This is a genomic window from Brevundimonas sp. TSRC1-1 (assembly GCF_049898245.1).
In the GTDB taxonomy this organism is placed as follows: Bacteria; Pseudomonadota; Alphaproteobacteria; order Caulobacterales; family Caulobacteraceae; genus Brevundimonas; species Brevundimonas mediterranea_A.
The window spans coordinates 387507-441628 of sequence record NZ_JAFCXI010000001.1; the positions used below are offsets into that span (position 1 = coordinate 387507).

The following is a 54122-nucleotide window of genomic DNA, read 5'->3' on the forward strand; positions in this document are numbered from 1 at the left end:
TGCTGGCCATGTACAAGAAGAAGGAGCGGCCGGCTCCCAAGGGCGCAGCATGATCGATCCCGCGCAGATCGCCATAACCGGCTCCTGGATCGCCACCGGCGTCGGCTTCGGCCTGTGGCTGTACGGCTGGTTCGGGACGAAACTGCCGCTGAAGCGTCAGCGGCTGCACGACTGCGGCATCGCCCTGGTCTTCTCGGCCATACTGGTCCGGGTCGTGAGCCAGGAGCGGCCGCTGGGTGTTTTTGAATGGGCCCTGTTCTTCATCGGCCCGTTGTTCATCGCCGCCGCCCTGTGGCGGCTGGCGCGCACGTCTTGAGGGGAGGGGCGTGATGAACGCATCGTTGGCCGCACTGGCCTATCTGGTTTCCGGCGTCCTGTTCATCCTGTCGCTGCGCGGCCTGTCCAGTCCCGAGACCAGCCGCCAGGGCAACACCTTCGGCATGATCGGCATGGCCCTGGCCATCGGCGTGACCCTGCTGACCCTGGGAACCACCGGGGCGCTGGACGCCGTCACCCTGGCCCTGATCGCGGGCGGGGTCGTCGTCGGCGGCGGGACCGGCGCCCTGATCGCGCGGCGCGTCGCCATGACCGACATGCCCCAGCTGGTCGCCGCCTTCCACAGTCTGGTCGGCATGGCCGCCTGCCTGGTCGCCATCGGCGCCGTCTATGCGCCCGAGGCCTTCGGAATCCTGTCCGAGGACGGGACGGGCATAAAGACCCTGTCGATCATCGAGCTGTCGCTGGGCGTCGCCATCGGGGCCATCACCTTCACCGGCTCGGTCATCGCCTTCGCCAAGCTGAACGGCAACATGAGCGGAGCGCCCATCATCCTGCCGGCGCGGCACCTGATCAATGTCGGCCTGGGTCTGGGCCTGGTCTTCCTGATCGGGATCCTGATCGGCACCGGCGGGGCGGCGACCTGGGCCTTCTGGGGCGTCTTCCTGATCGCCCTGGTGCTGGGCGCGACCCTGATCGTCCCCATCGGCGGCGCCGACATGCCCGTCGTGGTGTCGATGCTGAACTCCTACTCCGGCTGGGCGGCGGCGGCGCTTGGCTTCACGCTGGAGAATATCGCCCTGATCATCACCGGCGCCCTGGTCGGCAGTTCCGGTGCGATCCTGAGCTACATCATGTGCAAGGGCATGAACCGCAGCTTCATCAGCGTCATCCTGGGCGGCTTCGGCGGCGCCGACGCGGCGGCCGGTCCCGCCGGCGCCAAGGAGACGCGGCCCGTCAAACAGGGCTCGGCCGAGGACGCCGCCTTCATCATGAAGAATGCGTCCAAGGTCATCATCGTGCCCGGCTACGGCATGGCGGTGGCCCAGGCCCAGCATGCGCTGCGCGAAATGGCCGACAAGCTGAAGGAGGAAGGCGTCGAGGTGAAATACGCCATCCACCCGGTCGCCGGCCGGATGCCCGGCCACATGAACGTCCTGCTGGCCGAGGCCAACGTTCCCTATGACGAGGTGTTCGAGCTGGAGGACATCAACGCCGAGTTCGCCACCGCCGACGTCGCCTTCGTCATCGGCGCCAACGACGTCACCAACCCCGCCGCCAAGACCGACCCCCAGTCGCCGATCTACGGCATGCCGATCCTGGACGTGGAAAAGGCCGGGACCGTGCTGTTCATCAAGCGCGGCATGGGCTCGGGCTATGCGGGGGTGGAGAACGAGCTGTTCTTCCGCGACAACACCATGATGCTGTTCGCCGACGCCAAGAAGATGGTCGAGGGGATCGTGAAGGCGCTGTGAGGCTCCACTGTCGTCATCCTGGGTACGAGGCCCAGGATGACGGGTTGAGCGCGCAGCTTCATATTCCGTCATCCGGTGAAGCAGGCAGATGAAGCTAAAGGGCGCGCCGCCCATCGTCTCGCCAACCGCTGAAACCTCTATCGCCCGAGCTTGACCGGCGCTATCACGCGTCCGTGAACGCGCTGTCCAAACCCGCCCCCGTCGCCCATCGCCGTTTCGAGGCGCTCGATTCCCTGCGCGGGGTGTGCGCCATCCTGGTCGTCATGTTCCACATGCCGGTCGCCAGCCACTGGCGGACCTGGGACTTCATCCAGCACGCCTATCTGTTCGTCGATTATTTCTTCGTCCTGTCGGGCTTCGTCATCGCCCATGCCTATGCCGAGCGGCTGAAGACGGGTGCGGACGCCGGGCGGTTCATGGTGCGGCGGTTCGGGCGGATCTGGCCGATGCACGTGCTGATGCTGGCGGCCTATGTCGGCCTGGAGCTGGCGCGTCTGGCCTTCCATTTCGATAGTGCGGCGCCGTTTACCGGGGACCGGTCGGTGTGGGCCATCTTCACTAATCTGGCCCTGATCCAGGCCTGGCATGTCCATCCGCATCTGACCTGGAACGGCCCGTCCTGGACCCTGAGCGCCGAATGGGCCTGTTATCTGATCTTCGCCGGTCTGGTGCTGGTCGCGCCCAAGCGGTTCCGCTGGATCGGCCTGGTGCTGGCCATCGTCGGCGGCGTTCTGGTGGTCAGCTACGCCCGGCGCTGGATGAACACCACCTATGACTTCGCCGTGCCGCGCGCGGTCTACGGCTTCTTCCTGGGCTGCCTGTTGCAGGGTCTATGGATGAACATCCCGCGCCTGAAGGGGCTGGCGGCCACGGGGCTGGAGATCGCGGCCGTCGTCGCCGTCTGCCTCTTTGTGGCCTGGGCCGAGGGGCCGGTGACGGTGGCCGTCACCCTGGTCTTCGTCCTCCTGGTCTGGGTGTTCGCGGGCGAGGAGGGGCGGGTGTCGCGGCTGCTGGACCATCCGGCGCTCGTGACCCTGGGGCGCTGGTCCTTCTCTATCTACATGGTCCACATGTTCATCCTGACCGTGATGCTGATCATCGCGCGCAAGCTGGACTGGATGCCGGGCGGGCGGCGCGTCGATTTTGGCTCGGTCTGGCTGAACGACCTGTTCGCGCTGGGCCTGTTCGGCTTCATCGTCGTGGTCGCGGTCGTGGCGCACAATCGGGTCGAACGCCCGGCCCAGCGCCTGATCGACCGCTGGACCAAGCCCAAGGCGGCCTGAACCCTAAGAGGCCGCGTTCAGGCCGCCATCAGCCAGGGCGTTTCCGCCGGGTCCGACCGCGCCTCGTCCCACAGGGCGTCTTCGTCCGAATAGCGGGCGATGGCGGCGGCGGAGATGACGTCCACCACCTGTTCTTCCAGCCGATCCCAGATGACGGCCAGATCTGACGACCCGTCGGCCTCGCACGGCACGATCAGATAGCGGTTGGCGTTGACGGCGGTGTTCGGTTGGAAGCGAGCCATTTGATGATCTCCTGAAGCGGTCGGCCTCTTGTCGATGATTGTGTTATGGCGCACTGTTGCGTCAGAAACGGACGTATCATTTCAGGAGCGGCGGTGAGACACGACAAGGCGGCCATGGTGATCGACCTGGCGCGGCGCATGGCCGCCAGCGCCGAAGGCCTGACCATCGACGAGATGGCGCGCGACATGCGCGTCGGCCGCCGCACCGCCGAACGGATGCGTGACGCCGTCCTCATGCTGTTCCCCCAGGTGGAGGAGGTGTCGGATCCGCCGTCGAAACGCTGGCGCATCCGCGGCGGCCTGTCCGCCTTCGAACAGGCGCCGACCGCGACCGAGATGCTGGAACTGGCCAAGGCCGCCTCGGCCCTGCGCGCCGCCGGCGAACCGGCCCGCGCGGCGGCGCTGGAGGCGCTGGAGCGCAAGCTGAAGGCGGCGATGCGCTCCACCACCCTGAACCGGATGGCCCCGGACCTGGAGGCCCTGGTTCGGGCCGAGACCATCGCCGTCCAGGCCGGCCCGCGCCCGTCGGCGGACGAGGGGTTGCTGACCGCCATTCGCGGGGCGGTGCTGGCGCAGCAGCCGCTGGGCTTCACCTATTCCCGACCGGGCGCCGAGCCGCGCAGGCGGACCGTCGCCCCCTGCGGCGTCATGTTCGGCCGGGCCAACTATCTGGTCGCCGCCGACCGGGAGACGGGCCGCATCCAGACCTTCCGCCTGGACCGGATGACCCATGTCGCCCCGCAGGACGGGGTGGCGGTCCCGCCCGCCGATTTCGACCTGGGCGTCTTCGCCAGCCAGTCCTTCGGCATCTATCAGGACGAGATCGAGGATGTGGTGCTGCGCATCGCCCCCGAGGGTGCGGCCGAGGCGAAGAGCTGGCGCTGGCACCCGACCCAGTCGTTCGAGGATCAGGCGGACGGCGCCGTCATCGTGCGGTTCCGCGCCTCGGGCATGCGCGAACTGGCTTGGCACCTGTTCACCTGGGGCGAACAGGCCATGATCCTGGCGCCCGAGCGGCTTAAGGCCGTCATGGCCGGGGAACTGGCGGCGGCCGGGCGCGCTCTGGACGCGGCCCGCGCATGACCAAGGCTTAAGGTGACGCTGTCGCCGGCCCTCGCTATCGCAGGCCTGACCTGTTGGAGAACTTCATGCGTCTGAAGACGGCCCTCATATGCGCCGCCCTTGTCGGCTTTTCGACCGTTGCGGCCTGCGCTTCGCCCGCCGTCGTCGCGTCGCAAGACCCGAGCATGGCCGGAGACGGCCGCGTCGACGTGTCGGTCGAACGCAACGGTGATCGCTGGACGGCGGAGTATGTGCTGGATCGTGACGCCCCGGCCTGGGCCTTCTTCCGGTCGGCTCTGCTGCGCGAGAGCCGCCAGCCTTGGCGTCCGGCCTGGTGGCGGGTGGAGACGCCGGGCGTCGTGCTGGAGCGGATCGGCGATTACGACGTGCTGCGCTCGACCGACGGCGGCCCTGTGCCGCGCAATGTCCGCATCGCCATGACGCCGCGCCCCGGCGATCTGGAGGCGGAGTATGATCCGGCGCTGGTGTTCTCGGACGGGACGGTGGCGCTGTTCTCCGGTCAGTTCGACGTCATCCCGCTGGAGTCCGCCACCGCCGCCCGCGCCCTGCCGCGCGACCTGAACGGCGTCGATGTGCCCGGCGGCCCGGCCAGCGTGACCTGGCGTGACCGCGCCGGCCCGGTGCTGTTCAAGGGCGAACGCGCGGCCCAGGTCACGGCCGTTGACGCCCAGACCTATGTCCTGTTCGGCGACGCCACGACCCGCCGGGGCGAAGGGATCACCACCGTCATCGATCCCGGTCTGCCGCGCTGGCTGGGCGAGGAACTGGCCGGCTTCACACCCCGCGTCATGGCCTATTACGCCCAGCGCCTGGGTCGGGCTCAGGGCGAGGCGCCGACCCTGATGGTCAGCTGGACCGGCCCGACCAGATCCCTGTCCAGCATGGGCGGCAGCGTTCTGCCGGGGCTGATCTCGATGAATTTCGAAGGGGAGGGGGTGCTGGACCCCGACGCCCAGGCCCTGGCCCGGGCCCACTGGTTCATCGGCCACGAAGCGGCGCATTTCTGGCTGGGCTCTCAGGGGCTGAAATACCAGTACGCCCGCGAGGCCTGGATCACCGAGGGCGGGGCCGACTTGATGGCCGTGCGCGCGCTGAAGGCCATCGACCCCGCCTATGACGACCGGGCCGAGTTGCAGCGCGAGGTGGACGACTGCGTCACCCTGGCGGCGGGCAAGCCCGTGGCCTCGGCCGGCGACCGGGGCGACAACCGCGCCTATTACGCCTGCGGCGCCGTCTGGGGCCTGGTCATCGAAGCGGCGGAACGACGCGCGGGCGGCGGCGACTTCTTCGACGTGGTCGCCGATTTTCAGCGCCGCGACAATGACGACGGGGTGCTGAGCCGCGACGAATGGCTGGGCGCCCTGACCCGCCTGTCGCGCGACCCCACCCTGGCCAACGACATCTCGACCATGCTGGACCAGGGCGTCGCCAACCCTTCCGCTGTCATCGCCCGCCTGTTCCAGCGCACCGGCGTCGCCTTCCGCCTCGACAACGGCCGGGTGATCCTGATCTGACGGTTTGACGCGGATCAAGGCGGGACGGGGCCGAAGGGCGCATCCAGACTCCGGCAACAAGGAGCACCGCCATGACCTATGCGAGCCTGATGGTCTATGTGGATGACGAGGCCGACAATGTCGCGCGGATCGGTTTCGCGCGCGATCTCGCCGCCATTCACGACGCGACCCTGATCGGGATCTCCGTCAGCGAGCCCGAGCCGCCGCTGGTCGACGCCTATGTCGCCGGGGGAATGGCCGGTGAAATCCTGGCCCTGCGCCGGGACCAGGCCGACGGCGAACTGTCCGCCGCCAAGGCCCGTTTCCTCGAAGCCATGAAGGACACCGGCATAGATCACGAATGGCGGGCGGAGACGGGCTATCCCGCCTCCTGTGTCGCACGCCATGCGCGGGCGGCCGACCTGATCCTGGTGGGGCGTGACGCCGGGCGTCTGCCCTATCGTGCGCCGGACGCGGGCGACCTGATCATGAACATCGGCCGGCCCGTCCTGGTCGCGCCGCCCCGGGCCTCGGCCGCGCCGGTCGATGGGGTCGTCCTGGTGGCGTGGAAGGAAGGGCGCGAGGCTCAGCGCGCCGTCGCCCCCGCCTTGCCGCTGATGAAACAGGCGCGCGAGGTCAAGGTGGTCGAGATCTGCGCCTCGGCCGACGCGGCCGCCGCCGCCGCGCGGGTCGCCGACGTCGCCGCCTGGCTGCGCCGCCACGGCGTCGTCGCCGAAAGCGAGGCCAAGGTGCGCGACGAACGCCCCGCCGGCGACCGCATCCTGGCCCTTGTCGAACAGACCGGCGCCAATCTGATCGTCGCCGGCGCCTGGGGCCATTCCCGGATGCGGGAATGGGTGCTGGGCGGCGTCACCCAGGCCCTGCTGAACCGCAGCCAGTCCTGGCTTCTGCTGAGCCACTGAGGCCTCAGCGGTCCTCGCGGGCGTGGAAGATGCGGGCGACGACGACGGCGTCCGCATCGACGCGGTATTGGACGACGTAGCCGCTGTCGCCGAAGCGGATGTAAAGCTCGCGGTGATCTTCCTTTTCCCGTCCCGTGAACGGCGTGCGGAGTAGAAGGGATACGGATTGGGTGATTGCCTGAAACGCGCGCAGGGCGGCGCGTAGATTGCGGTCGGCCAGAAAGGCGGCGAGGCGTCGCCTGTCACGAACCGCCTGTTCCGAGAAGCGGAGTTTCACCGTCGGGCGTCGAGGCGCGCCTTTAGGTCCGTTTCGAACGCCGTCGACCATTCCTCGAAGGTTTCGTAGACGCCCGTGCGATCATATTCGGCCAGAGCTTCCGCCGCGGTCGGACCCTCTGGAGGCGCGGCGTGAAGCCCGGTCAGCCCCGCTTCGAAAGCAACTTGGTCTTCTCTGACGCCACATAAGTTCTCTGTAAGCGTCCTGTCCAGGACAGCGACGGCATAGGCTTCCGGCGTCATGCCCGCCGCATGCGCGGCGGCCTTGAGCCGCTCAAGCGCCTCGTCGGTCAGGGGCAGGGTCAGGACATGATCGGCCATAATTTGCAGTCTGTCACAACTATGAGTTGTTGTGAACTCACATCGCCGCGAACGGGTACGGGCTGACCGATTTGGACCAGTCGTCCACCGCCAGCGGCCGGTCGATGGGCGCCGCAGCGCGTTCGGCGCAGGGATGGCGGTGGCACAGGCGGCAGGCGGGGCCGATGGGGGTGACCTCGGGCCGTTCCAGATCCAGGCCGTGGGCGTAGGCGAGCCGGTGGGCGTGGCGCAGCTCGCAGCCCAGGCCGACGGCCAGATCGTGGGCGTCGCCATAGCCGTCCTGGCCCTGGCGTTCGACCGTGCGGGCGAAGGTGAACCAGCGCCCGCCATCTGGCGTCTCGATGATCTGGGTGATGATCCGGCCCGGCGTGCGGAAGGCCGAGTGCAGCCGCCAGCGCGGGCAGGCGCCGCCGAAGCGCGAGAAGGGGAAGGCGCCGGCGGCATAGCGTTTGGAGATATTGCCCGCCTGATCGACCCGCATCAGGAAGAAGGGCACGCCCCGCGCCGTCGGCCGCGACAGGGTTGTCAGCCGATGCGCCGCCTGTTCGTAGCTGACCCCGAAGCGGGCCTGGAGCCGCGCCAGATCATATCCGGTCTCTTCCGCCGTGCGCTGGAAGGCGGCGTAGGGCATCAGGATCGCGGCGGCGAGGGTATTGGTCAGGGCCACCTTCAGCAGGGATCGCGTCGGGCCGTCCGGGGCGTTCGCGGCCTGGACCATGGCGTTCAGGGCCGGGCCCTGCTCGGCCAGGGCCAGTTGATAGGCGATGGCGAAGGCGCGCGACGACGGGCCCAGGGCCTCGGACAGCAGCAGGCGGCGGCGGTGCAGGTCGTAGCGGCGGGTCCATTCCACCATGACCTCGGCCGGCAGGGTGCGGACGCCCAGATCGTGTTTCGCCGCCAGCCGCTGGCGCGCGGCGGGTTCGAAACCGTCGGCGTGGGCCGGCACCTCGGCCGCCAGGGCCTCGGCCAGGGCCTCGCCCATCTGGTCCAGTTCAGGGAAGTGGTTGCCGCGCGACTGGATATATTCGCGAACCCATTCGGCCGGGCTGGTGTCCACCAGGCCTTCGCCGTTCTCGGCGGCGGCGCGGGCCCGGGCGCGGCCGTCGTCGAAGGCCTGGTACAGGCGCAGCATGGCGTCGGCGACGCCGGGCGCCTCTTCCAGCAACTGCACCAGTTCGTGGCGGGGCAGGGACAGGCCCGCGAACAGAGGGTCGGTCAGAACTTCGCCCAGCCGCGCCTCGTCCGCCGCCCCGCCCTGGTTCAGGCTGCGCAGATCGACGTCATAGGTCTCAGCCAATCGCAGCAGCAGTTGGGCCGAAACGGGCCGCTGATTGCGTTCTATGTGGTTGAGATAGCTAGGCGAAACGCCTAGGTCGGCCGCCATGGCCGTCTGAGTCAGAGCCAGGTCGCGCCGCAGCCGCTTCAGCCGGGCGCCGAGGAAAAGCTTGCGATCAGCGGCGATTTCCATGGTCGGAGAATGTCACATTATGACTGACTATGCAAAGTCATGATATGACAAACTGACATCAATACGAGCTTAGACACTGTGTCATTCGTGACTTCAGCGTGTTCTTGTCTCCGAGACGGCGGCTGCGGCCGCGCCATTCAGAGACCGAGTTCGACCATGACCACCTTCGCCGACCTGGTTCCTTCGCCCGCCGGCCGTTTCGACGGCATCGAGCGCCCCTATACGCCGGAAGACGTTCTGCGCCTGCGCGGCTCCGTGCCGATCACCCACACCCTGGCCGAGCGCGGCGCCAACCGTCTGTGGCAGTTGCTGCACGACGAGCCCTTCATCAACGCCCTGGGCGCCGTCACCGGTAACCAGGCCATGCAGATGGTCCGCGCCGGGCTGAAGGCCATCTATCTGTCAGGCTGGCAGGTCGCGGCCGACGCCAACACCGCTTCGGCCATGTATCCGGACCAGTCGCTGTACCCGGCCAACGCCGCGCCGGAACTGTGCCGCCGCATCAACCGCACCCTGCAGCGCGCCGACCAGATCGAGCACGCCGAGGGCGGCGCCAAGCGCGACTGGTTCGCCCCGATCGTCGCCGATGCGGAAGCCGGCTTCGGCGGCCCGCTGAACAGCTTCGAGATCATGAAGGCCTTCATCGAGGCGGGCGCCGCCGGCGTCCACTTCGAGGACCAACTGGCGTCGGAGAAGAAGTGCGGCCACCTGGGCGGCAAGGTCCTGATCCCCACCCAGGCGCATGAGCGCAATCTGGTCGCCGCGCGTCTGGCCGCCGACGTCATGGGTACGCCGACCATCACGGTCGCCCGCACCGACGCCGAAAGCGCCCAGCTGATCACCTCGGACATCGACGAGCGCGACCAGCCCTTCATCGACCGCGAAAACCGCACCCCCGAGGGCTTCTTCCGCCTGAAGGAGGGCACGGGCCTGGATCATTGCATCGCGCGCGGCCTGTCCTACGCCAACATCGCCGACCTGCTGTGGTGGGAGACCTCACACCCGGACCTGGACGACGCGAAGAAGTTCGCCGAGGCCGTGCAGAAGAAGCACCCCGGCAAGCTGATGGCCTACAACTGCTCGCCCTCCTTCAACTGGAAGGCCAAGCTGGACGACGCCACCATCGCCAAGTTCCAGCGCGAGCTGGGGGCCATGGGCTACAAGTTCCAGTTCGTGACCCTGGCCGGCTTCCACGCCTTGAACAACTCGATGTTCGAGCTGGCGGACGGCTATCGCGATCGCGGCATGGCGGCCTATTCCGAGCTGCAGCAGCGCGAGTTCGCCAACGAGGCCGCCGGCTACACCGCCACGCGTCACCAGCGCGAAGTCGGCACCGGCTATTTCGATCAGGTCGCCACGGTCATCTCCAACGGCACGTCCTCGACGACGGCGCTGAAGGACTCGACCGAGACCGCCCAGTTCACCCACGCGGCTTAAGGCCCCCTCAGCTTAAGGCCCCCTCAGCTTAAGGAAAGGAACCTCCATGGAACCGCTGACCCGAACCGAAGCCATCATCGACTTCTGCCTGGCGCCCCTGGCGCTCGACACCGGCACCGAGGCCGAACGCGAGGTGCGCCGTCGCATGACCCATGTGCTTCGAACCTATCAGGCCAAGGTCGCCAAGCCGATCGCCGTGGACTTCTCGTCCATGCCGTCCCAGGTGATCAACGAGGCCGCGCACGGCTACGAATAGGCCGTCCCGCGCAAGGAAAAGGCCCGCTCCGATCGCTCGGGGCGGGCCTTCGTCCGTCTGAACGGGTTTAGCGCGACGAAGACGGCGAGGTGTTCAGCGAGGCCGTCGGCGACGGCGCGGGCGTCTGCGTCAGGGTGACCGAAACCGGCGAAACCGCGGCGGGGGGCGTGCTGGCTTCTTCGGGATCGCCGACCGTGATCGAGGTCGTGAGCACCGCCTGGGTGGTGCAGGTGGCCAGGTCGCGTGCGACGTGACGGCCCAGGCAGAACATGTCCTCATAGGCGGGGCGCGAGGCGGCCAGGCACTGGAACAGCATCAGTTTGGACATGTTCAGGCAGAATTCGCTGTTCGTCTCGACCACCAGGGCGTCGGTATTGGCCCGGGCCTCGTCGCCGGCGGCCCCGAGAGCGGCCAGGGCGGCGATGGCCAGCGACCGCGTCAGGGCCGGCGTATAGGGCGGCGCCTTGCGCGACGCCTCGATCGACAGACCCTGGCCGGTGTTGGCGGCCGTGAACAGACGGCTCGATTCATCGCCGGAAGGCAGCATGGTCGCCGCCGACAGGGTCTTGGCGCCCTCCAGCCGAACTTCGCGGTTGGGCACGTGGGTGACGGCCCAGCGACGGCGCGGATCGTTGCGTTCCTGAACCGTATAGGCGTCAGCCTCGACGGCCTCGGCGATGGCGCGCATCGCGACGGCGTCCTTGCCGATGGTGGCGGTGATCAGGCCCGCCGCAGCGTCGGCGCCGGGCAGGGTGGCGGCATAGGCCGGATCGGCGACGATCTGGGCGATCATCTGCTGGCGCTGGACGGGATCGGCGGCGAACTGGCGCACCCCAGCCACGAACTCGGGCGACTGAAGCGCGATGATCGAGCCGTAGGCGATCAGGCCGCGCGACAACTGGGCCGGCTCATACGAGGCGCCCTTGCGGATGGCGGCCTGGATGGATTCGGCGTCCGGGAAGCCGCCCGGCTGGATGGTCTCGGCCTCCCGCAGGAAGGCGACATAGATCGAGGCCGCCTGGGCCACGCCCTCGTTCAGCGAAACCGGCGGCGGAGGCGGCGGGGGAGGCGGGGGCGCCTCTGGCTCCTTGGTGGTGCAACTCGCCAGGAAAACAGCGGCTGCCAGGGCGGCGATCGACAGGCCGCGGGTCATGAAGGCCTTGGGCATAGGGGCGCGTCCACAGAACTATGGCCCCGGACGGGGCGTGTACTTGAAGCCGCTTATAACGTGAGGAAAGTGGTTTGCCGAAGATTAATCGAACAACTTCGACACGGATTCTTCGTTGGCGATCCGCCGGATAGCTTCACCGATAAGCGGAGCCACGGAAACCCTGCGGATTTTCGGGCACTTCAGGACTTCATCGGGTTGTTCGATGGAGTCGGTGATCACCAGTTCCTTCAGCGGCCCGTCGGTGATGCGCTGCACGGCGGGGCCGGACAGAACGCCGTGGCTGATATAGGCCGAGACCTCGGTGGCGCCCTGATCAATCAACGCCTTGGCCGCGTTCACCAGGGTGCCGCCCGAATCGACGATGTCGTCGAACAGGATGCAGCTTCGGCCTTCGACGTCGCCGATGATGTTCATGACCTCGCTTTCGCCCGCCTTGGGGCGACGCTTGTCGACGATGGCGAGGTCGGCGTTCAGGCGGCTGGCCAGCGATCGGGCGCGCACCACGCCCCCGACGTCGGGCGAGACGATCATCAGGTCGTCGCCGCGCGCATAATTCTCGCGGATGTCCTGGGCCAGGACCGGCGTGGCGACCAGATTGTCGGTCGGAATGTCGAAGAAGCCCTGGATCTGGCCGGCGTGCAGATCCATGGTCAGCACCCGGTCGGCGCCGGCGCGGGTGATCAGATTGGCGACCAGCTTGGCCGAGATGGGCGTGCGGCCGCCGGTCTTACGGTCCTGACGCGCATAGCCGAAATAGGGCATGACGGCCGTGATCCGACGGGCGGAGGCGCGCACCAGCGCATCCGTGATGATCAGCAGCTCCATCAGATTGTCGTTGGCCGGATAGCTGGTCGACTGAAGGATGAAGACGTCCTCGCCGCGGACGTTCTCCTCGATCACGGCGAAGACCTCATTGTCGGCGAACCGCTTGACCTGGGCCTTGGTCAAGGGGGCGTCCAGATGGTCGGCGATGGCCTGAGAGAGGCCGCGGTTGGAGTTGCCTGAGAGCAGCTTCATCGGCTGGTCATCCTTTCGCCGTCATCCGACCCCCATGAACGGCGGTCGGTTGGCGCGCTCTTTACCAGCGGTGCCGGGCAGGGCAAGTCGTGTGCGGAGAGTTTTCGTCGGCATGGCGCGGTCCGGTCGTGGGTGCTAGAGAACGCCGCGTTCGTTTCCGAAGCCAGGCCGAGGGTCTGTCTTTGCTCGTCATGGGGTCATCCTTGTCCGTTTCCAAGATCCGTTCCGGCCTGGTGCTGATGGCTGCGGCCGCCGCCGCAATGACAATCGCGGGCTGCGCCGGCAACGCACGACCCAAGCTCGCCTATGAGGAACGGCCGGTCGAGGCCCTGTACAACACCGGCTACCAGCGCCTGGAACAGCGCCGCTGGGCCGACGCCGTCGACTATTTCCAGGAGGTGGAACGCCAGCATCCCTATTCGGACTGGGCGCGCCGCTCGATCCTGATGCAGGTCTACGCCTTCTATCAGAACAATAATTACGCGGACGCCATCGCGGCTTCGGACCGGTTCATCTCCCTGTTCCCGGGCAATCCCTCGGCGGCCTACGCCTTCTACATGAAGGCGGTCTGCAACTTCGAACAGATCACCGACGTGGGTCGCGACCAGGGCTACGCCAACGCCGCCCTGGCCGGGCTGAAGGACGTGGCGCGCCGCTATCCGGGCACGCCCTACGCCAGCGACGCCGCCGTCAAGATCGACATGGTCAACGACCAGCTGGCCGGCAAGGAAATGAACATCGGCCGCTATTACCAGCGCGCCAACCAGCCGCTGGCGGCCCTGAACCGCTACAAGGCCGTCATCGCCAACCCCGAGTTCCAGCGCACCTCCCACACGCCCGAGGCCCTGTACCGCCTGGTCGAGGTCAATCTGCAGCTGGGCCTGAAGGAAGAGGCGACCCGCAACGGCGCCGTCCTGGGCTACAACTTCCCCGGCAGCCCCTGGTACGCCGAGGCCTACGCCCTGCTGACCGAAAACGGCCAGACCCCGGACAAGGCCCCCGAGGCCAAGCGCGAATCCTGGCTGCAGCGGATCATCCCCGGCTGACCCGCCGAAGACTGTCGCCGGAAAGCCTTGTGCATTTCAGCACATCTCCCGATTCTGTCGGCGTGATCCTGATTCGTTCCACCGGCGACCACCTGCCATGCTGACCGCCCTTTCCATTCGCGACGTCGTCCTGGTCGACGTGCTGGATCTCGACGTCGAGACCGGCCTGACCGTGCTGACCGGCGAGACGGGGGCGGGCAAGTCGATCATTCTGGACGCCCTCGGTCTGGCCCTGGGCGGGCGCGGCGACGCCGGCCTGGTGCGCCACGGCGCCAAACAGGCCGTGGCCACCGCCATCTTCAGCGCCCCGGACGATCCCGACCTGCTGGCCCTGATCGCCGACAAGGGGTTCGAGGTCCAGCCGGGCGAGGACCTGATCCTGCGCCGGGTGCTGAACGCCGACGGCCGCAGCCGGGCCTATGTCAACGACCAGCCCGCCGGGGTCACGGCCCTGCGCGAGATCGGCGCCGCCCTGGTCGAGGTTCACGGCCAGCATGAGACCGTCGGCCTGCTGGACTGGCGCACCCACCGGGGCTCGCTGGACGCCTATGGCGGTCTTCAACCCCAGCTCCAGGCCGTCGCCGCCGCCTCGACAAAGCTGAAGGCCGCCGAGGCGAAACTGGCCGAGCTGAAGGCCCAGGCCGCCGACGCCGCCGCCCGCGTCGAGGAGATCACGCTCAACCTGTCCGAACTGGACGCCCTGGACCCTCGCGCCGACGAGGAGACGGAACTGGCCGGCGAACGCGCCCTGCTGGGCGCCGCCGAAAAAGCCATCGCCGACCTGGCCGACGCTCGCACCCAGCTGGGCGGCGACAAGCTGAGCCAGAAACTGGGCGCGGCCCTGCGCGCCGTCGAACACGCCCGCCAGCGCGCCGGCCAGGCGGGGGCCGAGGGCGACCATCCGGTCATCGTCAAACTGTCCGCCGCCGTCGAGGCCATCGACCGCACCATGGTCGAGGCGGCCGAAGCGGTCGCCGCCGTGGACGCCGCCGCCGACGCCTTCGACTATGAGCCCGGCCGCCTGGACAAGGCCGAGGAACGGCTGTTCGCCCTGCGCGCCGCCGCCCGCAAGTTGAACACCACGGTCGACGCCCTGCCGTCGCTGCGCATCCGCCTTCGCGAGCAGCTGCGCCTGATCGAGGACGGCGAGGAGGCCCTGGCCAACGCCGGCCGCGAAGCCGCCGAGGCCGCCGAATCCTACGATTTAGCCGCCACCTTCCTGACCTCGGCGCGCGAGGCGGCGGCCGACCGCCTGACCGCCGCCGTCATGGGCGAACTGGGCCCGCTGAAGCTGGAGCGCGCCCGGTTCCGCGTGGCGCTGGAGCCGATCGAGGGCCGGCGCGGCCCCGACGGGGTCGAGACCGTGCGCTTCCAGATCGCCACCAACGCCGGAACCGATTTCGGGCCGCTGGACGCCATCGCCTCGGGCGGCGAACTGGCCCGTTTCGCCCTGGCCATGAAGGCCGCCCTGGCCAGCCGCGAGGACATGCGCCAGCCGGTGATGATCTTCGACGAGGTGGACCAGGGCGTCGGCGGCGCCGTGGCCGAGGCCGTCGGCTCGCGCCTGAAACGCCTGTCCACCGGCGCCCAGGTCCTGGTCGTCACCCACAGCCCCCAGGTCGCCGCCCGCGGCCACGCCCACTGGAAGGTGATGAAGGCCGACCACGAGGGGATGACCACCACCACCGTCGTCGCCCTGGACGACGCGCGGCGTCAGGAAGAGATCGCGCGGATGCTGTCGGGGGCGGAGATCACCGATGAGGCGCGGGCGGCGGCGCGGGCGCTGATCGGGTAGGGGTGTTGGAGGCGGCTTCTGACTCAAACAAGCAGTTGGGAGTGTCTGCTTTCGGGCAACCGGCCTCCGTGATCGCATCTCACAGAACCAACGACGATCTCCGACGACGATTTCGGTGCACACGCAAGTGCGCGTTCCGGGCTGCATTGGCTGATGGTGGCCGCTAGCCGTCGCCTGCTCTCAAGTCCGGCTCCTCGGCGCAGATCGCTGCGAGGAAATCGATGAAGTTCCGCACGCGTGAGGGCATGCGTCGGCCGGCAGCGGTGACGGCGTTGATCGGGAAAGCGGGCGGTGCATGCTCTTCCAGAATTTGGACGACCTGACCGGAGGCCAGCTCATCCGTGAACAGCCAGCTCGCGTGATGGGCGATGCCGAGGCCTGCCAGGACCGCGCCGCGGACATGCTCGGCGTCATTGGTTCGAAACGCGCCCCCGCCATCCACCGTCACCAGCCTGCCGTCTACATGGAACCCCCACCCGACGATGTCGCCCTGGTAAACATAGCCGATACGTTGGTGGCTGCGGAGTTCGTCCAGCGATCGCGGCGTGCCGTGCTGGGCGAGATAGCCGGCTGAGGCCAGGGTAATCATTCGCATGTCGCCGATGCGCCTGGCGACGAGGCTTGAATCCGAAAGCCGACCGATACGGATCGCGACGTCAATGCCTTCCTCGATAAGGTCGACATGCCGGCCGGAGACTTCCATCTCGATCGCGACGTCGGGAAAACGGGCACGGAATTCGAGCAGCCGGGGAATGACGAACATCCTCCCGAAGGCCGGCGAGAGGGTCACGCGGACCAGACCTGAAGGGGCCGACTGACCCTCAAGGACTCGCTCTTCGACTGTGTCGAGATCCTGCAGGATCCGCACGGTGGCCTCGTAATAGTCCTGTCCGGCGGGCGTCACGGCGAGGGCGCGAGAGTTTCTCGCGAGCAGTTGCGTCCCAAGCCGCGCCTCAAGCGCGGCGAGCTGTTTGCTGACCGTCGGCTGGCTGACATTCAGGTCTCGCGCGGCTTGTGAAAAGCTCCCGCTTTCGACGACGCGCACGAACATTCGCATCGCATCCAACTTGTCCATCGCTGATATTCCTGGAGAGGATAGAAGGCATAGCGGGTCCCGGTCTTACCAGAACCTACCTATATTCTAGAGATGAGGCCGAAAGGACGGCGCTCGGAGCGCCCGGCCTGAACAGCGTTTGGACCTACGAGACGCCGCTGGACGCGGTCGCCGACATCGCGGGGCGCCTCGCCTTCTATTCCGATCGCGTTTCCATCAGCCTGCAAGACTAGCTAGCGCCAGCGCGGTGCGCCCCCACCGGCATATGCCTAAGAAGAATATAAGTCATTCATTTTGGCTCAATAGCATTCTCAAATGGCATGCATCATCTTCGTTTCGAACGCTCCTCCCAAGGAGTCAAAACCAAGGTGCTGCTATGACAATGAAGATTTACGGCGATCCCGGCTCGGGCAGTCTGCGGCGCGTGACCACGGCCGCCCGGATCATGGGCGTCGACCTGGAACGCGTGAAGGTTGACCTGTTCAAGGGCGAAAGCCAGACGGACGACTTCAAGTCACGGCTGAACCCGCACGGTCTGACGCCGGTGCTGGAAGATGGAGGTTTTGTTCTCTACGAGGCCAGCGCGATCAATCTGTATCTGGCCGGCAAGGTCAATTCCCCCCTCGCCGGAACGACCGAGACCGAGCGCTTCGAGGTCCTTCAATGGATGTTCTGGTCCGGCGAGCAGTGGCGCATTTTCGCGACGGCCCTCTTTGACGAGCGGGTCGGCAAGACGGTCATGGGCCTGCCAAAGGACGAAGCCGTCATCGCCTTCGCCGAGGGCAAGATGCGCGCCGCGGCCAGGGTGCTCGACCAGCACCTTGAGGGCCGCAGGTTCATGGTTGGCGATGCCTTGACCTTGGCCGATATCGATATCGCGGGTCCCTTCTCCCAGATCGATCGTTCAAAGCCTCCGCTGCGGGACTATCCGAACCTGATGGCCTGGCACGACAATCTCCTGGAGTCAGTCCCGGCCTGGGCCGAGACGAAGGCCGAGGTCGACAACCGCATCGACACCTTCCTAGCGGGCGTCGGCGTCACGCTCTGAAACGGAAACCGCCAGTCGGCCGACGTCGCGGCGCCGTCAGGGGTACGCAGCGACAGAGCTGGCTGGCGCGCGCATCCCGGAACCGCAGACTTCGCAATTCACCTGACGAAAAGTGGCCGAGACGATCAACCGCGTGCTGGCCGGCGGACAATGAAATCATGAGCGCGAATATGCCGACTGTGGAACACGAACTCTTCTGGATTAGCGGCAGCCCCTATGCGTGGCGGGTGCAACTGGCGCTCGGTTACAAGGACCTGCCCTATGTCTCCCGGCGCATGGACTCGGCCAGGCAGGAGAACCGCTCCCCTGAATTCCTCGAGCTCAATCCGCGTGGCAAGGTGCCTGTGCTGAAGACGGGCGAGACGGCCCTCTACGAATCCGTGGCGATCATCGCCTTCCTGGATCGCACCTATCCCGCCGTGCCGCTGTTCGGTCGGACAGGGGAGGAGCACGGCCGCATCTGGCAGCGGGTCAACGAGTTCGAGAACTATACTCGCGATCTCCTCGACGTGGAGATCATCCGCCCGCTCTTGCGCGGCCACGCCAAGGACGATCCCGAGGGGATGCGCGCGTCCGCCGCGCGTGCGATCGATGCGCTTGGCTGGATGGAGCAAGCCCTGTCGGTCGCGCCTTACCTGGCCGGAGAGGTCATCAGCGCGGCGGACATCGTGGCGCTGCCAAACATCCAGATGCTGCGGCGGGTCGGGCTGCGTTCGGAAGCCGCCGAGATGGCGCTTGGCCTCGAAGACCTGGGCTCCCGTCTGCCGGCTTTGGCCGCGTGGCTCTCGAGAATGGAGACAATGCGGGGCTATGAGGCCGCTTATCCACCGCATTGGCGGAGTTAAGCAGAGCGCCCTTTGATCAGACGTTGATCATCACTCTGGCAGCGGTCTGCGTTCGCGCCGCTTGTCGCAAGCCGGTTGATCGACATGGTGTTCGTCGCCCAGCAGGCGTCAGCCTTTGCTGGGCGACGACCGCGAACAGCTGAATGCCGATGCACCACGTCGGATCGATGGCGCCATCAGCCTGCTCGCGCGCGCCCGGGTGGTCGGTCGCGTCCGACAGGCCGTAAGTGACCTCCACCGCCATTCCACGCCTTGCCGGCGTGAGTGTCTGGCATGTGGGCCGACAATAATGTCTGCTCCTGGCGCAAGTCGGCAATGACTCGAGCAAGAGCTTCGAGCATGCCGCCCTAATTCCCGAAAGGATGTCGTTGGATTTCAAGCGCGCGAGATCCGGGATTCCCAATCGACCTGACACGCTTCAAACCTGCCCTATAATCCCCGCCGGTCTTTGAAAAACGTGAAGTCTCGTCCATCGCACCCTTTGCACATGGCGCCGTTTCGCCTGTGCACGTGCAATCGCCGGAACGGCGCCTCGGCCAAAGTGCACTATCTACACCCTGTTTTTTCGTCTCCGCCGCCGTGGGCCTCGTCCGGGGGAGACGGCCTCGACATCAATTCCGCGCGGGTTAGCGGTCCTGTCATCATCGTGCTAAGAGCCGCACCCTTTATACGGGCGGCGATGTCGCCAGAGCATTTCAGTCTTCAGGAGAAGCACACATGAGCAGGGTGCTGGTCATTGGCGCCGGCGGCGTCAGTTCGGTCGCCGTCCACAAGATGGCGATGAATGCGGACATCTTCTCGCACATCACCCTGGCGAGCCGGACGAAGTCGAAATGCGACGCCATCGCCGAATCCGTCAAGTCGCGCTTTGGCGTGACCATCGACACGGCGGCGATCGACGCCGACGACGTGGCGGCGACCACGGCCCTGATCCAGGCGGTCAAGCCCGCCCTGGTCGTCAACCTGGCCCTGCCGTATCAGGACCTGGCCATTATGGACGCCTGCCTGGCCGCCGGGGTCAACTATCTCGACACCGCCAACTACGAGCCGCGCGACGAGGCCAAGTTCGAATACAAGTGGCAGTGGGCCTATCAGGACCGCTTCAAGGAAGCCGGCCTGATGGCCCTGCTGGGCTCGGGCTTCGACCCCGGCGTGACCTCGGTCTTCACCACCTATACGAAGAAGCACCTGCTGGATTCGATCGAGACGCTCGATATCCTGGACTGCAACGGCGGCGACACCGGCCTGCCGTTCGCGACCAACTTCAATCCCGAGATCAATCTGCGCGAAGTCACCGCCCCGTCGCGTCACTGGGCCGACGGCCAGTGGGTCGAGGGTCCGGCCCTGTCGCACAAGCAGACCTTCGACTTCGAGGGCGTGGGGCCCAAGAACATGTACCTCATGTATCATGAGGAACTGGAGTCTCTGGCCAAATTCTATCCGGAAATCAAGCGCATCCGCTTCTGGATGACCTTCGGCGACTCCTACCTCAAGCACCTGGAAGTGCTGGAGAACATCGGCATGACCTCGATCGAGCCGATGATGTTCCAGGGCCGCGAGATCATCCCGATCGAGTTCCTGAAGGCCCTGCTGCCGGAACCCTCGTCGCTGGGCCCGATCACCAAGGGCAAGACCAATATCGGCACCATCGCCACCGGCCAGAAGGACGGCGCGGCCAAGACGGTCTACGTCAAGAACATCTGCGACCACCAGGAAGCCTATGCCGAGACCGGCAACCAGGCCGTCAGCTACACCACCGGCGTCCCCGCCATGATCGGCGCGGCCCTGATGCTGACCGGCCAGTGGAAGGGCGAGGGGGTGTTCAACATTGAACAACTGAACCCCGATCCCTTTATGGACATGCTGAACAAGCACGGTCTGCCGTGGACGGTCGAGGAACTGCCCGCTCCGCTGGACTTCTGAGGATACGCCCATGGTCATGCAGACCCAGGCCGGCGGACCGGGCGCCTTCGCTCGGTTCGATCTGAACCGCGTCCCGTCGCCCGCCTTCGTGGTCGACGAGGTCGCGGTGCGTCGCAACCTGTCGGTCCTCCAAGACGTCGGCGTGCGCGGAAACGCCCGGGTCCTGCTGGCCCTGAAGGCCTTTTCCATGTGGTCGCTGGCCGACGTCGTCGGGGAATACCTCGACGGCGTCTGCGCCTCGGGCCTATGGGAGGCGCGGCTGGCGCGGGAGTTCTATCACGGCCACCTGACCACCTATTCCCCGGCCTACAAGCCCGCCGACCTGCCCGAGATCCTGCGTCTGTCGGACACGGTCATCTTCAACGCCCCGGACCAGATCGCCCGTTTCGCCGACCTGATCGCCGCCGCCCGCGCCGGGGGTGAGACGTTCGACATCGGCCTGCGGCTGAACCCCGAGCATTCGGAGGGCGAGGTCGCCAAATACGACCCCTGCCAGCTGGGCTCGCGCCTCGGCTTTCCGGTGTCGCAACTGACGCCCGAGCATTTGCAGGGCGTCGACGGCCTGCACATCCACGCCCTGTGCGAACAGGGGTTCGAGCCGCTGGAGCGGATCTGGGCTGCGGTGGAGCCGAAGCTGGCGCCCCTTTTGCCGGACCTGAAGTGGATCAACCTGGGCGGCGGCCACCATGTGACCCGCGCCGACTACCGCATCGACGCCCTGGTCGGCTTCCTGAAGGACCTGGGCGAACGCTACGGGCTTCAGGTCTATATCGAGCCGGGCGAGGCCATTGCGCTCGACGCCGGCATACTGGTGGGCGAGGTGCTGGACACCTTCCATAACGGCCTGCCCATCGCCATCACCGACATCTCGGCGACCTGCCACATGCCCGATGTGATCGAGGCGCCCTACCGCCCGGCCATGCTGAACGAGGCCGAGGGCGGCGTGACCTATCGCTTGGGCGGGCCCTCCTGCCTGGCCGGCGACATCATCGGCGACTATGGCTTCGCCACTGCGCCGACCGCCGGAACCCGCATCGCCTTCCTGGACCAGGCCCACTATTCGATGGTGAAGACCAACACCTTCAACGGGGTGCCGCTGCCGGCCATCGCCCTGTGGAACAGCGACACCGACGCGCTGAAACTGGTCCGCGAATTCGACTATTTCGAGTTCCGCGACCGCCTGTCCTGATATCGAGAACCTCGACGAATTCTCCAGAATTTGTCGAGGTTTTTTCCAGGTTCAGACCCCCAGAATCCAGCCTTCTTCCTGCTCGACCTGGGCGATCAGTTCGGGTGTGGCGTCCTTGGGCGGGCCGAAGGCCTTGGCCAGTTCGCCGGCCTCGTCCATCTGGGCCAGGGCCTCGGCGGTGGAGCGGACCTGGGCCTGATCCTTGAACTCGCCCTCGTTGGGCTTGCCGTCGAACATCGACGGCCAGACCTCGACCACCAGCGCCGACAGGGGCTCGACGTCGTCGGGCGTCAGGGCGCGCCAGCCCGTGCCGAACGGCCAGACGGCGCCTGCGGGGCCGAGGCTTTCCAGCAGGCGGCGCACGGCCGGGATGCCCACCAGGGTCTGGCCGCCCACGGCGCCGGCGCCGTGCATCTGCCACACGCTCTTGGGCTGCAGCTTGCCTTTGCGCGCCGCATTCTCGGTCGCCCGGAACTCGGGAATGTCGGCGCCCGCGCCTGCGGGCGGCTTGGTGGTCGTCAGCCAGCGCTGCGCCTGTTTCGCCGGCGCCCCCCACAGCGGCCAGGCCTCGTCGGTCATCAGCCGGTTCATCTTGGCCGCCACCTGATAGCGGTTGTTCGTATTATCGGCCTTGTCCACCACATTGGCAGCGATGAATTTCCACATGGCCTGCCAGGGGGTTCCGTCCAGCTTCAGCCGCGCGGCCGTGCCGACCGGATAGCCGAAGTTGAAGTCCAGCCCGACCAGAACCCGGTCGCCGCGCTTTCTGTGATCCGCCAGGATCGAGGCCAGCAGGGCCTCGCCCTCGGCCCGCGTGGCGACATTGTGCGTCTCGGTATAGAGGCGGAACCGCACGTCGCGCTTCGCCACCCCGATCCACAGCGAGGTGTCGCCGAGTTTCTTGGTTTCGGCGGCGGTCCAGTCGGCGACGACATAGGCGTCGAATAGGCGGGCCAAGGCGGCCTCCCGTAAAAAGGCGTGTCGATAGGAATGAGCGGGGGTTCTAGACCTCTCGCCGCCCAATCGGAAGGGGGGCGGTCAGCTCTTCAACAGGGCTTCCAGGTGCGACAGCCACCGTCGGCCCAGCCGCAGCGCCTCGCCCGGCGAGCCGGTCTCGCCTGCCAAGGCGGCGTCCCACAGGGCCAGTTCGAACTCCGGATGGCGGGCGTCTGCGAACATCAGTCGCAGCACCACCTGTTCGGCGTCGGGCGCCAGCACGTCCAGCGACTTGCGCGCCTCGCCGCGGCGAATGCGGGCGACCACATGGCCGTCGACGATGATTTCGCCGCCCTCGACCTCCTCGAAGGCGTAGGCCAGGCCGTGGGCGCCGTTGGCCCAAAGCACGACAACCTGTTCGATGTCGAAGTTCAGGGCGCAGGCCCGGCCCTCGCGGGGCGAAACGGCCTCGACCTCGGGCGGAGCGCCCAGGGCCTTCAGCAAGGCGCGGCGGATGCGGCGCGGCGGCTCCATCCACCAGGACAGGGCCAGGGCCAGGGTCGTCAGCAGGGCCGCCGCCAAGGCGATCAGCAGGATCACCCGCACGACCTCCGCCATGGCTCAGGCCTCCGTCCCGGCGGACAGGTCGATATCGACCACCACCGGCACATGGTCGCTGGGCTTGTCCATGTCGCGCGCGTCGCGATGGGTCTCGACCCCCCGCAGCCGATCCGCCGCCTGGGGCGACAGCAGGGCGAAGTCGATGCGGATGCCGTGGTTCCTCTGCCAGGCGCCGGCCTGATAGTCCCAGAAGCTGTAGGTCCCGGCCGGTTCGCCCCCGACCTCGTGCGCGTCGGCCAGGCCCAGGTTCTTCAGGGCGCGGAAGGCCTGGCGGCTCTGGGGCTGGAACAGGGCGTCGTCAGTCCAGGCGGCGGGGTTCTTGGCGTCTTCCGGCTCGGGAATGACGTTATAGTCGCCGCACAGGGCCAGGGGCTCCTCGAAGGCCAGCAGGCCGCGCGCGTGGCGGTTCAGCCGTTCGAACCAGGCCAGCTTGTAGTCGAACTTCTCGGTCCCGATCGGATTGCCGTTGGGCAGATAGATGGACGCCACCCGGAGCGGCCGGGGCGCCTCGATCACGGCTTCCAGATAGCGGGCCTGTTCATCGGTCTCGTCGCCGGGCAGGCCGCGCCGGATGTCCGACAGCGGGTATTTCGACAGCAGGGCCACGCCGTTGTAGCTCTTCTGGCCGTGGGTCTCGACGTTATAGCCCAGGCTCTCGAAGGCCTCGCGCGGGAATTTCTCGTCCACGCATTTGATCTCCTGGAAACAGGCGACGTCGGGGGCGGCCTGCTCCAGCCATTCCAGCACGGTGGGCAGGCGGGCGTTGACCGAGTTCACGTTCCAGGTGGCGATGCGCATGAGGGCGACGGTAGGGCGCGTCTCGGTTTCGGAAAAGAGGCGACGCAAAACAAAAGGGCCGCCGGATCGCTCCGACGGCCCTTTGTAGGTTCTGCGATGGTCGCTTAGGGCCGGCCGCCGGCCGGCGCCGGAGCGGCGGCGGGCGCGGTGGTCAGCTTGCAGCCGCCGCCGATCTGCTGGGCGGTGGCGCAAGGATAGACCTGTTGCACGACATTCTCGGTGTTCAGACGGGCGATGAGGCCGTCGCCGGCCGCGCATTTGGCTTCATAGAAGACGCCGTTGGCGTTGCGGCCCATCAGACGGGCTTCGGTCACGTCGCAGGAGGCGGCGTCCGAACCCGCGAAATAGGATTTCACAAGGGCGGCGTTCTCGGCCGAGGTGGTGAAGGCGCAGGTTCCATTTTCAGCCAGCACCTGGATGCAGGGGGTCTTGGTCCAGGTATTGTTCAGTTGCTTGAGCCAGAAGCCCGCGCCGTCGGAGCAGCCGGCTTCGTACATGACGCCGCCGTCGTTGGCCTTGCCCAGCACCTTGACCTCGTTGATCGTGCAGGCGACGCCTGCCTGGACGGCGTATTCGCGCAGGAATTTCTGCGTGTCGGTGTTGGCGGCGATCGTGCACTGGGGACCAGGGTCGGCGGCCGGGTCACGCGCACGCAGGGTTTCGGCCGAATGGGCCAGCAGGATGCAGCTGGCCGCCTCGGGCGGGGTCTTGGCTTCGATGATGAAGCCCGGGCCGGCGGTGCAGGCGACTTCATAAACTGTGGTGTTGGCGGTCGTCTGGCCGAGAAGCTTGGATTCGCTGACCTGGCATCCGGTGTTGGCCAGGGTGGCCTGCTCCTGGGCGGCAGCCTGGATCTGCTCGGCCGTCGGGGCGGCGGGGCGGCGTTCGCGGCGTTGACGCGAGGCCGAGGCGCGCGAGCCGCCTTCAACAGTGGCGGGCTGGTTTTCGGGGCCGCGCTGCTGTTGCGCGAAGGCGGGAGCGACCGATATGGCGCTGAACAGGAGCGCCGCGAGGGCGGCGGCGATGCGGGCTTTCATGGAACACCTTCGGTTGGGAACGGCTGAAGGCTTCGTGGCGGTCTAATCGGGCGGGGTCAAGGCGGCTGTGGACGGCGTGGGCAAGACCTGACTAAGGTTTGATCGTTTTTATTGGAGACGCACTTGGCGGACGATGCAGCGGCCCTGAACCAGGGGATGGAGGCGCGAGGCCTGACCTATCCCATGCCCGATGCGCCCGTGCCCGGCGTGGCGGTCGAGGTCGCGCGCGGGGTGTTCTGGTTGCGGTTCGCCCTGCCGTTTCAGCTGAACCATGTGAACGTCTATGTCCTGCGGGACGGCGACGGCTGGACGGTCGTTGATACGGGACTGCGAACGCCGGACGCCGTGGCGGCGTGGGAGGCGGCGCTGGCCGGACCTTTGGAAGCGCGCTCGATCCACCGGCTGATCTGCACCCATATGCACCCCGACCACATTGGCCTGGCGGGGTGGCTGTGCGCGCGCAGCGGCGCGCCCCTGCTGATGTCGCGGCTGGAATATGTCACCGCCCGGATGTTGATGGCCGAGGGCGGCGACGCGCCCGAAGACGGTGAACGCTATTATCGCGCTGCGGGCTGGAGCGAGGCTCAGATCGATCGCTGGCGCGCGGACTATGGCGGTTTCGCCAAGGGGGTGTCGCCGATGCCGCGCAGCTATCTGCGGCTGTCGGATGAGGATGTGATCCAGATCGACGGGGACGACTGGACCGTGGTGGTCGGATCCGGCCACAGTCCCGAACATGTCTGCCTGTGGCGGCGCTCGGATGATGTCTTCATCGCCGGAGACCAGATCCTGCCCCGGATTTCATCCAATATCTCGGTCTGGCCGACCGAGCCTGAAGCCGATCCTTTGGGCGACTGGATGGACTCCCTGGAGAAGCTGCGGGACCTGTTGCCCGAGGGCGCATTCGTTCTGCCGGCGCACGGCGAACCCTTCCACGGCGTTCACGCCAGGCTGGACGCGCTGAAACGCGGGCATGAGGTCGCGCTGAAACGGCTTGAGCGGACGTTGCGTCAACCGTCTAGGGTGATCGACGGCTTCCCGGCCGTGTTCGGTCGGGCGGTCGGAGACGGGGTGCTGGGCATGGCCACGGGCGAGGCCCAGGCGCACCTGAACTATCTGGAAAAGCGCGGCCGCGCCGAGCGGACGCGCGACGAGAACGGCGTCGACTGGTGGACAGCCGTCAAATGGGACGAGGAAACGACGTGAGCGAACATATCCGCACCCAACTGGCCGACGGCGTCCTGACCCTGACGCTGGACCGGGCCGACAAGAAGAACGCCATCACCCAGGCCATGTATTCGGCCCTGTCCGAAGCCGTCGAACAGGCGCGGACCGACGATACGGTGCGGGTGCTGCTGCTGCGCGCCGAGGGCGACAGCTTCTCGGCCGGCAACGACATCGGCGATTTCATCGCCATAGGGTCGCAGACCGAAAAGCCGTTCGACATGTCGGTGTTCCGCTTCCTGAAGGCGCTGGCCGATCTCGACAAGCCGCTGGTGGCGGCGGTGAAGGGGCGGGCGGTCGGCATCGGCCTGACCATGCTGCTGCACTGCGACCTGGTGGTGGTGGCCGAGGACTCCCTGCTGTCCGTGCCCTTCGTCAACCTGGCCCTGGCGCCCGAGGCGGCGTCCAGCCTGCTGCTGCCGGCCGTGATCGGCCATCAACGGGCGTTCGAGATGTTCGCCCTGGGCGAGCCGCTGGACGGCAAGACGGCCGTGGCCTGGGGCCTGGCGAACCGGGCGGTTCCTGCCGATCAGGTCGAGGCGACGGCGGCGGACCTTGCGGCCCGCGTCGCGGCCCGCGCGCCCAACTCCCTGCGCAAGACCAAGCGGCTGATGCGCGACGCCGAGGGTCTGTGGGCGCTGATGCAACGCGAGGGCGAGGCCTTCGGTTCGCAGATGAAGAGTCCTGAAGCCATGGAGGCCTTCATGGCCTTCACCCAGAAGCGGGCGCCGGACTTTTCCAAGCTGGGCTGACGCCAGCGTCACAAGACTGCGCCTTGATTTGGCGCAGCTTTGGTTCTAGGTGCGCGCGCCTCTTTCTGGAGCGCCCATGTCGCACGCCCTTGCCCAGACGGCCGCTGTCGCCGGCCGTATCGACGCCGAGATCCCGGCCGACGCCGACGGCGTGGAGGCCCTGGTTCTGGCCGCCTTCGGGCCGGGTCGTTTCGCCAAGACGGCGGAGCGACTGCGCGAGGGTTCGCGCCCAGCGGCCGGATTCGTCGCGCGCCGGGACGGCCGCATCGTCGGTTCGGTACGGCTGTGGCCGGTCCTGATCGGTCAGACGCCGGGTCTGTTCCTGGGACCCATCGCCGTGGACGCCGCCAGTCGCAGCGACGGCCTGGGCGCCGAACTAGTGCAGGCCTGTTTGGACCAAGCGCGGACCCTGGCGGTCGGCGGGGTGCTGCTGGTCGGCGACCGGGCCTATTTCGAACGTTTCGGCTTCGTCGGCGCGCCCGAAGCCGAGATGCCGGGGCCGGTGGATCGTCGTCGAGTGCTGTGGCTGGCGACAGGCGTCGAGACCGTCTCCGGGCCTGTTCGCATCGGCTGATCTTTCGCCTGGCCTTGGCGGGGCCTAAGTCATGGTCCGATATGACGCACATGGATGACCAGAAGCCGGGACTGAAAGCGATCGTCGAGGCGGCGAAACAGGCGCCCGGGCGGGGCCTGCCGCCGGTCCACCTGTGGAACCCCGAACACTGCGGCGAGATCGACATCGTCATTCGACGCGACGGCGTCTGGATGCACGAGGGATCGCCCATCGGCCGCGAGGCGCTGGTGCGGCTGTTCTCGACCGTCTTGCGCAAGGACCCGGACGGCTATCATCTGGTGACGCCGGTCGAGAAGTTGAAGATCGCGGTCGAGGATCTGCCGTTTCGGGCCGTGGCGGTCGGGCGCGAGGGCGACGACCTGATCTTCACCACCGACGTCGGCGACGAGGTGCGGGCGGGCGAGGCCGACGCGATTGTGGTGGAGACCGATCCGGAGACGGGCGAGCCGGCGCCGCGCGTGCATGTGCGGCGCGACCTGTGGGCGCGAATTGCGCGCTCGGTCTTCTATGAACTGGTCGAGATGGCCGAGGAAGTCGATGGGCGGCTGGTTGTGCGGTCCGGCGGGCGGGCGTTTTCCCTGGGGGCTGTGGCGTGACCCTGGCGACCTTGAGGAACCGGCTGGTCCAGCGGCTGGACCCGGTCGAAGCCTGGCGTCCGGAAGGGCTGGCGGCGCGGTCCGACTTCGACCTGAACCCCAAGGCGGCGCGGCCGATGCGGGAGTTGCGGCCGGCGGCGGTGCTGATCCCGGTGGTGGCGCGGCCCGAGGGCGCGACGGTGCTGCTGACGCGGCGGGCCGACACCCTGGTGCGGCATACAGGGCAGATCGCCTTTCCGGGCGGTCGGTTGGATCCTGGCGAGACCGCTGTGCAAGCGGCCCTGCGCGAGGCGGACGAGGAGGTGGCCCTGAACCCGGCGAAGGTCGAGGTGCTGGGCCTGTCCGACGCCTATGAGACCGGCACCGGGTTTCTGGTCACGCCCGTGATCGGCTGGCTGCACGAGGCGCCGGTCACGACGCCGGCGCCGGCCGAAGTGGCCGAGGTGTTCGAGACGCCGTGGGACTTCCTGATGGATGCGGCCAACCACCGCCAGGACTTCTATGACATGGACGAGGGACTGCGGCGCTGGTTCTGGGCCATGCCGTGGGGGGAACGCTATATCTGGGGCGTGACGGCCGGGATCCTGAAGGCGCTGCATGTCCGGCTGTACGGCGACGAGCCGGCGCCCGAGGTCGCCGCCGAGGAAGATGCGGCATGACCGTGTCCATGCGGGGGCAGCCCTGGCTTGAGGCCAAGGCCACACGGGCGGTCATGGCGGCCTTGCAGGCGGCCGGCGGCCCCGACTGCGCCCGGTTCGTCGGCGGCTGCGTCCGGAACAGTCTGCTGGGCCAGCCGGTGGACGACATCGACATCGCCACCCGATTGAGGCCCGAAGAGACGATGACGGCCTTGCAGGCCGCGGGACTGAAGGCCGTGCCCACGGGGCTGGAGCATGGCACGGTCACGGGGGTGTCCGAGCGTAAACCCTATGAGATCACCACCCTGCGCCGGGACGTGGAGACCGACGGGCGGCGCGCGGTGGTGGCCTTCACCGAGGACTGGGCCGAGGACGCGGCGCGGCGGGACTTCCGCCTGAACGCCCTGTACGCCGATGCGGCCGGCACGGTGTTCGACCCGACTGGCGGCGGCCTGGCGGACGCCGCCGAGGGGCGGATCGTCTTCGTCGGCGAGGCCGAGACGCGGATCCGAGAAGACTATCTGCGCATCCTGCGCTTCTTCCGGTTCCAGGCCTGGTACGGGCGGGGAGAGCCCGATGCGTCCGGGCTGACGGCCTGTGCGGCGTTGAAGGCCGGGATGGCGCAACTGTCGGCCGAACGGGTGTCCAAGGAATTGCTGAAACTGCTGGCGGCGCGCGATCCGCGATCCACGGTGCGGGCGATGGCCGAGACGGGCGTTCTGGGTCAGGTCTTGCCCGAGGCGCAGCCGCTGAACCTGTTCGAGGCGATGTGCGGACTGACAGGCGATCCGGTGCTGCGTCTGTCGGCCCTGTTGCCGGCGGATGAGGGCGCAGTCGTGAGGATCGCGGGGAGCCTGCGGCTGTCGAACGGGACGCGGGACCGGCTGGCGGCGGCTGTTGCGGAGGGGCCGGTCGTGGCGACGGACATGACCGAGGCCGAGGCGCGGGCGGCGATCTATCGGCTGGGACGCGGCGCTTTCGAGGATCGGCTGACACGGGCCGAGGCGGCGGGCGGAGACGGCGCGGCCTTGCGACGGCTGGCGGCCGGGTGGACGCCGCCGAAAATGCCGGTGGGCGGGCGGGATCTGGCGCGGCTGGGGCTGAAGCCCGGGCCGGAGACGGGCCGCGTTCTGAAAGCCTTCGAGGCGGGCTGGATCGCCGATGATTTTCCGTCGGACGGGCATGAGGGGCGGTTGAGGGCCGCTATGGCTTCGCCCGCGTGAATTCGGTGACGACGGGATAGTGGTCCGACCCGGTCGGTTCGCCGATGCGGCGGCTGATCAGGGCCAGGTCCGGCGAACGATAGACCTGATCGATGGTGATGCCGGCGAAGGCGGGCAGGCGGCTAGGCCAGGTGCCGGGGAAGCCGGGAGCGGGCAACAGGTTCATGTCGGACTGGATCTGACGGCCGATCCGGGCGCTGGACACGCTGTTGAAATCGCCGGCGACGATGGTCGGATGAGGCGCCGCCTTTTCCCGTCGTGCGGTCAGGGCCATGACCTGGTTTATCTGGCCCCATTGATACTGATACGGCCAGGGGCGGGTCAGGTGGACGCCGAAGACGTTGACGGCCCCGACCGGCGTTTCGACGACGGCGCCTATGGCCGCCAGATCATCGCGAAACGACGGCAGCTTGCCCTGGATCGGATAGCGCGAGGCCACGATGGACAGGGCGCGACCGCTGGGGTCTTCGATGCGGCCCATGACCGCCCGGTGGGGATAGCCGGCCAGAACCTGGTCGATCCGGTCCGCCGGCGCATCTCCGACCTCGACCAGAACGACGATGTCGGCGTCGGCGTCGACGATGGATCGGCGAATCGCGGCGACGTCGGTGTTGTCCACCCAGAGATTGGCTGAGTACAGGCGGATTATCGGCTGGCCCGGCTGCGGGCGGCCAAGGGGCGTCATCCACTGGGGCCAGGCGGCGGCCAGCAGGACAAGGCCGGCCAGCACGCCTACGACAAAGGCCGGCCACAGACGCAGGACTAGGCAGGCCAGGGTCAGCACCGCCGCAGCCAGCAGCACGGGGGCGGTGAACTGGGCCAGGATGTCCACCCATCGATGGCCGATCCCGCTGAGACTGGCCACGCCGAAGCCCGACAGCCCGATCAGAACGAGGCTGGCCGCCGCATTGCTCGCCGGCTTCAGCAGGGACATGGCTTATTGCCTTTCTTGGTGAACGGTGTCGGCTATACCGCGTTAGGGCGACGCTTGGAGAGGCGCGACATGGCCAGACGGTCCATCACGGATATCGAGAAGATCTGGTCCAATGTCGAGGGGATCAAGAAGCTGTCGGACCGGGTGATCGGCATAGGACCGTTCGGCATCGGCATGGACGGACTGCTGACCTGGGTCCCGGTGGTGGGTACGGTCTATACGGTCGGAACCGGGGCCTGGCTGGTGATGCAGGCGGTGCGGGCCAAGGCGTCGCCGGCGACCCTGGCGCGGATGGCGGCCTATATGGCGGTGGATACGGCGACGGGCACGGTGCCGATCGCCGGCGACGTGGTCGACACCTTCTTCCCCGGTCAGTTGTTGGCGGCCAAGGCGCTGCAGAAGGATATCGAGACCAGCCACTGGGTCGAGGATTCCGAAGCCAACGCCCGGGCCAGCGGCGACCACGAGCGCCACCTGGAGACGGTTCGAAACGACAAGAAGCTGCGCCGCATCGTCTATCTGCACGACTGAATTACGGGCGCAAGCCGCGCCCTGATCACCTAATTTCGGCGATTTTCTTCAACTCATACCGTGGGTTGAATGACAAATTCGCCGTTCAACACGCCTGATCTGGCGGCGCCTGCAGACTGATCTCCGACAACAACGGAGATCCTGATGAGCGACGATTTCACCGCGCGGCTAGTCCTGCCTTATCTCGCAGCCGGTCAGATGCAGAAGCATGTGACCCTGAACGCGGCCCTGACGCGGCTGGACGCCCTGTTGCAGACGGCGGTGGTCAGCCGGACCCTGACGACCCAGCCGGACGCCCCCTTCGACGGCGATCTCTACATCCTGCCGCACGGCGCCGCAGGGACGGCGTGGAGCGGCCGGCCCGCCGGCGCCCTGATGCGGTTCGAGAGCGGCGGCTGGAGCGTCGTGGCCGCGCCGGTGGGGATGATCGCCCTGGTGCTGGATACGGCCGTCCTGGTGGTGCGGAGTGAAGAGGGCTGGAGCCCGTTGGGACAGTGGCTGGGCGAAGTGCAGGGGCTTTCGCGGTTGGGCCTCGGCACGACGGCGGACGCCGCCAATCCGCTGGCGGTCAAGACCAACACCGCCCTGTTCACCGCCCGCGGCGTGGCCGAGGGCGGCGACGGAGACCTGCGTCTGACCCTGAACAAGGAGGCGGCGGGGGATGTCCTGTCGCTGCTGTTCCAGAGCGGCTACGGCGGCCGGGCGGAACTGGGCCTGGCAGGCGACGAGAACCTGAGCCTGAAGGTGAGTCCCGACGGATCGACCTGGCTCCGGGCCTTCGGGGTGGATCGCGCAACAGGGCGGATCGCATTCGACAAGGGCGCGACGCGACGGGAGACGACGGTCTTCACCACCGACGGCGCCTATGAGCCGCCGTCCTGGGCGCGGTGGATCGAGGCGGTCTGCGTCGGCGGGGGCGGCGGCGGCGGATCGGGCATGGCGGGGTCGTCGGGAACCGCGCGCTTCGGCGGCGGCGGCGGCGGCGCGGGCGGACTGAGCGAGGCCTGTTGGGCGGCCGCCGACTTGAACGAAACCCTGGTTGTCGGGGTCGGAGCGGGCGGTGCGGCGGGGACGGCCGGCTCAGGCGCGGGCGCCTTGGGCGGGGCGGGAGGTCAGAGCGCGGTGAGCCTGGGCGGAACCCTGTTGCTGCGGGCCGGAGGCGGGGCGGGCGGCCTCGGCGCAACGGCTTCGGCGGGCGCGGGAGGCGCCGGCGGTCAGGGCCTGCGGGCGGGAAACGCCGGTGGCGGCGGTTCGATCACGGCGACGGCCTTCGTCGGCGGCGAGACCGCCTGTCCCGACGGTCCTGGCGGGGGAGGCGGCGGCGGCGGGTTGAGCACAGCCAATACAGCGCGGTCTGGCGGCCCGGGCGGCGCAGGCGGCTGGGCGGTCCGTCAGGCGCCGGGCGGCGCGGCCGGTGCGGCGGGGCAGGCGTCGTCGGCGCCAAACCTGGCCTGGGTCGGCGGCGGGGGCGGCGGGGGCGGCGCTTCCGCCGTCGGTGCGGGAACAGCGGGTGGCGCGGGCGCCCTGTTCGGTGCGGGCGGCGGCGGCGGGGGGGCGGGCCTGACCCTGTCGGGCGCGGGCGGCGCAGGCGGGGGAGGCGTGGTTCGACTCACGGCCGTCGGATGAGCCGGCGGCTGAACCGACCCGAGCCTGTGGAGGTGCTGGAGCCCGAAGTCTGGGACGCCCCCGACAGATTGAATGACACGGCCTGGCGCGCCCAGACCGGCTTCGACGGCCGGTGCGCGACCGAAATCTTCGACAAGGAGGACGAGGAATGACGAGATCGACGACGCCGGATCCGATCCGGCCCCAGAACGGAACCCTGGCCGAGGGACGCTGGCTGTGGCGCAGGCTGTACGCCTTCGCCGTCAGCGTCGGCCTGTGGCTGCTGTTGATGCGGACGGTGGCGCGGATGCCGGCCGAGATGCTGCCCAAGATGACCGATGGGCTGATGGGGCTGCTGGCCCTGATCCTGGTTCTGTATCTGGTTGCGCCCACGGCCGAGCAATTGGTGGCGCTCATCGCCAATGCGCGGGTGCGGTTGACGGGAGGCCGGCCATGAGCGGCCTGTTGTCCGTTCGCTCAAGGGCGCGATTGAAGGGGGTGCATCCAGCCCTGGTGGCTGTGGTCGAGGCGGCGGTCGCACGCAGCCCTGTTGATTTCATGATCACGGAGGGGCTGCGATCGCCTGAACGGCAGGCGGCTCTGGTCCAGGCCGGAGCCAGCCGGACCTTGAGGTCTCGCCATCTGAGCGGCCACGCCGTCGATGTGGCGGCCCTGGTCGAGGGGCAGGTCCGTTGGGACTGGCCGCTGTATGGACGCATCGCCTCGGCCTTCAAGGCGGCGGCTTTGGAGTTGAAGACCCCCATCGTCTGGGGCGGCGACTGGAAGAGCCTGCGCGACGGCCCGCATTTCGAACTGGATCGAAGGATCTTCCCATGAGGGCCGTGTCCATCCTGAAGGCGCTGACGCCGCTCGGCTGGCTCGCCGTCGCGGGTGTCGTGGCGGGGTTGGCGGCGGCGCTTCTGGGCGGTCTCGGTTTCCGCTGGGACCCGCTGGGCCTGCAGCAGCGCCGGTTGGCGGCGGCCGAGGCGCGGGCCGCGTCCGGCGAACGTGACGCCCGGGCCCAGGCGGCGGCGCGTCGTCTTGAGAGCGAGGGGGCGGACGAACAGTTGCGTCGTCTCGATGATTTTCAACAACAGCAGACGGCGGCGGCGCGCGCGACCGCGACCGCCGTCGCACAGGCCAGGAACGCCGATGACGCCGAAATCCCTCTGGAAAGCCGCCGCGCCGACCGTCTGCGCGCTCATGACCGCGAGCTGTGCGGGCTCGCTACTGACCTCGACGGTTGCGCCGGTGCGGCTCAGCCTGCCGGAGGCGGCGAGGCGGCCGTGCGCCCTGGCGGTTTTGCCGGCTGAACCCACAGCCGCGGACCTGGACGCCGCCTATGTGCAGCGCGGCGCCCAGATCCTGGCCTGCGACGGGGCGAGGCGGTTGGCGGTCGAGACCCTGCTGGCGGAGCGGGCCATGCAGGACGCCCGGATCTCGGAGGCGGCGAAAGAGCGACCCTGACCGCAAAGCGGCAAAAACGACTCGGCAACTTCTGCCGCCATGCGACGGAAAATGCCGGGTCAGCGTGCGGCTGACTTTGAAAAATTCAACAAAATCAACAGTTCATCTCGGTTTTCTCGCCGTGCCAGCCTGGCCCCGCCTTTGCTCTTAGGAGGGCGGAGCAAAATGCTCCCGACGCCAAAACGGCGTCGTACATGCACAGAAGTGAAGAGGGCGGCCAAAATGGCGAGCATCAATACGAATTACGGCGCAGCAATTGCGCTCCAGAACCTGAACAAGACCAACGCTCAGCTGGAAATGACGCAAAATCGCGTCAACACCGGCATGAAGGTCTCCTCCGCCAAGGACAGCGGCGCGATCTACTCCATCGCGACCGGCCAGCGCGCCAACATGGGCGCCATGGAATCCGTGCGGGCGTCTCTGCAACGCGGCCAATCCATCGTCGACGTGGCCCTGGCCTCGGGCGACACCGTGACCGCCGCCTTGGAAGAGATGAAGGGTTTGGCTGTCAGCCTGGCCGCCTCCACCGGCGCAGCCCAGACCTCCTACTTGACCGAATTCCGCGCGCTGGGCGCTGAAATCACCTCGTCCCTGGCCGGCGCGACCTTCGACGGCGTCAATCTGTGGACCGGCGCGACCGCGACGAACCTGATCAAGGACGTCAGCGGCGGCACCACCGCCATCGGCTTCACGGTCGCCGGCGGCATGGCGGCGGACACCGACATCACCACCATCACCAGCCAGACCATCACCGCAGCAGCCGCGACGACGGCGGTCGTCGATGCGGCCATCACCAAAATCACCGGCGCCCTGTCGACGCTGGGCACCCAGTCCAAGTCGGTCGGCCGTCAGGTCACCTTCGTCAACAAGCTGCAGGACGCTACCGAGAACGGCATCGGCAACCTGGTTGACGCTGACCTGGCCAAGGAAAGCGCCAAGCTGACCGCCCTGCAAACCAAGCAACAGCTGGGCGTGCAGGCGCTGTCGATCGCCAACTCGGCCAGCCAGACCCTGCTGAGCCTCTTCCGGAACTAGGGCGGCCTTCAGGCGCGTCTCTTTCGGGGCGCGGTCGGCCGCCGGCCGCTCCACCTCTTTAGGCTCTGCTCGGCAAAATTTGCCGAAGTGCGGGCTGTAGTGGGCAAATATTGCCGGGCATCCAGGGAGGGTAAATCAATAGTAAACGCGACTTTTCAATAGGTTACGATGATATTTCGCCGTCGCCTCTGGCCCGGCAATTGCTTCTTACCCACCGAGCAAAAAGCTCCCTTCGCCAAAATGGCGTTGGATCTCACGAAGTGAAAGGAACGCCAAAATGGCGAGCATCAATACGAACTACGGCGCGTCTATCGCGCTGCAAAACCTGAACAAGACCAACTCGGAGCTGGAGCGGACGCAAAACCGCATCAACACCGGCATGAAGGTCTCTTCGGCCAAGGACAGCGGCGCGATCTTCTCGATCGCCACGGCTCAACGCGCCACTGCTGCGTCCCAGGATGCGGTCCGCTCGGGTCTGCAACGCTCCCAGTCGATCACCGACGTGGCGCTGGCCGCCGGCGACACGATCACGACCGCGTTGGAAGAGATGAAGGGTCTGGCGGTCAGCATCCAGGCCTCGACGGCCGGTTCCAGCGCCGAGACCTCTTATCTGGCGGAATACAACGCTCTGAGCCTGGAAATCACCTCTGCGATCTCCGGCGCCTCGTTCGACGGCGTCAACAGCCTGACGACGCCTCTGGGCGTCGCCGGCGTGACTGACGTCAGCGGCGGTAGCAAGGCTCGCGCAGACGCCACAACCGCCAAGATCGATACCGCCATCTCCACCGTCACCGGCGCTCTATCGACGCTGGGCACCCAGTCCAAGTCGCTGGGTCGCCAGATCACCTTCGTGAACAAGTATCAGGACGCGCTTGAAGCCGGCGTGGGCAACCTGGTTGACGCTGACCTGGCCAAGGAAAGCGCCAAGCTGACCGCCCTGCAAACCAAGCAACAGCTGGGCGTGCAGGCGCTGTCGATCGCCAACTCGGCCAGCCAGACGCTGCTGAGCCTCTTCCGCTAAGGCCCGGAGGCCCTGTCGTCTCGACGGCCGGGCCATAGGTCTTGAACCCCGAGCAAAACGCTCCCGTCGCCAAAACGGCGCCGGCCATCACGAAGTGAAGAAGGAACGCCAAAATGGCGAGCATCAATACGAACTACGGCGCAGCTATCGCGCTACAGAACCTGAACAAGACCAACTCGGAGCTGGAGCGGACGCAAAACCGCATCAACACCGGCATGAAGGTCTCTACGGCCAAGGACAGCGGAGCGATCTTCTCAATCGCCACCGGACAGCGGGCCAACGCCTCCGCTCAGGATGCGGTCCGCAGTTCCATGCAGCGCGGTCAATCGATCGTCGATGTGGCCCTGGCCGCCGGCGACACCATCACTTCCGCCCTGGAAGAGATGAAAGGCCTCGCGGTCAGCATCGCCGGATCCACCGGCGCGGCAAAGACGTCTTACGAGGATGAGTTCAAGGCTCTGGGTGTGGAAATCAAGTCCGCTCTGGACGGCGCGAGCTTCGACGGCGTCAACCTGCTGACCACCGCCTCCGGCGCGACCACCACGGTCCGCACCGGCACGGGCGCGACCGACACCAAGGTTCTGGGTACGGCCGCCGCTCTCAGCGCCAATACCGATCTGGCCAAGTTTACGGCGGCGACGCCGGCTGTCGCCGACTTCACGACCGCCAACGTCGATCTGGTCGTCACGGCTGTCACCAGCGCCCTTTCGACCCTGGGCACCCAGTCCAAGTCGCTGGGTCGCAGCATCAGCTTCACCAACAAGCTTCAGGACTCGATTGAAGCCGGCGTGGGCAATCTGGTGGACGCCGACCTGGCCAAGGAAAGCGCCAAGCTGACCGCCCTGCAAACCAAGCAACAGCTGGGCGTGCAGGCGCTGTCGATCGCCAACTCGGCCAGCCAGACGCTGCTGAGCCTCTTCCGCTAAGGCCCGGAGGCCCGGTCGTCTCGACGGCCGGGCCATAGGTCTTGAACCCCGAGCAAAACGCTCCCGTCGCCAAAACGGCGCCGGCCATCACGAAGTGAAGAAGGAACGCCAAAATGGCGAGCATCAATACGAACTACGGCGCGTCTATCGCGCTGCAAAACCTGAACAAGACCAACTCGGAGCTGGAGCGGACGCAAAACCGCATCAACACCGGCATGAAGGTCTCTTCGGCCAAGGACAGCGGGGCGATCTTCTCGATCGCCACGTCGCAACGCGCCGCCGCCGCGTCCCAGGACGCGGTCCGCTCGGGTCTGCAACGCACCCAGTCGATCACCGACGTGGCCCTGGCCGCCGGCGACACCATCACTTCCGCTCTGGAAGAGATGAAGGGCCTTGCGGTCAGCATCGCCGGATCCACCGGTAATGCGCAGACCTCGTACCTGGCCGAATACAACGCCCTGGGAACCGAAATCGCTTCGGCCATCACGGGCGCGTCGTTCGACGGCGTCAACAGCCTGACCACTCTGGGCGCCGATGCGGCGATCACGGCCGTGAATACGGGCAGCATCACCGCCGCCAACGCCACGACCGCAAACGTCGATGCCGCAATTACGGCGACGACGACGGCTCTGTCGACTCTGGGCACCCAGTCCAAGTCGCTGGGCCGCCAGATCACCTTCGTCAACAAGCTTCAGGACGCTCTTGAAGCCGGCGTGGGCAACCTGGTGGACGCCGACCTGGCCAAGGAAAGCGCCAAGCTGACCGCCCTGCAAACCAAGCAACAGCTGGGCGTGCAGGCGCTGTCGATCGCCAACTCGGCCAGTCAGACGCTGCTGAGCCTCTTCCGCTAAGGCCCGGAGGCCCGGTCGTCTCGACGGCCGGGCCATAGGTCTTGAACCCCGAGCAAAACGCTCCCGTCGCCAAAACGGCGCCGGCCATCACGAAGTGAAGAAGGAACGCCAAAATGGCGAGCATCAATACGAACTACGGCGCAGCCATCGCGCTGCAGAACCTGAACAAGACCAGCTCGGAGCTGGAGCGGACGCAAAACCGCATCAACACCGGCATGAAGGTCTCTTCGGCCAAGGACAGCGGGGCGATCTTCTCGATCGCCACGTCGCAACGCGCCGCCGCCGCGTCCCAGGACGCGGTCCGCAGCTCGATCCAGCGTGGTCAATCCATCGTCGACGTGGCCCTGGCCGCTGGCGATACGATCACGAGCGCGCTGGAAGAACAGAAGGGCCTGGCGGTCAGCATCGCCGGATCCACCGGCGCCGCCCAGACTTCATATCTGGCGGAATACAACGCCATCGGCACGGAAATCGCCAGCGCGCTGGCGGGCGCCACCTTCGACGGCGTCAATCTGTACAAGGCGAACGCAGCCGCCATCACCGTGCAGACGGGTCCTTCGACCTCCTACACGCTGAAGGCCATCGCGGGGGCGGACACCGCCGTGGCGACCACGACGGCGGCCGTGGCCGGCGACGCGGCCACTATCGTGGCCACGGTCGACTCGGCCATCACCGCCTTCACCAGCGTCCTGTCCGATTTCGGCACCAAGTCGAAGTCGCTGGGACGCAGCATCACCTTCGTCAACAAGCTTCAGGACGCTCTTGAAGCCGGCGTGGGCAACCTGGTGGACGCCGACCTGGCCAAGGAAAGCGCCAAGCTGACCGCCCTGCAAACCAAGCAACAGCTGGGCGTGCAGGCGCTGTCGATCGCCAACTCGGCCAGCCAGACGCTGCTGAGCCTCTTCCGCTAAGAATGATCGGTCGGGACGGCGCTCGCCGTCCCGACCCTTCGCTCTCGTTCAAACCTAGAAGGGCGCGGTCCATCCGCGCGAGGAGCCATGGTAGACAATGTCGCGAGCGTACCGCCGGTAAAGATTTTTGCTTCCGAAAACACCGACCTCGCAGCCTATTCGCCTCCAACCAAGCCGCAGTCGCCAAAGACCGCAGTCGAGGAAAAGGGCGAGTCCAGCAACTACCGCCTGACCATCGAGACGGCTGAGAACGGCCGCTACATCTATACGATCAGCGACCCGGTTACGGGCCAGGTGGTGCTGAAACTGCCGCGAGAGGTGGTTCAGGATCTGGCCAAGGACCCGGACTACAAGGGCGGAAATCTGCTGAAGACCTCCATCTAGCGAGGTCTTTCAGTCAAGCGGACCCAACGTCGCCGGCTCGCCGGGCGGCGCAAACATGCTTTCTTCGTTGTTAACCATACGCTCACGACTCATGGTTAATCCTGCAGGGAACAGAACGTCCGGGGCTTGAAGCCATGACCACCAGCATCCACACCAATACCTCGGCGATGATCGCCCTGCAGAATCTGAACCGCACCAGCGACCAGCTGGCGTCGACGCAGAGCCGGGTGAATACGGGCCTGAAGGTGCAGGGCGCCAAGGACAACGCCGCCGTCTGGGCTGTCGCCCAGGGACAGCGCGCTGACAAGGGGTCTCTGGAAGCCGTCACGACCAGCCTCAACCGGGCGACCTCGATCGCCGACGTCTCTCTGGCCGCGGGCGAACAGATCTCGGACATTCTGCTGGAAATGAAGCAGAAGGCGACCGCCGCAGCCGATCCTAGCCAGACCGCCGCGACGCGCGCCTCCTATGACCAGGAATTCCAGGCGCTGTTGAAGTCGGTGCAGTCCTTCGCCGACAACGCCATTTTCGACGGGGCCAATATTCTTGACGGCTCCGCCACGACCGACATGACGTTCCTGGCGAGTGCGGACGGCAATGAAACCATTGCGATGAAGCGTCAGAATCTGACGCTTGTCGGCCTGGGCCTGGCGGCCAACTCCTATGACTCGAACAAGGCGACTGCGGCGATCGACGCCTGGACCGACAATGCCGGCACGCCGGAAGACGAGACCCTGCTGAACGCCGCTCCTGATCTGCTCACCCAGGAAAAAGCCAAGTTCGCGCTGCAGCGGATCGACGACGCCATCACCGTGGCCAGTTCACGACTGTCCGAACTGGGGGCGCAGGCCAAGCAGATCGAACGCCACACCACCTATGTCGGCAAGCTTTCGGACTCGCTGGAAGCCGGCATCGGCAATCTGGTCGACGCCGACCTGGCCAAGGAAAGCGCCCGTCTCCAGGCCCTGCAGGTGCAGCAACAGCTCGGCGTCCAGGCCCTGTCGATCGCCAACCAGGCGCCGCAGATGATCCTGTCGCTGTTTAAGAACTGACGCCGCGGCTTAAGACTTCGTTATCGGGCTCGGCCGCACTGTAATTGCCGGAGCCATGTGAGATGATCAACAACAGCTATCTGCTGGGTCTCTACGGGATCACGACGGACACCGGGTCGCTGATCGGCTCAAACACGCCTGCAGCCAAGCCAAAGAAGACCCAGCCCACGGCGCCTTGGGCTTCGACCGCGTCGGCGACTGCGCCCAAGGCCAGCGAGCTGGTGCGGGCGGCCCTGGCGGGACGAAACATCATCAACGAAGGTTCGGTCGAACTGGACCTGTCGGGCGCGTCCAGCGACTATCGCAAGATGTTCGCCCTTTATCAGGGACTGAACAGCCTCAGCGCCCTGGCGGATCGGGCGAGCGTCAAGGGATTGACGGCTGCGGAAGCCGCACAGGTGTCGAAACGCTTCAGCGAGGGATTGGCCGAGATGTCGGCCTATCTCAAGACCGCCGACTTCGAGGACGTCCGCCTGGTGCAGGGCGTGTCGCAGACCAAGGTCAAGACCAGCTATGCGCTGGAGCGGGCGCCGACGACCTTCACGACCGCACCGCTTCACCAGGGCGTCGCCACAAGCCCGGTCGCCGCGTTCGAAGGCGACGTCAAGTTCTCGATGACGGCCAAGACCGAGACCGGAAGCCAGACCGTCGCCATGGACCTGTCCGAGATGGGCTCCACCGAACGGTCGATGGTCAATGTCGTCAACTATATGAACGGCAAGCTGGAGGCGGCCGGCGTCGCGACGCGGGTCGGGACGCAATACATCCCCGCGGAGCCCAAGACGATCAAGTCCGGCGACAAGACCATCACCCTGCCGGCCGGGCCGGACCAATGGGCTCTGAAGGTCACGAGCGGCGCGGGCGAGAAGGTCAGTTTTGCGGCGGTCGATACGTCCGACGCCGTCTATGTGACCCAGGGCGTCGGCAAGGCCGGCGCGGGACAGATATTGAAGTTCCAGGCCGACGGCGGCGCTGCGCCCGCCGCGCAGCAGGGCGTAAACGATCCCTTCTGGGTCGAGGGCCGGGTCGGGCATACCGAGATGCCCGAGGGCGTCGAGGCGGTGCGAGCCAGCGCCGTGGCTCCGGACGGTTCGGTCTGGGTCGTGGCCGATCTGAAGGCCGGCGACGCAGCCCAGCCGATCAAGGGCACGCGCGACGTCGCCCTGATGAAGTATGATTCCGCCGGCAATCTGATGCAGACCAAGCTGTTGGGGGCGGCGTCCAGCGCGAACGGCTTCTCCATCGCCATCGACGACGACGGACGCGTGGCCCTGGCCGGTTCGGTCACAGGGGCGCTGGTGCCGGGCAAGAGCGGCGACAGCCCCACGACCGCCGATAGTTTCGTCACGCTTTTCGATGACTCCGGCAAGGAACTGTGGACCCAGCGCCGAGGCGCCAAGGCCGCCGACGAGGCGACGGAGGTCAGTTTCGGCGCGGACGGCGTGGTGTATGTGGCGGGACGGTCCAAATCGGCCATGTCGGGGACTGTGGCCCTGGGCGGATGGGATTCCTATCTGCAGACGTTCCAGGAAAAGCCCCTGACCGTGACCGGGCCGATCACCGGGGTGAACGCCTCCACCTTGCAGTTCGGCAGCGCCGGCGACGATTCCGTCCAGGCGATGACCGTGTCCGGTTCAGACCTCTATACGGCCGGGGTCGAGAACGGGAAGGCCATCGTCCGGCGCTTCACCCTCGATGCAGGGGGTGTGCCGACCTTGGCCTCGACCCGCGACCTGGGCTACGCCAGCGGTGAAATCGCGGGCGTATCGGTGGAAAACGGCAAGGTCGTCGTGACCGGCCATACCGATAATGCCGCGCTGGACATCGGCACGGTGACCAACGCCCACGCCGGCGGCAAGGACGTGTTCGTCGCCACCCTGTCGGCCGATCTTCAGGCTTCGGGCAGCGACCGGCTGACCTATTTCGGCGGGGGGGGCGACGACACCGCCGCCGATGTCGAAATCAAGAACGGCAAGGTCTGGATCACCGGCACGAACCGGGCCGAGGGCGCGACCAAGGACAGTCCGACCCAGGGCTATCTGGCGCGTATCGACTTGGCGACAGGCGCGGTGGAGCAGAACAAGACTTGGCGCGCCGCTGACGACCAGGCCAAGCCGACCAGTCTGAGCTTCGCCGCAGGCGGTTCCAGCGTGCTGGACCGGCTGGGGTTGCCGCAGGGCGAGATCATGCAGGCGGACTCCAAGCTGCTGACCGTCGGCACCGCCGCGCGGGTCGGGGATCAATTCAGCATTTCGCCGGCAGGCGGCGGGCGGGCCGTCACCGTGACGATCGAGGCCAAGGACACGCTGGAGACTCTGGCCAAGAAGATCGTGAACGCCTCGGGCCGCCAGCTGGACGCCAAGGTGGTGACGGACCTGAAGGCCGTACCCGTCACCCAGCGGCTGCAGATATCCACGGCGGCGAACCGGGAAGGGGCCATCATTTCGTCGGGCGCCGTCGGCAAGGACGCCCTGGCGGCCCTGGGTCTGACCCCCGGTTTCGTCAGCCCCGTCAAGCCGGATAAGGATGCGCCAAAGACCTTCGGTCTGAATCTGTCGACCCTGTTGAACCTGAACGATCCGGCCTCGATCAAGGCGGCGAACGAGGGCATCGCCCAGGCGATGACGGCCGTCCGGTCCGCCTACAAGTCGCTGGCGCCCTCGACCGGGACGATCACCAACACCCAGACCGGAAAAGGTTCATCGACCGCCTACTACCAGACCCAACTCGCCAACTTCCAGGCCGCGCTGAGCCGCCTGTCGGTCTGATCGGCGTCATGCGCGCCTAGGCGGTTGACGCCCGGCGTGCGTTCCGGGTTATTGGGCGCTTCAGTTGCGAAAGCCCCTCATGGCCCTTCCGAACGACAATCGCGTCATCATCGCCATCGGCGCCGGTCTGGTGATCATCGCCGCCGTGGTGCTGGCGCTCATCTTCACCGGCGGCGGCGACAAGACGCCGGAAGCCCCGCCGGCCGCGAGGGGCGGTCTGACCGTCGACCTGGCCGACGCCCCGACGCTGGAGCCGACACGCGAGTTGCGCTGCTTCGTGGACGGCCAGTTCGTGGGCATGGCGACACTGGCCGTCTGCGCCCAACGCAACGGCCTGGCGACCGACGCCCTGGATGTCGGCATCGACGAGACGGGCGCCCTGGCGGCCGCCCCCACCGCCGCCTTCGCCCCGCCGCCGGAACTGCCGCCGGTCGAGATGGCCCAGGCCGATCCCCTGCCGAGTCCGGCTCCGGGCGCCGCCGCGCCCAGCAATCCGGCGCCCGCGCCGTCCGCCGGCGCCCAGTGCCTGCGTCACTCCGGTTCGGACTGGCGCGTCCTGTCCAGCGGCATGAGCCTGAACGCCTGCGTCCAGGCCCTGTACGCCGGCACCTGCGTGCGTCCGGGCGACGCCCAGTACGGCCGCTGGGGCGACACGACCCTTCGCCTCGTCCCGCGCCGGGTGGAACAGTCGGGCGACAACAGCCGTTTCCGCACTCTGGCGGAGCAGGACCGCAACTGCCAATTCCCGGGTCTGAACTGATGCGCGTGCTCGCCCTTTCCGTCATCGCCGCCGCCGCCGTCCTGGCGGCGTGCAGCAACCAGCCGAAGTTCGATTTCGAGCCCGGCGTCTGCTATTTCGTCGCCACCCCGGACGGTCAGCCGCCGCGCCTGCAGAAGATGGGCGAGAACGTCGCCCAGATCGAACTGTGCGCCGGCCAGCTGGAGGAGATGCGTCTGCGCTTCCTGCGCATGGGCGGCTCGAACCAGGAGGTCGCGGGGGCCTATCAGGGCCGCTTCATCTTCGTGGACCGCGAGGGCGTGAAGTTCGGCAAGACCCTGACGGGCAGCCGTTTCTTCGCCATGGCCCGCACCGGCGACGGCCGTCTGGCCATTCCCGGCGCCATCCAGCGTGACGAGACGGGGCGCCCGATCGCGATCGCCGCGCCGCCGCCCGAGACCAAGTAGGGCCCGGGCTGTCGTAGAAGAGACTTGCGTGACGTGAACAAAGGTGGAACATTTCGTTAATCCACCGGTTTGGCGGGTCTGATGTCGAATGCGGCTGGCGGTGATCGGCGGCGGCTCTAAGACATCCGGCTGAATTACGGAGCGGGCGAGGGACTCGCCGCTCCCTACGAGAAGGAAGTTTCCATGGCGGGCAGCGTCAACAAGGTCATTCTGGTCGGCAATCTGGGCCGCGATCCCGAAATCCGGTCGATGCCGAACGGCGACCGCATCGCCAACCTGTCGATCGCCACCTCGGAAACCTGGCGCGACAAGTCCTCGGGCGAGCGCAAGGAAAAGACCGAGTGGCACCGGGTCGTCATCTTCAACGACAACATCGTCAAGGTGGTCGAGAACTATGTGAAGAAGGGCTCGACCGTCTATATCGAGGGCGCGCTCCAGACCCGCAAATGGACCGATCAGCAGGGCGTCGAGAAATATTCGACCGAGATCGTGGTCAGCCGCTTCAAGGGTGAACTGACCATGCTGGGCGGCCGTTCGGAAGGCGGCTCGCAAGGCGGCGGTTACGGCGGCGGTGGTGGTGGTGGTCGCGGTGACGACGACTACTCCTCGGGCTTCTCCACCGGCGGCGCCAACAAGCCGAGCGGTCCGAAGGAAAGCTACGACCTGAACGACGACATTCCGTTCTAAGGTCGATCCGAACCAACCATGGGGCGGGGGCCTTACAGCTATCGAGAGGATCCCGCCGTCCCGGCCTTCCCGGACGACCGACCCCTGGTCCTGTTCGACGGCGACTGCGCGCTTTGCTCCGGCTCGGCGCGCAAGATACTGAAGGCAGACCGGGTCGGGCTGTTCCGGCTGGCCCCGACGCAGTCGCCCCTGGGGCGGGGGCTTTTGATGCACTACGGCGTTGATCCCCAGGATCCGGCGACCATGCTGCTGATCCAGGACGGCGTGGCGCGCGAACGCTCCGACGCCGTCCTGGCCATCGCCGCCCAGCTGCCTGCACCCTATCGGTGGGCGATCATAGGTCGAATCGCGCCACGGTTCATTCGCGACCGCCTGTATGACTTCGTGGCGCGTCGCCGTCGCCGGTTTCCCGGTTCGACCTGGTGCGCCCTTCCTCCGGCGGGCGTCGATCTGAAGGATAGAGTGCTGGGATGAGCGGTCGCGTGCTGGTGCTGGGCGCCAACGGCTTCATCGGCTCGCACGTAGCGGCGGCCCTGTCCGCAGAGGGCTGGAGCGTAAGAGCGGGCGCGCGGCGTATCGCCGAACCGTCCCGACGCGCCCCGAGCTTCGACTGGATCGTCGCCGACTTTTCGAAACTGACGACGGCCCAGGCCTGGGCGCCCATTCTTGACGGGGTGTCGGCCGTGGTGAACTGCGTCGGCGTCCTGCAGGACGGCGGCGGCGACAGCACACGCGCGGCCCATATCGACGGGCCGCGCGCCCTGATCACGGCCTGCGAGGCGGCGGGCGTCCGGCGTCTGGTGCATATCTCCGCCGTCGGCGCGGACGAAGAAGCCGGCACCGACTACGCCCGCACCAAGGCGCAGACCGAACGGCTGGTCGCAGATAGCGCGCTGAACTGGCTGATCCTGCGGCCGTCGCTGGTGGTGGACCGGGCGGCCTTCGGCGGCACGGGTCTGATCCGCGCACTGGCGGCCTTTCCTCTGTTCAGCCCCGTCGTGGGGGGCGATCAGACCTTCCGCCCGATCCCGCTGGGCGATCTGTGCGCCGCCGTCGTCGCGGCCTTGAAAGCGGGCGCCCCGTCGCGTCAGTCGCTGGACATGCCGGGGCCGGAGGCGGTGACCATGGTCGAGACGGTGCGCCTTTATCGCGGCTGGCTCGGTTTGAAGCCTGCGCCGGTCCTGCCTGTGCCCCGCGCCTTGGCTGCGCCGGCCCTTGCCGTCGGCGACCTGCTGGGTCGGCTGGGTTGGTCCTCGCCGATCCGCACGACCGCGATCAGACAGATGGACTACGACGTCTCCGGCCACGACAGCGGCTGGGCCGAGCGTTTGGGCGTGTCTTCGCGCGGTTTTACGCGTTTCCTGGCCGAGACCCCGGCTTCGGTCCAGGACGTCTGGCACGCGCGGCTGTGGTTCGTCCGCCCGATCTCCATCCTGACCCTGGGCCTGTTCTGGCTGATCACGGGCCTGATCAGCTTCGGGCCGGGCTGGAACGGCGCCGTCGCCATTCTGCACGAGGGCGGCTACGGCCGCTGGGCCGGGCCGGTGGCCTGGTGGGGCGCCCTGCTGGACGTGGTGCTGGGCCTGGCCCTTTTCGTGCGGCCCTGGACCGCGCGGGTGGCGATCTTCATGTGTCTGGCCACCATCGGTTATCTGATCGCGGGCACGCTCAGCCTGCCCCATTACTGGATAGACCCCTTGGGGCCGTGGCTGAAGGTCCTGCCGATGATGGCGCTGTGCCTGTTTGTGGCCGCAACGGACGCCCGCCGATGAGCCTCTATTTCGCATTGAAAATCATCCACATCCTGTCCGGCGCCGTCCTGTTCGGCACAGGGGCGGGCATCGCCTTCTTCATGCTGCGCGCCCACGCCACGCGCGACGCCCGCACGGTGGCCGAGGTCGGCCGCATCGTCGTCCTGGCCGATTTCGTCTTCACCACCACCGCCGTGGTGGTCCAGCCGATCAGCGGCCTGGGCCTGATCCATCTGCAGGGCTGGTCCCTGACCAGCCCGTGGCTGCTGGCGGCCTATGGGCTTTATGTCTTCGTCGGCGTCTGCTGGCTGCCGGTCGTCTGGATCCAGTACCGGATGATGAAGCTGGCCGAGCAGGCGGCGGGGCAGGGGGCGGCGTTGCCGCCCGCCTATCATCGCCTGTTCCGATGGTGGTTCGCTCTGGGCTGGCCGGCGTTTGCGGGCGTCCTGGCCATCTACTGGCTGATGGTCGCCAAGCCTGAATTTTAAGCCGGAAACCTAAGCTCATTCAAAGTGAGCCGACGCGAGGCCTGCGCCGTGCGATAGCCGGATCATGACCGCCGCCGCCCCCGCCCCGCCGTCGCACAAGCCCCACGCCCTGACCGGTTTGGAGATCGCCGCCATCGTGGCGATCATTGTCGTTTGGGGCGTGAACAATGCGGGGGCCAAGCTGGCGACCGAGACCCTGCCGCCGTTGCTGGTCGGGGCGATCCGTTTCGGTCTCGCAACGGCCTGTCTGATCGTCTTCGTCCGTCCGCCGTTCCCGGACTGGAGGAGCCTGCTGCTGATCGTCATCGTCGGCGGGCCGATCCAGTATGGTCTGGCCTACACCGCCTACTGGATGGCGACCGACGTCAGCCCCGTGACGGTGGCCAACCAGTTGTGGATCCCCTTCACCGCCCTGTTCGCCTTCCTGATCCTTGGCGAGCGACTGAGCAGGGCCGCCCTGGTCGGCATGGGCGTGGCCTTTGTCGGCGTGGCCTGGATGACGCTGGACGCCCATGCGCTTCAGGACTGGAAGGCCATCCTGGTCGCCATCGCCGCCGGGGCGGCCTGGGGCGTGACGACGGTGGTCGCGCGGCGCACGACCTCGATCCCGCCGCTGAAGATGCAGGGGCTGCTGGCGCTCGGCGCCTTTCCGGTCATGGCATTCGGTTCGGCGGTGTTCGAGCACGGGCAGTGGGAGGCGGTGAAGTCCGCCACGCCCATGGTCTGGGCTTCGCTGCTGTGGGCGGGGATCGTCTCCTCCGTCCTGGCCACCACCCTGTTGTTCTGGCTGGTGCAGCGGCGCGAGGCCGGGCGGGTGACGCCCTATCTTCTGGTGACGCCCGTGGTGTCGATGCTGATCGGCTGGGGCTTGATGGGCGACGTGCTGACTCCCCAGATCCTGACCGGCTCGGCCATCACCATGGGCGGGGTGGCCCTGGTCGCCCTGGCCGAACGGGGCTTGCGCGCGGGGGCCGCCAAGGCTTGATCTGTTTCCTGAGCGATTCAGGAATCCGTCATGCCCCACGCCCCTCTCGACGCCGATCATGTTTCCCGCCGCTGGCTGGGCAAGGAGACGCATGAACTGGCCGCGAACGAGGCCAGCGTCGTTCGCAGCGCCGCCGAACGCCGCCCGATCTCGGAGGATGTGAACGAGGCCTTCGACGACCGCCAGAGTTTCGGCGACCGTTTGGCCGACCGGGTGGCGGAATTCGGCGGATCCTGGACCTTCCTGATCGCCTTCGGCCTGTTCCTCGTGACCTGGACCTTGATCAATCTGGTTCTGAGACGGGATGCGTTCGACCCCTATCCCTTCATCTTCCTGAACCTGATGCTGTCGATGATCGCGGCGGCCCAGGCGCCGATCATCATGATGAGCCAGAACCGTCAGGCCTCGAAGGACCGGCTGGACGCCGGCAACGATTACCAGGTCAATCTGAAGGCCGAGATCGAGATCATGGCCCTGCTGGACAAGGTGGAACACCTGACGGCGCGCCAGCAGGAACAGACCGAAATGATCGAGCGGTTGCTGGCCGAGAAGGGGCGTTAGGGCGTCAGCTCGCGCTCAACGCCGCGCAGGCCACCCGGTCGCCGGCCCCGCCGATGGGCTGGCTCGAGTGGTCGTCGGGATTGGCGTGGATGATGATCGCCGACCCGTCGGCGTCCCACAGCCATTGGCCGGGCCCTTCCGAGGAAATCCGCGCGCGGGTGGTGAAGAGTTCGGCGTTCACCTTGCCGTCGGCGCCGGCATAGACGTTCGGCAGGTCGCCGTCATCGGGACCGGCGGCGTTCAACAGGCCGTGCGGCGCCTTGGGCTCGCCGTGGTTGATATGGGCGCCGGACGAGGTGAAGGGCGCGGCGCATTCGCCGGTCGCATGGATATGGATGCCGTGCCAGCCGGGCGTCAGGCCCGAGGCCTCGACTTTGATCACTAGGCCGGTCGGCCCCTGGCGCAGATCGACGCGTCCGATATTGGCCCCCTGGGCGTTGATCAGAACGGCCTGTCCGGTCGCGCCGACGGGCGCGCGTTCGGCCTGCATCTGGGCCGCGTCGGCGGTCGAAGCGCAGGCTCCGGCGAGGGCCAGCGGGGCGGCGAGAGCGAGGGCGGCGGCGAGAGGCGTGAAGCGCATGTGGAACGTCCTTTCAGAGACGGGCTTTCACGGCGACGTCGCTTTGCCACCGGGGCCCTGGAATGCTAGAAATCGTCACAGCGGATCACGTTCCGATTCCGGCCGCATAAAGCCACGCTTCCTTGACCGACGACAGCTACGAAAACGCCGCAACTCCGATCGTTCCGGGAGGCGGCGGCTCCGACATTTCCACGATCACGATCGAGGACGAACTGAAGCGTTCGTACCTCGACTACGCCATGAGCGTGATCGTTTCGCGCGCCCTTCCTGACGCCCGTGACGGCCTCAAGCCGGTTCACCGTCGCATCCTGTATTCGATGCACGACCTGAACATGACGCCCGAGCGCAGCTATTCGAAATGCGCCCGCGTGGTCGGCGACGTGCTGGGCCGGTTCCACCCCCACGGCGACGCCTCGGTCTATATGGCCTTGGTGCGGATGGCCCAGCCCTTCTCGATGGGTCTGATGCTGGTCGACGGCCAAGGGAACTTCGGCTCGGTCGACGGCGATATGCCCGCCTCGATGCGTTACACCGAGGCCAAGATGGCCCCGGCCGCCGTCGCCCTGATGGCCGACATCGACAAGGACACCGTCGATTTCCAGCCCAACTACGACGAGAAGGAGCTGGAGCCGGTCGTCCTGCCGAGCCGGATCCCGAACCTGCTGGTCAATGGCGCCGGCGGCATCGCCGTCGGCATGGCGACCAACATCCCGCCGCATAATCTGGGCGAGGTCGTGGATGCGGCCCTGGCCCTGCTGGACGATCCCAACGTCACCGACGACGCCCTGCTGGACATCGTGCCCGGTCCCGACTTCCCGACCGGCGGCGAGATCATGGGCCGCACCGCGCCGCGCAACGCCCTGCGCGACGGTCGTGGTTCGGTCATCGTGCGCGGCCGCGCCTCGGTCGAAGAGATCCGCAAGGATCGCGAAGCCATCGTCGTCACCGAACTGCCCTATCAGGTCAACAAACAGACCCTGATCGAGCGCATCGCCGAAATGGTGCGCGAGAAGCGTCTGGAAGGCATTTCCGACGTCCGCGACGAATCCGACCGTCAGGGTATGCGGATCGTCATCGAGCTGAAGCGCGACGCCTCCGGCGACGTGATCCTGAACCAGCTGTGGCGCTACACCGCCATGCAAAGCTCGTTCGGCGTCAACATGCTGGCGTTGAACCACGGCCGGCCCGAACAGATGGGCCTGCGCGACCTGCTGCAGATCTTCCTCGACTTCCGCGAGGAGGTGGTGGTCCGCCGCGTCAAGTTCGAGCTGAACAAGGCCCGCGACCGCGGCCACGTCCTGGTCGGTCTCGCCGTCGCCGTCGCCAATATCGACGAGGTCATCCACATCATCCGCTCCTCGGCCGATCCGACCGAGGCGCGCGAGCGACTGCAGGCCAAGCCTTGGCCCGTCGGCGACATGATGGCCCTGGTCGAGCTGATCGCCGACCCCCGCAGTGTCGTCATCAACGGCGACAGCCTGCAACTGACCGACGAACAGGCCCGCGCCATCCTGGCCCTGACCCTGTCGCGTCTGACCGGCCTGGGCCGTGACGACATCTTCGGCGAGGCGAACGGCCTGGCCGACACCATCCAGGGCCACCTGACCATCCTGTCGGACCGCAAGAACGTCCTGGCCATCATTCGCGACGACCTGATCGACGTGAAGGACAAGTTCGCCGTGCCGCGTCGCACCCTGATCGGGGAAGGCGACGGCGAGATGGAGGACGAGGACCTGATCCCGCGTGAGGACATGGTCGTCACCGTCACCCACGGCGGCTACGTCAAGCGCGTCGCCCTGAACGCCTATCGGACCCAGCACCGCGGCGGCAAGGGCAAGTCCGGCATGACGATGAAGGACGAGGACGCCATCACCGGCGTGTTCAGCGCCTCGACCCACACCCCGGTCCTGTTCTTCGCCACCAACGGCAAGGCCTACAAGCTGAAGACCTGGCGCCTGCCGCTGGGCAATCCGCAGTCGCGCGGCAAGGCCTTCGTCAACCTGCTGCCCATCGAGCCGGGCGACAGCATCATGAACGTCCTGCCCCTGCCCGAGGATGAGACGACCTGGGGCGACTACGACATCATGTTCGCCACCAGCTCGGGCGACGTGCGCCGCAACAAGCTGTCGGACTTCGCCACGGTCAACCGCGCCGGCAAGATCGCGATGAAGCTGGAAGGCGAAGACCGCATGGTCGGCGTCGGCCTGTGCACCGCCGATGACGATGTGCTGCTGACCACGGCGCTGGGTCGGGCGATCCGGTTCAAGGCCGACGATGTGCGCGTGTTCAAGGGCCGGGATTCGACCGGCGTCCGGGGCGTGCGCCTGCAGGACGGCGACGAGGTCATCTCCATGGCCATCCTGGGCCGCGTCGATGCGACGCCGGAGGAACGCTCGGCCTACGTCAAACACGCCAACGCCATGCGCAAGGCCCTGGCCGGCGCGGAGGCGGAAGAGGATGTCGCGGCTCCGGCCGAGGCTGAGGACGAGGTCGCCGACGCCGCTCTGACCGTCGAGCGGATCGCCGAACTGGGCGCCGCCGAACAGTTCATCCTGACGGTCACCGAGACCGGCTTCGGCAAGCGCTCCTCGGCCTACGAGTATCGCCGCACCGGTCGCGGCGGCCAGGGCCTGACGGCCCACGGCCTGGGCGGTCGCGCGGGCACGCGCCTTGCCGCAGCCTTCCCGGTCGAGGAGACGGACGATCTGCTGCTGGTCACCTCGGGCGGGCAGATGATCCGCACCCGTATGGACCAGGTCCGCATCGTCGGCCGCTCCAGCCAGGGCGTCACCATCTTCCGCACCGGTAAGGACGAAAAGGTCGTCTCGGTCGAACGCCTGCCGGAAAGCGGCGGTTCGGATGAGGCGGACGCCGCGAATGAAGAGGGCGGCGAGGACTAAAGCCAAGACCCTCTCCCGCCGGGAGAGGGCTTGAGCGCCCGAGAGCATAGCGATCGGTCTTGCGCGACCCGAAGGGCGGCGCGAAGCAGCCAAAGGGTGAGGGGAACGGTGGTGCGAACTGGCCCACCGGCGGACCCCTCATCCGGCCCTTCGGGGCACCTTCTCCCGCAAGGGGAGAAGGAAGGAGGAGAGGGGAGCGGCCATGACGTCTGACATCCTGATCGACGGCCTTCCCGCCAGCCCTGACGACCTCGCCCACCAGGCCCTGGTCAACTACGGCGCCTACACCTCCTTCCGCGTCGAGAGCGGCGCGGTCCGGGGCCTCGACCTGCATCTCGCCCGCCTCGACCAGGCCGCCGTCGAACTGTTCGGCGAAAGCCCTGGCGAGGCCGAGTTCCGGCGTCTGTTGGCGCGCGCTGTCGAGGGGCGTGACAAGGCCTGGATGCGCGTCAGCCTGTTCTCGCCCGAGATCGGCCATCGCAATCCGTCCTTCGTCGGCCGACCCAAGGTGATGACCGTCGTCTCGCCGCCCCCGCCGCCCCTGGCGACCCAGATGCGGGTGACGGCCGTGCCTCATGGCCGCGAGACGCCCCACCTGAAACACGTCGCCACCTTCGGTCAGACGCGCGTGCGCCGGGCCGTGCGGGCGGCGGGCTTCGACGACGCCCTGTTCGTTGATGACCAGGGTCATGTGTCCGAGGGCGTCACCTGGAACATCGGCTTCATCCAGGGAAACCGCATCGTCTGGCCCCAGGCGCCGATGTTGGCGGGCGTGACCCAGGTCCTGATCGAGCGGGGCTTGGCTGGACTGGGCCTATCGTCGCAGACCCGGCCAGTGCATCTTTCGGAAATCGCAGGCTTCGATGGCGCATTCCTGTGCAACAGCGCCACGTCCGCCTGTCCCATCACGGCAGTTGACGACACGGTTTTCGCCGTCGATCCGACCCTGATGACGGCGATCGAAACCGCCTGGGCCGCCAATGATCCGCTGTCCTTGACGGTCCAGCTCTCCTGATTTGGCAAAAAAAGCCTAATGAATTCAGCGTCGCCGTCAGCGAACTCAGCAATCGACGCGCCTGGGTTTACGGCGGGTGTAAGGTCGCTCAATGACCGACGTGACGCCAAAACCCGCCCCGCCGTCCACCCGCCTGCTTTGGCGCTTTTGGCGCCTTGTCACCCTGTTTTTGCGACACGCCTCCACGCCAACGGCCTGCTAGGCCGAACCTTTCGCACCTGCTAAGTCACGCCGAACAGCAGGCGACAGGCTGGGGAGACACGCCATGCGCATCGGACTCTATCCGGGCACCTTCGATCCAGTGACCAACGGTCACACCGACATCATCAAACGGGCGTTGAAGCTGGTGGACCGGGTGGTCATCGGCGTGGCCCAGAACGACGACAAGGGGCCGTTGTTCACCACGGCCGAACGGGTCGAGATGCTCCAGGCCGAGGTGGCCAACCTGGGCGGCGACATCGTGGT

General features: G+C 67.2%; 62 protein-coding genes (2 of these 62 cut by a window edge). 48 read left to right on the forward strand and 14 right to left on the reverse strand.

From position 1 onward, the window contains the following. From ACP7CK_RS01950 to ACP7CK_RS01965, 4 genes are all read left to right on the forward strand, one after another. Positions 1-53, forward strand: the final stretch of a protein-coding gene (locus tag ACP7CK_RS01950; protein WP_035307110.1) for an NAD(P) transhydrogenase subunit alpha. It extends 283 nt beyond the left edge of the window; the window shows 53 of its 336 coding nt (coding positions 284-336); the start codon falls outside the window, past its left edge; the stop codon is at positions 51-53. Next, positions 50-316 (forward strand): hypothetical protein, encoded by a 267-nt coding sequence (locus tag ACP7CK_RS01955; RefSeq protein WP_035307111.1) that lies wholly within the window; start codon positions 50-52, stop codon positions 314-316. Before ACP7CK_RS01950 ends, ACP7CK_RS01955 begins: the two co-directional genes overlap by 4 nt. A 13-nt stretch (positions 317-329) precedes the next feature. Next, complete coding sequence (locus tag ACP7CK_RS01960; protein ID WP_426024965.1) at positions 330-1751, forward strand: NAD(P)(+) transhydrogenase (Re/Si-specific) subunit beta; 1422 nt, start codon at positions 330-332, stop codon at positions 1749-1751. A 173-nt stretch (positions 1752-1924) separates the two neighbouring features. Continuing rightward, positions 1925-3034, forward strand: coding sequence for an acyltransferase family protein (locus tag ACP7CK_RS01965; RefSeq protein ID WP_426024966.1), 1110 nt, complete (start codon positions 1925-1927; stop codon positions 3032-3034). Positions 3035-3051: 17 nt separating this feature from the next. On the opposite strand, the gene ACP7CK_RS01970 is transcribed toward ACP7CK_RS01965, so the two are convergent. Next, complete coding sequence (locus ACP7CK_RS01970) at positions 3052-3276, reverse strand: hypothetical protein (protein ID WP_035307121.1); 225 nt, start codon at positions 3274-3276, stop codon at positions 3052-3054. 93 nt (positions 3277-3369) lie between these two features. Here ACP7CK_RS01970 and ACP7CK_RS01975 point away from each other — a divergent pair, with 93 nt between their 5' ends. The 3 genes from ACP7CK_RS01975 (at position 3370) to ACP7CK_RS01985 (ending at position 6775) form a co-directional block, all read left to right on the forward strand. After that, positions 3370-4359, forward strand: coding sequence for a helix-turn-helix transcriptional regulator (locus ACP7CK_RS01975; RefSeq protein ID WP_426024967.1), 990 nt, complete (start codon positions 3370-3372; stop codon positions 4357-4359). Positions 4360-4424: 65 nt separating this feature from the next. After that, positions 4425-5873: a hypothetical protein gene (locus ACP7CK_RS01980; RefSeq protein WP_426024968.1), complete on the forward strand. Its 1449-nt coding sequence runs from the start codon at positions 4425-4427 to the stop codon at positions 5871-5873. A 71-nt stretch (positions 5874-5944) separates the two neighbouring features. After that, positions 5945-6775 (forward strand): universal stress protein, encoded by an 831-nt coding sequence (locus tag ACP7CK_RS01985; RefSeq protein ID WP_426024969.1) that lies wholly within the window; start codon positions 5945-5947, stop codon positions 6773-6775. Between the two features lie 4 nt (positions 6776-6779). On the opposite strand, the gene ACP7CK_RS01990 is transcribed toward ACP7CK_RS01985, so the two are convergent. From ACP7CK_RS01990 to ACP7CK_RS02000, 3 genes are read right to left on the reverse strand one after another with little or no spacing between them, the layout of a single operon-like run. Beyond that, a complete protein-coding gene (locus ACP7CK_RS01990) occupies positions 6780-7052 on the reverse strand; it encodes a type II toxin-antitoxin system RelE/ParE family toxin (RefSeq protein ID WP_426024970.1) in 273 nt (90 codons plus the stop codon). Then, positions 7049-7372: a hypothetical protein gene (locus tag ACP7CK_RS01995; protein ID WP_292150639.1), complete on the reverse strand. Its 324-nt coding sequence runs from the start codon at positions 7370-7372 to the stop codon at positions 7049-7051. Before ACP7CK_RS01995 ends, ACP7CK_RS01990 begins: the two co-directional genes overlap by 4 nt. 37 nt (positions 7373-7409) lie before the next feature. Beyond that, complete coding sequence (locus ACP7CK_RS02000; protein WP_426024971.1) at positions 7410-8840, reverse strand: helix-turn-helix domain-containing protein; 1431 nt, start codon at positions 8838-8840, stop codon at positions 7410-7412. A 156-nt stretch (positions 8841-8996) separates the two neighbouring features. Here ACP7CK_RS02000 and aceA point away from each other — a divergent pair, with 156 nt between their 5' ends. After that, entirely contained in the window at positions 8997-10277 is a 1281-nt protein-coding gene (gene aceA, locus ACP7CK_RS02005; protein WP_292150636.1) for an isocitrate lyase, read from the forward strand. A 46-nt stretch (positions 10278-10323) separates the two neighbouring features. Further along, a complete protein-coding gene (locus tag ACP7CK_RS02010) occupies positions 10324-10533 on the forward strand; it encodes a hypothetical protein (protein ID WP_008262023.1) in 210 nt (69 codons plus the stop codon). A gap of 67 nt (positions 10534-10600) precedes the next feature. Here the strand turns inward: ACP7CK_RS02010 and ACP7CK_RS02015 are convergent, their stop codons facing one another. Then, entirely contained in the window at positions 10601-11701 is a 1101-nt protein-coding gene (locus ACP7CK_RS02015; RefSeq protein ID WP_426024972.1) for a hypothetical protein, read from the reverse strand. 84 nt (positions 11702-11785) lie between these two features. After that, positions 11786-12721 (reverse strand): ribose-phosphate pyrophosphokinase, encoded by a 936-nt coding sequence (locus tag ACP7CK_RS02020; protein ID WP_008261436.1) that lies wholly within the window; start codon positions 12719-12721, stop codon positions 11786-11788. Between the two features lie 191 nt (positions 12722-12912). On the opposite strand from ACP7CK_RS02020, the gene ACP7CK_RS02025 reads away from it, so the two are divergent. Both ACP7CK_RS02025 and recN read left to right on the forward strand, forming a co-directional pair. Next, the gene (locus tag ACP7CK_RS02025) at positions 12913-13767 is read left to right on the forward strand and encodes an outer membrane protein assembly factor BamD (protein ID WP_292150702.1); all 855 of its coding nucleotides are present in this window, start codon (positions 12913-12915) and stop codon (positions 13765-13767) included. 97 nt (positions 13768-13864) lie between these two features. Beyond that, positions 13865-15562, forward strand: a complete 1698-nt coding sequence (recN, locus tag ACP7CK_RS02030) for a DNA repair protein RecN (RefSeq protein ID WP_426024973.1) — start codon at positions 13865-13867, stop codon at positions 15560-15562. Positions 15563-15725: 163 nt separating this feature from the next. On the opposite strand, the gene ACP7CK_RS02035 is transcribed toward recN, so the two are convergent. Then, the gene (locus tag ACP7CK_RS02035) at positions 15726-16637 is read right to left on the reverse strand and encodes a LysR substrate-binding domain-containing protein (RefSeq protein ID WP_426024974.1); all 912 of its coding nucleotides are present in this window, start codon (positions 16635-16637) and stop codon (positions 15726-15728) included. Between ACP7CK_RS02035 and ACP7CK_RS02040 the strand changes: the two genes are divergently transcribed. From ACP7CK_RS02040 to ACP7CK_RS02050, 3 genes are all read left to right on the forward strand, one after another. Continuing rightward, entirely contained in the window at positions 16577-16849 is a 273-nt protein-coding gene (locus ACP7CK_RS02040; protein WP_426024975.1) for a DUF427 domain-containing protein, read from the forward strand. The two genes, ACP7CK_RS02035 and ACP7CK_RS02040, sit on opposite strands and share 61 nt — an antisense overlap. A gap of 149 nt (positions 16850-16998) precedes the next feature. Beyond that, complete coding sequence (locus tag ACP7CK_RS02045; protein WP_426025423.1) at positions 16999-17664, forward strand: glutathione S-transferase family protein; 666 nt, start codon at positions 16999-17001, stop codon at positions 17662-17664. A gap of 158 nt (positions 17665-17822) precedes the next feature. Beyond that, positions 17823-18509: a glutathione S-transferase family protein gene (locus ACP7CK_RS02050; RefSeq protein ID WP_292150707.1), complete on the forward strand. Its 687-nt coding sequence runs from the start codon at positions 17823-17825 to the stop codon at positions 18507-18509. Positions 18510-18525: 16 nt separating this feature from the next. Here the strand turns inward: ACP7CK_RS02050 and ACP7CK_RS02055 are convergent, their stop codons facing one another. After that, positions 18526-18753 carry a hypothetical protein gene (locus ACP7CK_RS02055; protein ID WP_426024976.1) on the reverse strand — a complete coding sequence of 76 codons (228 nt, stop codon included), beginning with the start codon at positions 18751-18753 and terminating at the stop codon, positions 18526-18528. Between the two features lie 473 nt (positions 18754-19226). Here ACP7CK_RS02055 and ACP7CK_RS02060 point away from each other — a divergent pair, with 473 nt between their 5' ends. Both ACP7CK_RS02060 and ACP7CK_RS02065 read left to right on the forward strand, forming a co-directional pair. Beyond that, complete coding sequence (locus ACP7CK_RS02060; protein ID WP_426024977.1) at positions 19227-20432, forward strand: saccharopine dehydrogenase C-terminal domain-containing protein; 1206 nt, start codon at positions 19227-19229, stop codon at positions 20430-20432. A gap of 10 nt (positions 20433-20442) precedes the next feature. Further along, positions 20443-21621 carry a carboxynorspermidine decarboxylase gene (locus ACP7CK_RS02065; protein ID WP_426024978.1) on the forward strand — a complete coding sequence of 393 codons (1179 nt, stop codon included), beginning with the start codon at positions 20443-20445 and terminating at the stop codon, positions 21619-21621. Positions 21622-21672: 51 nt separating this feature from the next. Here ACP7CK_RS02065 and ACP7CK_RS02070 read toward each other — a convergent pair whose 3' ends face one another. The 4 genes from ACP7CK_RS02070 to ACP7CK_RS02085 form a co-directional block, all read right to left on the reverse strand. After that, positions 21673-22578, reverse strand: a complete 906-nt coding sequence (locus ACP7CK_RS02070; protein ID WP_426024979.1) for a cobalamin biosynthesis protein CbiG — start codon at positions 22576-22578, stop codon at positions 21673-21675. A gap of 81 nt (positions 22579-22659) precedes the next feature. Further along, complete coding sequence (locus tag ACP7CK_RS02075) at positions 22660-23175, reverse strand: hypothetical protein (RefSeq protein WP_008260878.1); 516 nt, start codon at positions 23173-23175, stop codon at positions 22660-22662. 3 nt (positions 23176-23178) lie between these two features. Then, a complete protein-coding gene (gene xth / locus ACP7CK_RS02080) occupies positions 23179-23976 on the reverse strand; it encodes an exodeoxyribonuclease III (protein ID WP_426024980.1) in 798 nt (265 codons plus the stop codon). Between the two features lie 104 nt (positions 23977-24080). Then, positions 24081-25013 carry a hypothetical protein gene (locus ACP7CK_RS02085; RefSeq protein ID WP_426024982.1) on the reverse strand — a complete coding sequence of 311 codons (933 nt, stop codon included), beginning with the start codon at positions 25011-25013 and terminating at the stop codon, positions 24081-24083. Positions 25014-25136: 123 nt separating this feature from the next. On the opposite strand from ACP7CK_RS02085, the gene ACP7CK_RS02090 reads away from it, so the two are divergent. From ACP7CK_RS02090 to ACP7CK_RS02115, 6 genes are all read left to right on the forward strand, one after another. Continuing rightward, complete coding sequence (locus ACP7CK_RS02090; RefSeq protein ID WP_426024983.1) at positions 25137-26219, forward strand: MBL fold metallo-hydrolase; 1083 nt, start codon at positions 25137-25139, stop codon at positions 26217-26219. Further along, positions 26216-26989 (forward strand): enoyl-CoA hydratase, encoded by a 774-nt coding sequence (locus ACP7CK_RS02095; protein WP_008259614.1) that lies wholly within the window; start codon positions 26216-26218, stop codon positions 26987-26989. Before ACP7CK_RS02090 ends, ACP7CK_RS02095 begins: the two co-directional genes overlap by 4 nt. A 76-nt stretch (positions 26990-27065) precedes the next feature. Continuing rightward, positions 27066-27563 carry a GNAT family N-acetyltransferase gene (locus ACP7CK_RS02100; RefSeq protein ID WP_008263041.1) on the forward strand — a complete coding sequence of 166 codons (498 nt, stop codon included), beginning with the start codon at positions 27066-27068 and terminating at the stop codon, positions 27561-27563. Positions 27564-27613: 50 nt separating this feature from the next. Next, positions 27614-28159 (forward strand): DUF1285 domain-containing protein, encoded by a 546-nt coding sequence (locus tag ACP7CK_RS02105; protein ID WP_008261102.1) that lies wholly within the window; start codon positions 27614-27616, stop codon positions 28157-28159. Next, positions 28156-28818, forward strand: a complete 663-nt coding sequence (locus tag ACP7CK_RS02110) for a CoA pyrophosphatase (protein WP_008261829.1) — start codon at positions 28156-28158, stop codon at positions 28816-28818. The genes ACP7CK_RS02105 and ACP7CK_RS02110 overlap by 4 nt, the downstream gene beginning before the upstream one ends. Then, on the forward strand, positions 28815-30020 hold the full coding sequence (locus tag ACP7CK_RS02115) for a CCA tRNA nucleotidyltransferase (RefSeq protein WP_426024984.1): 1206 nt from the start codon (positions 28815-28817) through the stop codon (positions 30018-30020). The genes ACP7CK_RS02110 and ACP7CK_RS02115 overlap by 4 nt, the downstream gene beginning before the upstream one ends. Here the strand turns inward: ACP7CK_RS02115 and ACP7CK_RS02120 are convergent. Beyond that, positions 30001-30954, reverse strand: a complete 954-nt coding sequence (locus tag ACP7CK_RS02120; protein ID WP_426024985.1) for an endonuclease/exonuclease/phosphatase family protein — start codon at positions 30952-30954, stop codon at positions 30001-30003. The two genes, ACP7CK_RS02115 and ACP7CK_RS02120, sit on opposite strands and share 20 nt — an antisense overlap. A 69-nt stretch (positions 30955-31023) precedes the next feature. Between ACP7CK_RS02120 and ACP7CK_RS02125 the strand changes: the two genes are divergently transcribed. The 23 genes from ACP7CK_RS02125 to ACP7CK_RS02235 all read left to right on the forward strand — a co-directional run bounded on the left by ACP7CK_RS02125 (position 31024) and on the right by ACP7CK_RS02235 (position 49162). After that, positions 31024-31485 (forward strand): DUF4112 domain-containing protein, encoded by a 462-nt coding sequence (locus ACP7CK_RS02125; RefSeq protein WP_008260778.1) that lies wholly within the window; start codon positions 31024-31026, stop codon positions 31483-31485. Between the two features lie 144 nt (positions 31486-31629). After that, complete coding sequence (locus ACP7CK_RS02130) at positions 31630-33111, forward strand: DUF2793 domain-containing protein (RefSeq protein WP_426024986.1); 1482 nt, start codon at positions 31630-31632, stop codon at positions 33109-33111. After that, on the forward strand, positions 33108-33263 hold the full coding sequence (locus ACP7CK_RS02135; RefSeq protein ID WP_154726910.1) for a hypothetical protein: 156 nt from the start codon (positions 33108-33110) through the stop codon (positions 33261-33263). The genes ACP7CK_RS02130 and ACP7CK_RS02135 overlap by 4 nt, the downstream gene beginning before the upstream one ends. Beyond that, positions 33260-33547: a hypothetical protein gene (locus ACP7CK_RS02140; RefSeq protein ID WP_008258731.1), complete on the forward strand. Its 288-nt coding sequence runs from the start codon at positions 33260-33262 to the stop codon at positions 33545-33547. The genes ACP7CK_RS02135 and ACP7CK_RS02140 overlap by 4 nt, the downstream gene beginning before the upstream one ends. After that, entirely contained in the window at positions 33544-33927 is a 384-nt protein-coding gene (locus ACP7CK_RS02145) for a M15 family metallopeptidase (protein ID WP_008258918.1), read from the forward strand. Before ACP7CK_RS02140 ends, ACP7CK_RS02145 begins: the two co-directional genes overlap by 4 nt. After that, complete coding sequence (locus ACP7CK_RS02150) at positions 33924-34403, forward strand: hypothetical protein (RefSeq protein ID WP_426024987.1); 480 nt, start codon at positions 33924-33926, stop codon at positions 34401-34403. The genes ACP7CK_RS02145 and ACP7CK_RS02150 overlap by 4 nt, the downstream gene beginning before the upstream one ends. Beyond that, positions 34393-34557 (forward strand): hypothetical protein, encoded by a 165-nt coding sequence (locus tag ACP7CK_RS02155; protein ID WP_008259209.1) that lies wholly within the window; start codon positions 34393-34395, stop codon positions 34555-34557. Before ACP7CK_RS02150 ends, ACP7CK_RS02155 begins: the two co-directional genes overlap by 11 nt. 222 nt (positions 34558-34779) lie before the next feature. Continuing rightward, a complete protein-coding gene (locus ACP7CK_RS02160) occupies positions 34780-35592 on the forward strand; it encodes a flagellin (RefSeq protein WP_008262853.1) in 813 nt (270 codons plus the stop codon). A 277-nt stretch (positions 35593-35869) separates the two neighbouring features. Continuing rightward, entirely contained in the window at positions 35870-36613 is a 744-nt protein-coding gene (locus ACP7CK_RS02165; protein ID WP_008264382.1) for a flagellin, read from the forward strand. 113 nt (positions 36614-36726) lie between these two features. Further along, positions 36727-37539 (forward strand): flagellin, encoded by an 813-nt coding sequence (locus ACP7CK_RS02170; protein WP_292150862.1) that lies wholly within the window; start codon positions 36727-36729, stop codon positions 37537-37539. A gap of 113 nt (positions 37540-37652) precedes the next feature. Then, positions 37653-38390: a flagellin gene (locus ACP7CK_RS02175; RefSeq protein WP_154726906.1), complete on the forward strand. Its 738-nt coding sequence runs from the start codon at positions 37653-37655 to the stop codon at positions 38388-38390. A 113-nt stretch (positions 38391-38503) separates the two neighbouring features. Continuing rightward, the gene (locus ACP7CK_RS02180; protein WP_035309488.1) at positions 38504-39301 is read left to right on the forward strand and encodes a flagellin; all 798 of its coding nucleotides are present in this window, start codon (positions 38504-38506) and stop codon (positions 39299-39301) included. An 87-nt stretch (positions 39302-39388) separates the two neighbouring features. After that, the gene (locus ACP7CK_RS02185; protein ID WP_008260919.1) at positions 39389-39685 is read left to right on the forward strand and encodes a hypothetical protein; all 297 of its coding nucleotides are present in this window, start codon (positions 39389-39391) and stop codon (positions 39683-39685) included. A gap of 134 nt (positions 39686-39819) precedes the next feature. Beyond that, on the forward strand, positions 39820-40737 hold the full coding sequence (locus ACP7CK_RS02190) for a flagellin (RefSeq protein WP_426024988.1): 918 nt from the start codon (positions 39820-39822) through the stop codon (positions 40735-40737). Positions 40738-40799: 62 nt separating this feature from the next. After that, entirely contained in the window at positions 40800-43505 is a 2706-nt protein-coding gene (locus ACP7CK_RS02195; protein WP_426024989.1) for a transcriptional regulator, read from the forward strand. 79 nt (positions 43506-43584) lie between these two features. Beyond that, the gene (locus ACP7CK_RS02200; RefSeq protein ID WP_008262702.1) at positions 43585-44265 is read left to right on the forward strand and encodes a hypothetical protein; all 681 of its coding nucleotides are present in this window, start codon (positions 43585-43587) and stop codon (positions 44263-44265) included. Next, the gene (locus ACP7CK_RS02205; protein WP_426024990.1) at positions 44265-44690 is read left to right on the forward strand and encodes a hypothetical protein; all 426 of its coding nucleotides are present in this window, start codon (positions 44265-44267) and stop codon (positions 44688-44690) included. The genes ACP7CK_RS02200 and ACP7CK_RS02205 overlap by 1 nt, the downstream gene beginning before the upstream one ends. A 183-nt stretch (positions 44691-44873) precedes the next feature. Continuing rightward, positions 44874-45377: a single-stranded DNA-binding protein gene (ssb, locus tag ACP7CK_RS02210; protein ID WP_008260567.1), complete on the forward strand. Its 504-nt coding sequence runs from the start codon at positions 44874-44876 to the stop codon at positions 45375-45377. 18 nt (positions 45378-45395) lie between these two features. Beyond that, entirely contained in the window at positions 45396-45851 is a 456-nt protein-coding gene (locus ACP7CK_RS02215; protein ID WP_426024991.1) for a thiol-disulfide oxidoreductase DCC family protein, read from the forward strand. Then, positions 45848-47149, forward strand: a complete 1302-nt coding sequence (locus ACP7CK_RS02220; protein ID WP_426024992.1) for an SDR family oxidoreductase — start codon at positions 45848-45850, stop codon at positions 47147-47149. Before ACP7CK_RS02215 ends, ACP7CK_RS02220 begins: the two co-directional genes overlap by 4 nt. Further along, complete coding sequence (locus ACP7CK_RS02225; protein WP_008262627.1) at positions 47146-47616, forward strand: DUF2269 family protein; 471 nt, start codon at positions 47146-47148, stop codon at positions 47614-47616. Before ACP7CK_RS02220 ends, ACP7CK_RS02225 begins: the two co-directional genes overlap by 4 nt. A 64-nt stretch (positions 47617-47680) precedes the next feature. Continuing rightward, positions 47681-48601, forward strand: a complete 921-nt coding sequence (locus ACP7CK_RS02230) for a DMT family transporter (protein ID WP_292149095.1) — start codon at positions 47681-47683, stop codon at positions 48599-48601. Positions 48602-48631: 30 nt separating this feature from the next. Beyond that, positions 48632-49162, forward strand: coding sequence for a DUF1003 domain-containing protein (locus ACP7CK_RS02235; protein WP_292149093.1), 531 nt, complete (start codon positions 48632-48634; stop codon positions 49160-49162). Between the two features lie 4 nt (positions 49163-49166). On the opposite strand, the gene ACP7CK_RS02240 is transcribed toward ACP7CK_RS02235, so the two are convergent. Next, the gene (locus ACP7CK_RS02240) at positions 49167-49742 is read right to left on the reverse strand and encodes a superoxide dismutase family protein (RefSeq protein ID WP_035309653.1); all 576 of its coding nucleotides are present in this window, start codon (positions 49740-49742) and stop codon (positions 49167-49169) included. 122 nt (positions 49743-49864) lie between these two features. Here ACP7CK_RS02240 and gyrA point away from each other — a divergent pair, with 122 nt between their 5' ends. The 3 genes from gyrA to coaD all read left to right on the forward strand — a co-directional run. Further along, positions 49865-52642, forward strand: a complete 2778-nt coding sequence (gyrA, locus tag ACP7CK_RS02245; protein ID WP_426024993.1) for a DNA gyrase subunit A — start codon at positions 49865-49867, stop codon at positions 52640-52642. 202 nt (positions 52643-52844) lie between these two features. Further along, entirely contained in the window at positions 52845-53657 is an 813-nt protein-coding gene (locus ACP7CK_RS02250; protein ID WP_426024994.1) for an aminotransferase class IV, read from the forward strand. Between the two features lie 265 nt (positions 53658-53922). Next, on the forward strand, positions 53923-54122 hold the 5' portion of the coding sequence (gene coaD, locus ACP7CK_RS02255) for a pantetheine-phosphate adenylyltransferase (protein ID WP_008263176.1). It continues 289 nt past the right edge of the window; 200 of the gene's 489 nt are visible here — the first part of the coding sequence; its start codon is at positions 53923-53925; its stop codon lies off the right edge, out of view.

Coding starts and splice junctions, on each gene's coding strand:
- xth (WP_426024980.1), bottom strand. CDS start 23,976: ATGCGCATCGCCACCTGGAACGTGAACTCGGTCAACGCCCGCCTGCCC.
- ACP7CK_RS02125 (WP_008260778.1), top strand. CDS start 31,024: ATGGCCAGACGGTCCATCACGGATATCGAGAAGATCTGGTCCAATGTC.
- ACP7CK_RS02060 (WP_426024977.1), top strand. CDS start 19,227: ATGAGCAGGGTGCTGGTCATTGGCGCCGGCGGCGTCAGTTCGGTCGCC.
- ACP7CK_RS02165 (WP_008264382.1), top strand. CDS start 35,870: ATGGCGAGCATCAATACGAACTACGGCGCGTCTATCGCGCTGCAAAAC.
- recN (WP_426024973.1), top strand. CDS start 13,865: ATGCTGACCGCCCTTTCCATTCGCGACGTCGTCCTGGTCGACGTGCTG.
- ACP7CK_RS01970 (WP_035307121.1), bottom strand. CDS start 3,276: ATGGCTCGCTTCCAACCGAACACCGCCGTCAACGCCAACCGCTATCTG.
- ACP7CK_RS02035 (WP_426024974.1), bottom strand. CDS start 16,637: ATGGACAAGTTGGATGCGATGCGAATGTTCGTGCGCGTCGTCGAAAGC.
- ACP7CK_RS02195 (WP_426024989.1), top strand. CDS start 40,800: ATGATCAACAACAGCTATCTGCTGGGTCTCTACGGGATCACGACGGAC.
- ACP7CK_RS02000 (WP_426024971.1), bottom strand. CDS start 8,840: ATGGAAATCGCCGCTGATCGCAAGCTTTTCCTCGGCGCCCGGCTGAAG.
- ACP7CK_RS02020 (WP_008261436.1), bottom strand. CDS start 12,721: ATGAAGCTGCTCTCAGGCAACTCCAACCGCGGCCTCTCTCAGGCCATC.
- ACP7CK_RS02085 (WP_426024982.1), bottom strand. CDS start 25,013: ATGAAAGCCCGCATCGCCGCCGCCCTCGCGGCGCTCCTGTTCAGCGCC.
- ACP7CK_RS02135 (WP_154726910.1), top strand. CDS start 33,108: ATGAGCCGGCGGCTGAACCGACCCGAGCCTGTGGAGGTGCTGGAGCCC.
- ACP7CK_RS02230 (WP_292149095.1), top strand. CDS start 47,681: ATGACCGCCGCCGCCCCCGCCCCGCCGTCGCACAAGCCCCACGCCCTG.
- ACP7CK_RS02170 (WP_292150862.1), top strand. CDS start 36,727: ATGGCGAGCATCAATACGAACTACGGCGCAGCTATCGCGCTACAGAAC.
- ACP7CK_RS02140 (WP_008258731.1), top strand. CDS start 33,260: ATGACGAGATCGACGACGCCGGATCCGATCCGGCCCCAGAACGGAACC.
- ACP7CK_RS02100 (WP_008263041.1), top strand. CDS start 27,066: ATGTCGCACGCCCTTGCCCAGACGGCCGCTGTCGCCGGCCGTATCGAC.
- ACP7CK_RS02065 (WP_426024978.1), top strand. CDS start 20,443: ATGGTCATGCAGACCCAGGCCGGCGGACCGGGCGCCTTCGCTCGGTTC.
- aceA (WP_292150636.1), top strand. CDS start 8,997: ATGACCACCTTCGCCGACCTGGTTCCTTCGCCCGCCGGCCGTTTCGAC.
- ACP7CK_RS02105 (WP_008261102.1), top strand. CDS start 27,614: ATGGATGACCAGAAGCCGGGACTGAAAGCGATCGTCGAGGCGGCGAAA.
- ACP7CK_RS01955 (WP_035307111.1), top strand. CDS start 50: ATGATCGATCCCGCGCAGATCGCCATAACCGGCTCCTGGATCGCCACC.
- ACP7CK_RS02215 (WP_426024991.1), top strand. CDS start 45,396: ATGGGGCGGGGGCCTTACAGCTATCGAGAGGATCCCGCCGTCCCGGCC.
- ACP7CK_RS02015 (WP_426024972.1), bottom strand. CDS start 11,701: ATGCCCAAGGCCTTCATGACCCGCGGCCTGTCGATCGCCGCCCTGGCA.
- ACP7CK_RS02055 (WP_426024976.1), bottom strand. CDS start 18,753: ATGGCGGTGGAGGTCACTTACGGCCTGTCGGACGCGACCGACCACCCG.
- ACP7CK_RS01980 (WP_426024968.1), top strand. CDS start 4,425: ATGCGTCTGAAGACGGCCCTCATATGCGCCGCCCTTGTCGGCTTTTCG.
- ACP7CK_RS02050 (WP_292150707.1), top strand. CDS start 17,823: ATGAGCGCGAATATGCCGACTGTGGAACACGAACTCTTCTGGATTAGC.
- ACP7CK_RS02240 (WP_035309653.1), bottom strand. CDS start 49,742: ATGCGCTTCACGCCTCTCGCCGCCGCCCTCGCTCTCGCCGCCCCGCTG.
- ACP7CK_RS02150 (WP_426024987.1), top strand. CDS start 33,924: ATGAGGGCCGTGTCCATCCTGAAGGCGCTGACGCCGCTCGGCTGGCTC.
- ACP7CK_RS02075 (WP_008260878.1), bottom strand. CDS start 23,175: ATGGCGGAGGTCGTGCGGGTGATCCTGCTGATCGCCTTGGCGGCGGCC.
- ACP7CK_RS02220 (WP_426024992.1), top strand. CDS start 45,848: ATGAGCGGTCGCGTGCTGGTGCTGGGCGCCAACGGCTTCATCGGCTCG.
- ACP7CK_RS02145 (WP_008258918.1), top strand. CDS start 33,544: ATGAGCGGCCTGTTGTCCGTTCGCTCAAGGGCGCGATTGAAGGGGGTG.
- ACP7CK_RS02045 (WP_426025423.1), top strand. CDS start 16,999: ATGAAGATTTACGGCGATCCCGGCTCGGGCAGTCTGCGGCGCGTGACC.
- ACP7CK_RS02130 (WP_426024986.1), top strand. CDS start 31,630: ATGAGCGACGATTTCACCGCGCGGCTAGTCCTGCCTTATCTCGCAGCC.
- ACP7CK_RS01995 (WP_292150639.1), bottom strand. CDS start 7,372: ATGGCCGATCATGTCCTGACCCTGCCCCTGACCGACGAGGCGCTTGAG.
- ACP7CK_RS02190 (WP_426024988.1), top strand. CDS start 39,820: ATGACCACCAGCATCCACACCAATACCTCGGCGATGATCGCCCTGCAG.
- ACP7CK_RS02205 (WP_426024990.1), top strand. CDS start 44,265: ATGCGCGTGCTCGCCCTTTCCGTCATCGCCGCCGCCGCCGTCCTGGCG.
- ACP7CK_RS02180 (WP_035309488.1), top strand. CDS start 38,504: ATGGCGAGCATCAATACGAACTACGGCGCAGCCATCGCGCTGCAGAAC.
- ACP7CK_RS02115 (WP_426024984.1), top strand. CDS start 28,815: ATGACCGTGTCCATGCGGGGGCAGCCCTGGCTTGAGGCCAAGGCCACA.
- ACP7CK_RS02120 (WP_426024985.1), bottom strand. CDS start 30,954: ATGTCCCTGCTGAAGCCGGCGAGCAATGCGGCGGCCAGCCTCGTTCTG.
- ACP7CK_RS01960 (WP_426024965.1), top strand. CDS start 330: ATGAACGCATCGTTGGCCGCACTGGCCTATCTGGTTTCCGGCGTCCTG.
- ACP7CK_RS02250 (WP_426024994.1), top strand. CDS start 52,845: ATGACGTCTGACATCCTGATCGACGGCCTTCCCGCCAGCCCTGACGAC.
- ACP7CK_RS02225 (WP_008262627.1), top strand. CDS start 47,146: ATGAGCCTCTATTTCGCATTGAAAATCATCCACATCCTGTCCGGCGCC.
- ACP7CK_RS02185 (WP_008260919.1), top strand. CDS start 39,389: ATGGTAGACAATGTCGCGAGCGTACCGCCGGTAAAGATTTTTGCTTCC.
- ACP7CK_RS02235 (WP_292149093.1), top strand. CDS start 48,632: ATGCCCCACGCCCCTCTCGACGCCGATCATGTTTCCCGCCGCTGGCTG.
- ACP7CK_RS02200 (WP_008262702.1), top strand. CDS start 43,585: ATGGCCCTTCCGAACGACAATCGCGTCATCATCGCCATCGGCGCCGGT.
- ACP7CK_RS02025 (WP_292150702.1), top strand. CDS start 12,913: ATGGGGTCATCCTTGTCCGTTTCCAAGATCCGTTCCGGCCTGGTGCTG.
- ACP7CK_RS02010 (WP_008262023.1), top strand. CDS start 10,324: ATGGAACCGCTGACCCGAACCGAAGCCATCATCGACTTCTGCCTGGCG.
- ssb (WP_008260567.1), top strand. CDS start 44,874: ATGGCGGGCAGCGTCAACAAGGTCATTCTGGTCGGCAATCTGGGCCGC.
- ACP7CK_RS01985 (WP_426024969.1), top strand. CDS start 5,945: ATGACCTATGCGAGCCTGATGGTCTATGTGGATGACGAGGCCGACAAT.
- ACP7CK_RS02175 (WP_154726906.1), top strand. CDS start 37,653: ATGGCGAGCATCAATACGAACTACGGCGCGTCTATCGCGCTGCAAAAC.
- ACP7CK_RS02160 (WP_008262853.1), top strand. CDS start 34,780: ATGGCGAGCATCAATACGAATTACGGCGCAGCAATTGCGCTCCAGAAC.